Origin of the sequence: Acidovorax sp. NO-1, assembly GCF_000238595.1 — a bacterium.
GTDB lineage: Bacteria > Pseudomonadota > Gammaproteobacteria > Burkholderiales > Burkholderiaceae_C > Acidovorax.
Window position 1 is genome coordinate 56,396 of the sequence record NZ_AGTS01000049.1, and the last position, 56,965, is coordinate 113,360.

The 56,965-nt window shown below is 66.7% G+C and carries 46 protein-coding genes and 3 pseudogenes (1 of these 49 only partly in view); 33 read left to right on the forward strand and 16 right to left on the reverse strand.

Annotated elements, in window-relative coordinates:
• The 4 genes and pseudogenes from KYG_RS05490 to KYG_RS05500 all read left to right on the forward strand — a co-directional run.
• Window positions 1–3,445 (forward strand): annotated as a pseudogene (locus KYG_RS05490) (YhdP family protein); it begins 723 nt to the left of the window's first position.
• On the forward strand, window positions 3,445–4,263 hold the full coding sequence (locus tag KYG_RS23220; RefSeq protein WP_008903852.1) for a carbon-nitrogen hydrolase family protein: 819 nt from the start codon (window positions 3,445–3,447) through the stop codon (window positions 4,261–4,263). The pseudogene KYG_RS05490 and the gene KYG_RS23220 overlap by 1 nt, the downstream one beginning before the upstream one ends.
• A 68-nt stretch (window positions 4,264–4,331) precedes the next feature.
• On the forward strand, window positions 4,332–6,305 hold the full coding sequence (locus KYG_RS05495; RefSeq protein ID WP_237707211.1) for a nitrogen regulation protein NR(II): 1,974 nt from the start codon (window positions 4,332–4,334) through the stop codon (window positions 6,303–6,305).
• A gap of 94 nt (window positions 6,306–6,399) precedes the next feature.
• A complete protein-coding gene (locus KYG_RS05500) occupies window positions 6,400–7,029 on the forward strand; it encodes a response regulator transcription factor (protein ID WP_008903854.1) in 630 nt (209 codons plus the stop codon).
• Window positions 7,030–7,067: 38 nt separating this feature from the next.
• On the opposite strand, the gene KYG_RS05505 is transcribed toward KYG_RS05500, so the two are convergent.
• Both KYG_RS05505 and KYG_RS24825 read right to left on the reverse strand, forming a co-directional pair.
• Window positions 7,068–7,712 carry an OmpA family protein gene (locus tag KYG_RS05505; RefSeq protein WP_008903855.1) on the reverse strand — a complete coding sequence of 215 codons (645 nt, stop codon included), beginning with the start codon at window positions 7,710–7,712 and terminating at the stop codon, window positions 7,068–7,070.
• A gap of 137 nt (window positions 7,713–7,849) precedes the next feature.
• On the reverse strand, window positions 7,850–8,032 hold the full coding sequence (locus KYG_RS24825; protein ID WP_008903856.1) for a hypothetical protein: 183 nt from the start codon (window positions 8,030–8,032) through the stop codon (window positions 7,850–7,852).
• Between KYG_RS24825 and KYG_RS05515 the strand changes: the two genes are divergently transcribed.
• Window positions 7,965–9,188, forward strand: a complete 1,224-nt coding sequence (locus tag KYG_RS05515) for a murein transglycosylase A (RefSeq protein WP_085942509.1) — start codon at window positions 7,965–7,967, stop codon at window positions 9,186–9,188. The two genes, KYG_RS24825 and KYG_RS05515, sit on opposite strands and share 68 nt — an antisense overlap.
• A 63-nt stretch (window positions 9,189–9,251) precedes the next feature.
• A complete protein-coding gene (locus tag KYG_RS05520) occupies window positions 9,252–11,261 on the forward strand; it encodes a DUF2868 domain-containing protein (protein ID WP_008903858.1) in 2,010 nt (669 codons plus the stop codon).
• Between the two features lie 75 nt (window positions 11,262–11,336).
• On the opposite strand, the gene KYG_RS05525 is transcribed toward KYG_RS05520, so the two are convergent.
• The 3 genes from KYG_RS05525 to KYG_RS05535 all read right to left on the reverse strand — a co-directional run bounded on the left by KYG_RS05525 (window position 11,337) and on the right by KYG_RS05535 (window position 14,252).
• Window positions 11,337–11,768, reverse strand: a complete 432-nt coding sequence (locus KYG_RS05525) for a hypothetical protein (RefSeq protein WP_237707207.1) — start codon at window positions 11,766–11,768, stop codon at window positions 11,337–11,339.
• 104 nt (window positions 11,769–11,872) lie between these two features.
• Window positions 11,873–13,612, reverse strand: a complete 1,740-nt coding sequence (locus KYG_RS05530; protein ID WP_008903860.1) for an MFS transporter — start codon at window positions 13,610–13,612, stop codon at window positions 11,873–11,875.
• Window positions 13,613–13,766: 154 nt separating this feature from the next.
• Window positions 13,767–14,252, reverse strand: a complete 486-nt coding sequence (locus tag KYG_RS05535; RefSeq protein WP_008903861.1) for an Lrp/AsnC family transcriptional regulator — start codon at window positions 14,250–14,252, stop codon at window positions 13,767–13,769.
• A 191-nt stretch (window positions 14,253–14,443) separates the two neighbouring features.
• Between KYG_RS05535 and KYG_RS05540 the strand changes: the two genes are divergently transcribed.
• The 5 genes from KYG_RS05540 (at window position 14,444) to KYG_RS05560 (ending at window position 24,002) form a co-directional block, all read left to right on the forward strand.
• Window positions 14,444–18,013 (forward strand): indolepyruvate ferredoxin oxidoreductase family protein, encoded by a 3,570-nt coding sequence (locus tag KYG_RS05540; RefSeq protein WP_008903862.1) that lies wholly within the window; start codon window positions 14,444–14,446, stop codon window positions 18,011–18,013.
• Window positions 18,014–18,320: 307 nt separating this feature from the next.
• Window positions 18,321–18,656 (forward strand): preprotein translocase subunit YajC, encoded by a 336-nt coding sequence (yajC, locus tag KYG_RS05545; protein ID WP_008903863.1) that lies wholly within the window; start codon window positions 18,321–18,323, stop codon window positions 18,654–18,656.
• A 100-nt stretch (window positions 18,657–18,756) separates the two neighbouring features.
• On the forward strand, window positions 18,757–20,646 hold the full coding sequence (secD, locus tag KYG_RS05550; RefSeq protein WP_008903864.1) for a protein translocase subunit SecD: 1,890 nt from the start codon (window positions 18,757–18,759) through the stop codon (window positions 20,644–20,646).
• Window positions 20,647–20,661: 15 nt separating this feature from the next.
• Window positions 20,662–21,612, forward strand: a complete 951-nt coding sequence (gene secF, locus KYG_RS05555) for a protein translocase subunit SecF (protein ID WP_008903865.1) — start codon at window positions 20,662–20,664, stop codon at window positions 21,610–21,612.
• A 17-nt stretch (window positions 21,613–21,629) separates the two neighbouring features.
• Complete coding sequence (locus tag KYG_RS05560; RefSeq protein ID WP_008903866.1) at window positions 21,630–24,002, forward strand: DUF1631 domain-containing protein; 2,373 nt, start codon at window positions 21,630–21,632, stop codon at window positions 24,000–24,002.
• A gap of 80 nt (window positions 24,003–24,082) precedes the next feature.
• On the opposite strand, the gene dprA is transcribed toward KYG_RS05560, so the two are convergent.
• Window positions 24,083–25,270, reverse strand: coding sequence for a DNA-processing protein DprA (gene dprA, locus KYG_RS05565; RefSeq protein WP_008903867.1), 1,188 nt, complete (start codon window positions 25,268–25,270; stop codon window positions 24,083–24,085).
• Window positions 25,271–25,358: 88 nt separating this feature from the next.
• Entirely contained in the window at window positions 25,359–26,573 is a 1,215-nt protein-coding gene (locus tag KYG_RS05570) for a LysM peptidoglycan-binding domain-containing protein (RefSeq protein WP_008903868.1), read from the reverse strand.
• A 198-nt stretch (window positions 26,574–26,771) separates the two neighbouring features.
• Between KYG_RS05570 and def the strand changes: the two genes are divergently transcribed.
• From def to pyrF, 9 genes and pseudogenes are all read left to right on the forward strand, one after another.
• Window positions 26,772–27,290 (forward strand): peptide deformylase, encoded by a 519-nt coding sequence (gene def, locus KYG_RS05575; protein ID WP_008903869.1) that lies wholly within the window; start codon window positions 26,772–26,774, stop codon window positions 27,288–27,290.
• Window positions 27,287–27,808, forward strand: a complete 522-nt coding sequence (locus KYG_RS23225) for a hypothetical protein (RefSeq protein ID WP_008903870.1) — start codon at window positions 27,287–27,289, stop codon at window positions 27,806–27,808. The genes def and KYG_RS23225 overlap by 4 nt, the downstream gene beginning before the upstream one ends.
• Before the next feature lie 37 nt (window positions 27,809–27,845).
• Window positions 27,846–28,834 (forward strand): annotated as a pseudogene (gene fmt, locus KYG_RS05585) (methionyl-tRNA formyltransferase).
• The gene (locus KYG_RS05590; RefSeq protein ID WP_008903871.1) at window positions 28,831–29,655 is read left to right on the forward strand and encodes an AzlC family ABC transporter permease; all 825 of its coding nucleotides are present in this window, start codon (window positions 28,831–28,833) and stop codon (window positions 29,653–29,655) included. Before fmt ends, KYG_RS05590 begins: the two are co-directional and overlap by 4 nt.
• The gene (locus KYG_RS05595; protein ID WP_008903872.1) at window positions 29,652–29,987 is read left to right on the forward strand and encodes an AzlD domain-containing protein; all 336 of its coding nucleotides are present in this window, start codon (window positions 29,652–29,654) and stop codon (window positions 29,985–29,987) included. Before KYG_RS05590 ends, KYG_RS05595 begins: the two co-directional genes overlap by 4 nt.
• A gap of 83 nt (window positions 29,988–30,070) precedes the next feature.
• Complete coding sequence (locus KYG_RS05600) at window positions 30,071–31,270, forward strand: phosphoglycerate kinase (protein WP_008903873.1); 1,200 nt, start codon at window positions 30,071–30,073, stop codon at window positions 31,268–31,270.
• A gap of 210 nt (window positions 31,271–31,480) precedes the next feature.
• Window positions 31,481–32,170 carry a hypothetical protein gene (locus KYG_RS05605; protein WP_008903874.1) on the forward strand — a complete coding sequence of 230 codons (690 nt, stop codon included), beginning with the start codon at window positions 31,481–31,483 and terminating at the stop codon, window positions 32,168–32,170.
• A complete protein-coding gene (locus KYG_RS05610) occupies window positions 32,167–32,724 on the forward strand; it encodes a FlgO family outer membrane protein (RefSeq protein WP_008903875.1) in 558 nt (185 codons plus the stop codon). The genes KYG_RS05605 and KYG_RS05610 overlap by 4 nt, the downstream gene beginning before the upstream one ends.
• 167 nt (window positions 32,725–32,891) lie before the next feature.
• On the forward strand, window positions 32,892–33,719 hold the full coding sequence (gene pyrF, locus KYG_RS05615) for an orotidine-5'-phosphate decarboxylase (protein WP_008903876.1): 828 nt from the start codon (window positions 32,892–32,894) through the stop codon (window positions 33,717–33,719).
• Window positions 33,720–33,811: 92 nt separating this feature from the next.
• Here the strand turns inward: pyrF and KYG_RS05620 are convergent, their stop codons facing one another.
• Together KYG_RS05620 and KYG_RS05625 are read right to left on the reverse strand one after the other, a co-directional pair.
• A complete protein-coding gene (locus tag KYG_RS05620) occupies window positions 33,812–34,777 on the reverse strand; it encodes an EamA family transporter (RefSeq protein ID WP_008903877.1) in 966 nt (321 codons plus the stop codon).
• The gene (locus KYG_RS05625) at window positions 34,774–35,214 is read right to left on the reverse strand and encodes an acyl-CoA thioesterase (protein WP_008903878.1); all 441 of its coding nucleotides are present in this window, start codon (window positions 35,212–35,214) and stop codon (window positions 34,774–34,776) included. Before KYG_RS05625 ends, KYG_RS05620 begins: the two co-directional genes overlap by 4 nt.
• Before the next feature lie 250 nt (window positions 35,215–35,464).
• Here KYG_RS05625 and KYG_RS05630 point away from each other — a divergent pair, with 250 nt between their 5' ends.
• Window positions 35,465–37,441: a methyl-accepting chemotaxis protein gene (locus tag KYG_RS05630; RefSeq protein WP_008903879.1), complete on the forward strand. Its 1,977-nt coding sequence runs from the start codon at window positions 35,465–35,467 to the stop codon at window positions 37,439–37,441.
• 60 nt (window positions 37,442–37,501) lie between these two features.
• Window positions 37,502–38,464 carry an alpha/beta hydrolase gene (locus tag KYG_RS05635; RefSeq protein ID WP_008903880.1) on the forward strand — a complete coding sequence of 321 codons (963 nt, stop codon included), beginning with the start codon at window positions 37,502–37,504 and terminating at the stop codon, window positions 38,462–38,464.
• 65 nt (window positions 38,465–38,529) lie between these two features.
• On the opposite strand, the gene uvrA is transcribed toward KYG_RS05635, so the two are convergent.
• Window positions 38,530–41,577, reverse strand: coding sequence for an excinuclease ABC subunit UvrA (gene uvrA / locus KYG_RS05640; RefSeq protein WP_008903881.1), 3,048 nt, complete (start codon window positions 41,575–41,577; stop codon window positions 38,530–38,532).
• A 148-nt stretch (window positions 41,578–41,725) separates the two neighbouring features.
• Here uvrA and KYG_RS05645 point away from each other — a divergent pair, with 148 nt between their 5' ends.
• A complete protein-coding gene (locus KYG_RS05645) occupies window positions 41,726–42,904 on the forward strand; it encodes an MFS transporter (protein WP_008903882.1) in 1,179 nt (392 codons plus the stop codon).
• Between the two features lie 126 nt (window positions 42,905–43,030).
• Window positions 43,031–43,597, forward strand: a complete 567-nt coding sequence (gene ssb, locus KYG_RS05650; protein ID WP_008903883.1) for a single-stranded DNA-binding protein — start codon at window positions 43,031–43,033, stop codon at window positions 43,595–43,597.
• A gap of 144 nt (window positions 43,598–43,741) precedes the next feature.
• Here the strand turns inward: ssb and KYG_RS05655 are convergent, their stop codons facing one another.
• The 4 genes from KYG_RS05655 to purE all read right to left on the reverse strand — a co-directional run bounded on the left by KYG_RS05655 (window position 43,742) and on the right by purE (window position 47,548).
• Window positions 43,742–44,695 (reverse strand): SGNH/GDSL hydrolase family protein, encoded by a 954-nt coding sequence (locus KYG_RS05655; protein ID WP_034693306.1) that lies wholly within the window; start codon window positions 44,693–44,695, stop codon window positions 43,742–43,744.
• 76 nt (window positions 44,696–44,771) lie between these two features.
• Complete coding sequence (locus KYG_RS05660) at window positions 44,772–45,788, reverse strand: L-threonylcarbamoyladenylate synthase (RefSeq protein WP_034693308.1); 1,017 nt, start codon at window positions 45,786–45,788, stop codon at window positions 44,772–44,774.
• Window positions 45,789–45,804: 16 nt separating this feature from the next.
• On the reverse strand, window positions 45,805–46,977 hold the full coding sequence (locus KYG_RS05665; protein WP_008903886.1) for a 5-(carboxyamino)imidazole ribonucleotide synthase: 1,173 nt from the start codon (window positions 46,975–46,977) through the stop codon (window positions 45,805–45,807).
• 79 nt (window positions 46,978–47,056) lie between these two features.
• On the reverse strand, window positions 47,057–47,548 hold the full coding sequence (gene purE, locus KYG_RS05670; protein ID WP_008903887.1) for a 5-(carboxyamino)imidazole ribonucleotide mutase: 492 nt from the start codon (window positions 47,546–47,548) through the stop codon (window positions 47,057–47,059).
• Window positions 47,549–47,704: 156 nt separating this feature from the next.
• Here purE and trxA point away from each other — a divergent pair, with 156 nt between their 5' ends.
• Entirely contained in the window at window positions 47,705–48,613 is a 909-nt protein-coding gene (gene trxA, locus KYG_RS05675; protein ID WP_008903888.1) for a thioredoxin, read from the forward strand.
• Between the two features lie 10 nt (window positions 48,614–48,623).
• Window positions 48,624–49,475 (forward strand): META domain-containing protein, encoded by an 852-nt coding sequence (locus KYG_RS05680; RefSeq protein ID WP_008903889.1) that lies wholly within the window; start codon window positions 48,624–48,626, stop codon window positions 49,473–49,475.
• A gap of 19 nt (window positions 49,476–49,494) precedes the next feature.
• On the opposite strand, the pseudogene KYG_RS05685 reads toward KYG_RS05680, so the two are convergent.
• Window positions 49,495–50,420, reverse strand: a pseudogene (locus KYG_RS05685) (phosphoribosylaminoimidazolesuccinocarboxamide synthase).
• Window positions 50,421–50,645: 225 nt separating this feature from the next.
• On the opposite strand from KYG_RS05685, the gene KYG_RS05690 reads away from it, so the two are divergent.
• The 4 genes from KYG_RS05690 to hprK all read left to right on the forward strand — a co-directional run bounded on the left by KYG_RS05690 (window position 50,646) and on the right by hprK (window position 54,019).
• Entirely contained in the window at window positions 50,646–51,872 is a 1,227-nt protein-coding gene (locus KYG_RS05690) for an MFS transporter (RefSeq protein WP_008903891.1), read from the forward strand.
• Window positions 51,873–52,110: 238 nt separating this feature from the next.
• Window positions 52,111–52,446 carry a ribosome hibernation-promoting factor, HPF/YfiA family gene (hpf, locus tag KYG_RS05695; protein ID WP_008903892.1) on the forward strand — a complete coding sequence of 112 codons (336 nt, stop codon included), beginning with the start codon at window positions 52,111–52,113 and terminating at the stop codon, window positions 52,444–52,446.
• 114 nt (window positions 52,447–52,560) lie between these two features.
• Window positions 52,561–53,028, forward strand: a complete 468-nt coding sequence (locus tag KYG_RS05700) for a PTS sugar transporter subunit IIA (RefSeq protein WP_008903893.1) — start codon at window positions 52,561–52,563, stop codon at window positions 53,026–53,028.
• Between the two features lie 34 nt (window positions 53,029–53,062).
• Window positions 53,063–54,019, forward strand: coding sequence for an HPr(Ser) kinase/phosphatase (hprK, locus tag KYG_RS05705; protein ID WP_008903894.1), 957 nt, complete (start codon window positions 53,063–53,065; stop codon window positions 54,017–54,019).
• 131 nt (window positions 54,020–54,150) lie between these two features.
• On the opposite strand, the gene fur is transcribed toward hprK, so the two are convergent.
• A complete protein-coding gene (gene fur, locus KYG_RS05710; RefSeq protein WP_008903895.1) occupies window positions 54,151–54,567 on the reverse strand; it encodes a ferric iron uptake transcriptional regulator in 417 nt (138 codons plus the stop codon).
• An 89-nt stretch (window positions 54,568–54,656) separates the two neighbouring features.
• On the opposite strand from fur, the gene KYG_RS05715 reads away from it, so the two are divergent.
• The 3 genes from KYG_RS05715 to KYG_RS05725 all read left to right on the forward strand — a co-directional run bounded on the left by KYG_RS05715 (window position 54,657) and on the right by KYG_RS05725 (window position 56,960).
• Window positions 54,657–55,217: an outer membrane protein assembly factor BamE gene (locus KYG_RS05715; RefSeq protein WP_008903896.1), complete on the forward strand. Its 561-nt coding sequence runs from the start codon at window positions 54,657–54,659 to the stop codon at window positions 55,215–55,217.
• A 72-nt stretch (window positions 55,218–55,289) separates the two neighbouring features.
• Complete coding sequence (gene dapB, locus KYG_RS05720) at window positions 55,290–56,144, forward strand: 4-hydroxy-tetrahydrodipicolinate reductase (protein WP_008903897.1); 855 nt, start codon at window positions 55,290–55,292, stop codon at window positions 56,142–56,144.
• A 132-nt stretch (window positions 56,145–56,276) separates the two neighbouring features.
• A complete protein-coding gene (locus KYG_RS05725) occupies window positions 56,277–56,960 on the forward strand; it encodes a MotA/TolQ/ExbB proton channel family protein (RefSeq protein ID WP_008903899.1) in 684 nt (227 codons plus the stop codon).
• Window positions 56,961–56,965: the final 5 nt, after the last annotated feature.

The window sequence follows — 56,965 nt, forward strand, 5'->3', positions numbered from 1 at the left end:
TTCGCCCACTTTTCCCGGGTAGACGTTTCGCGGCTGCGCCACCACGCGGACGTTGGGGTGGAGATCGCCGCGGGCCGTGGCGCCTTGCGCGCCTGGGCGGATGTGCAGCGCGGGCAGATTGTGGGCGGCACTGCCGACCTGGCGCTCGCGAATGTCAATGCCAGGCTGGGGCCGGATTTGCAGGCGCTGGTATTGCCCTCGGTGGAAGGGCGTCTGGGCGGGCGCCGCTTGAATGGTGGCTTCGAGTTTCTGACCCAGGGCCTGCAGTTCGAGACCGATGACGGCCTGGTCTGGCCGGGTGGCAACCTTCGGCTGGTGCACACCGCCCCCCGGGGCAAGGTGCCGGAGCAGGGCGAGTTGCGCGCCGATCGACTGGATCTCGCGGCGCTGGCCCAGGTCGCTAGCCGGTTGCCGCTGGGCGCCCCGGCCCATGATGCCTTGCGCGCCTATGCGCCGCACGGTCTCGTGGACGAAATCCAGGCCAGCTGGAAGGGGCCGCTGGAAAAACTGCAGCAGTACCAGGTGCGGGGCCGCATCCGCGGGCTGGCGCTGGGCAGGGGCAGCGCGGGCGGGGTTCCTGCCCAGCTGGGGTTGCGCGGTGCCAGCGTGGACATCGACATGACACAAGCCGGGGGCAAGGCCGCGCTGACCATTGCCTCGGGTGCCCTCCTGCTGCCGGGCGTTTTTGAGGACCCGGTGCTGCCGCTGGACCGTCTCAGTGCCGACATGCGATGGCAGATAGACGGAGACCGTGTGGCCGTACAGGCCAACGACGTGCAGTTTGCCAACGCGGATGCGCAGGGAGAGGCCCGGGCCACCTGGCATACCAGCGATCCCGGCAAGGTGGCGCACGGCGCACGCTATCCGGGGGTGCTTGACCTTACGGGCGTACTGACCCGGGCGGACGGAACGCGTGTGCACCGCTACCTGCCGCTGTCCATCCCCGCAGAGTCGCGGCACTACGTGCGCGATGCGGTGGTGGCTGGCAGTGCCAGCAATGTGCAGTTCAGGGTCAAGGGCGATTTGCACGATCTTCCGTTCAACGATCCGAAGCAGGGTGAATTCCGCATCGCTGCCCGCGTCAAGGATGTCATCTACGCCTATGTGCCGCCGCAGCTGCAACCGGCCAACACCTTGCCCTGGCCGGCGCTGACAGAGCTCACGGGCGAGCTGGTCTTCGAGCGCTCTTCCATGCAGGTGCGCGGCGCGAGTGGCAGTTTTGCCGGACGTCCGGGGCTGCGGCTGTCACGGGTGGAGGCAAAGATCCCGGATCTGGCACACACCGTTGTCAGTGTCAGCGCCGATGCGCGGGGGCCGCTTGCCGAGTTGCTGGCCCTGATGACTTCATCGCCGCTGGGCGGCATGACAGGCAATGCGCTGGACCGGGCCACGGGCACGGGCAATGCCGACTTCCAGCTTCGACTTGCCCTGCCCATCAGCGACATCGAAAAATCCAAGGTGCAGGGCAGCGTCACGCTGGCAGGCAATGAGCTGCGGATCACGCCGGACACCCCCACCCTCAGCCGGGCGCGGGGCGTCGTCCAGTTCACCGAATCCGGCTTCTCCCTCCAAGCCGTCCAGGCCCAGGCGCTGGGCGGCCCGGTGCGGCTGGAAGGGGGCATGCGCGCACTGCCTGCCAATGCCCCCGCGACGGAATCGGCCGTGCAGCTGCGTGCCCAGGGCACTGCCACGGCCGAGGGGCTGCAGCAAGCCACGCAGCTGGGCATGCTGTCGCAGCTCGCGCGCCGCGCAGCGGGCAGCACGCCTTACGCGATGACGCTCGCCTTTCGGCGGGGTGTTCCCGAGTTGCAGGTCACCACCAGCCTCCAGGGCCTTGCGCTGTCATTACCGGCGCCCCTGGGAAAGACGGCAGACACCAGTTTGCCCCTGCGCTTTGAAAGCCAGGTCGTACGCGAGTCGCTGGTGGGGCTCACACAGTCAGGCAATGGCGCGCAGACGACGCCTCTGCACGACCAGATCACGGTGGATCTGGGGGTGGTGGGGTCGGCAACCTATGTGCGCGACGTGAGCGCGCCGCAGGCGCGGGTGTTGCGGGGGGCGATCGGCATCGGTCTGGCGGCGGGCGAGTCCGCCCCGCTGCCCGCTCAGGGCGTGGCCGCCAACATCAGCCAGGGGAAAATTGATGTGGATGCCTGGGAAGAAGTGCTGGCGCAAGCCACAGCCGCCGAGCCCGCTGCGCGCCCTTCGGCGCCCGCCCCTGCAGCAGGGCCACCCGGGGTGGCACAGGACTACCTGCCCACCACCATGGCTGTGCGTGCCCGCGAACTCACCCTGCAAGGCCGGACCCTGCACAACATTGTGGCGGGCGCCCTGCGCGAGGGCACCACATGGCGCGCCAACCTGGATGCCACCGAACTCAACGGCTATCTCGAATACCGCCAGCCGGGCAGCTTCGACCACCCCAACGGGTTGCTGTTTGCCCGGCTCTCGCGGGTGAACATGCCACAAAGTGACGTGAGCCAGGTCGAGGCGCTGCTGGACGAGCAGCCGGGGGCCTTGCCCGCCCTGGACATCATCGTGGACGACTTCGAGTTGCGCGGCCGGCGCCTGGGGCGCGTGGAGATGGAGGCCCGCAACCGCGGCGGCGACGGCGCGCAGCGCGAATGGCGTCTTTCCAAATTCAACATCCTTGCACCCGAAGCCAGCTTCACCGCGAATGGCAACTGGGCACTGCTCAACGCGGCGGCCCCGGCCCCGCCCGGCGCAAAGGCGCACGGTACTCAGCTTCCGGCTGGACATCCGCGACTCGGGTGACCTGCTTGCCCGCATGGGCATGGCGAACGTCGTCCGGCGTGGCAAAGGGCGCCTGGAAGGCCAGGTGGCCTGGATTGGCGCTCCCTTCAGTCCCGATTACCGGACCATGACCGGGCAGATCAACGTCAATGTGGAATCTGGCCAGTTCCTGAAGGCCGATCCCGGCCTGGCCAAGCTGCTGGGTGTGCTGAGCCTGCAATCACTTCCCCGGCGCCTGACGCTGGATTTTCGCGACGTGTTCAGCGAAGGCTTTGCATTTGACTTTGTGCGGGGTGATGTGCGCATCGAGCAGGGGGTGGCCACCACCAACAACCTTCAGATGAAGGGCGTCAACGCCGCCGTGCTGATGGAGGGCAGCGCCAATATCGACCACGAAACCCAGGACCTGCGTGTGGTGGTGGTGCCCGAAATCAATGCCATGACCGCCTCGCTGGTGGCGACCGCCATCAATCCCGTGATCGGCCTGGGAAGCTTTCTTGCTCAGGTGTTCCTGCGCGGCCCGCTGATCGAGGCGGCCACCCAGGAGTTCCGCATTGATGGCACCTGGGCCGACCCGCGTGTGGTGCGCGTTCCCCGCCGCGGCCGCGATGCCCCACCCGCGGTCGATGCTCCGGTCCGCACAGACCCCGCCCTCCCATCCAGCCCCCGCGGTACCGGAGAACCCTCATGATGAACGTTGCCGCGATCCAGATGGTGTCGTGCACCCGGCTCGAAGAGAACCTGCGCGATGCGCGAGAACTGCTGGAGCAGGCGGCCCGCGCCGGTGCCGAGCTGGCGGTGCTGCCCGAATACTTCTGTGTGATGGGCCACCAGGATACGGACAAGCTCGCACTGCGCGAGGCACCAGGCGATGGCCCGATCCAGCGTTTTCTGGCGAACGCAGCGCGCGAGCTGCAGATGTGGATCGTGGGCGGCACCTTGCCCCTGGTGGCCACCACGCCAGAGCGGGTGCGCAACACCACCCTGGTGTTCAACCCGGCGGGTGAGTGCGTGGCTCGCTACGACAAGATCCATCTTTTCTACTTCGACAACGGGCGCGAGCAGTTCCATGAAGGCCGCGTGATCGAGGCCGGCAATACGCCCGTGCAGTTCGAGCTGCCATCGCGCTCCGGCCACCGCTGGAAGGTCGGCCTCTCGGTGTGCTACGACCTGCGTTTTCCCGAGCTGTACCGCGCCCACGCCAGTGCCGGTGCAGACCTTTTGCTGGTGCCAAGTGCCTTCACCCACACCACCGGCCAGGCCCACTGGGAGGTTTTGCTGCGCGCACGCGCCGTGGAGAACCTTGCCTATGTGCTGGCGCCCGCCCAGGGCGGCACGCATGAGAACGGCCGACGCACCTGGGGCCACAGCATGCTGGTGGACCCGTGGGGGCAGGTGCTTGCCCAGCAGCAGGAAGCGCGTGCGGGCGTGGTCTCGGGTGTTCTGGATCCCCAGCGCCTGCGCGATGTCCGGCTGCAGCTGCCCGCGCTCTCGCACCGCCTGCTGTGAGGATCCCGCACCAACGCACCCTCTTGCGGCGCTGGCGGGGCGCCTGGCGGCGCTGGTCGCTGTGGACGATGCTGGGCATTCTGGTGTTTGCCATGCTGGCCACGCTGGTCTGGCTTGCGGGGCGCTATGAGGCCAGCCAGGTCCAGTCGCGCCTGGAGCGCGATACGGCCGACGCGGTGTCGGACATCCGGGTTGCGCTCACGCGCAACCTGCAAAGCCTGCAGGCCCTGAACGCGGGGGAGCCCGGCGACCTGGCCTGGGAGGTGGAGGCCACCGAGCTCCTGCGCAACCGGCGCGAGCTGGTGCGTATCGAGTGGCGCGATGCCAACCTGCGCGTGCGCACCCATGCCCAGTCGCCGTATCGCCCCGTCGCCTGGGACCTGCGTCTGCGCAACGGCAGCCAGTCCGATGCGGGCATCGCTTGCGCCAACGCGCGCCGCTTGAGCAGCCCCGCCTATTCCAGCAGTTATTTCCAGCCCTACGGCGACGGGCTGGGCTCGGAGATGATGGAGCTGTGCCTGCCGCTGACCTCGGGCGGGCGCACCACCGGCTTCCTGGTGGCCACGTACTCGCTGCAGGACATGCTGCTCAACCTGGTGGCCCCCAGCCTCACGCGCAACCAGGAAGCGTCGTTCACCGAAGCTGATGGCACCCGGCTTGCCGTGCTCGGCGCCGCGCGCCGGGGCTCGCGCATGTTCATGGCGCAACAGCTGCTGGATCTTTCCGGCACCACCCTGGTGCTGCGCATGGACGCCTGGCACAGCGCGCCCAGCCTGTTCCCCAATGTGCTCACGGCGCTGGTCACGGCCATGTCGATTGCACTGGTCACCGTGATGGTGGTTCTCGTGCGCGACAACCGCAGGCGACTGAGCGCAGAGCGCGACCTGGCCGACGCGCTCGCGTTTCGCAAGGCGATGGAGGACTCCCTGGTCACGGGGTTGCGCGCCCGCGATCTGGAGGGCCGCATCACCTATGTGAACCCGGCTTTTTGCGCCATGGTGGGTTTCAGCGCCCAGGAGCTGCTGGGCCAGAGCGTGACCGCGCCCTATTGGCCCCCCGAGCGGGTGGAGGAATACCGCCAGCGCCAGGCGATCCGGTTTGCGGGCACCGTGCCGCCGCGCGAGGGCTTCGAGTCCGAGTTCATGCGCAAGGACGGCACACGCTTTCCGGTGCTGATCATCGAAGCCCCGCTGATCAATGCCCTGGGCCAGCACACGGGCTGGATGAGTGCGTTTCTCGATATCAGCGAGCAGCGCCGGGTCGAAGAAATTTCCCGGGCGTCCCAGGAACGCCTGCAGGCCACCGCACGCCTGGCCACGGTGGGCGAGATGGCCTCCCTGCTCAGCCACGAGCTGAACCAGCCCCTGGCGGCCATCTCCAGCTATGCCACAGGTTCCATCAACCTGCTGGAGGCGTCTGCCGCCGCCGGACCAGAGGACGCCCCCGCCGCCCGTGCCGGGCAGCTGGAGGACGTGCGCATGGCCATGCAGCACATTGCACGGCAGGCGGAGCGCGCAGGCAAGGTGATCAAGAGCGTGCACGATTTCGTGCGCCGCCGCGACCAGGCGCGCGAGGCCGTCCAGGCGCAGCAGCTGCTCGACGCCATCCTTCCGCTGGTCAGCCTGCAGGCCCGCAAGCTCGGCGTGCGCGTGCAAACCTCGGTAGAAGCCCACCTGCCGCCGGTGCTGTGCGATCGCACCATGGTGGAACAGGTGCTGCTGAATCTTGCGCGCAATGCCATGCAGGCGATGGACGACCCGTCCCTGCCCCGGCGCGTGCTGGATCTTCGCGTGCGCCGCGCCGCATCCAACCAGCACAGCGGCTGGGTCGAATTTGCGGTCACCGATGTGGGGACGGGTATTGCCGCCGACGTGGCCGAGAAGCTCTTCACCCCGTTTTTCACCACCCGCACTGAGGGCATGGGGCTGGGTCTTTCGCTGTGCCGCACCGTGATCGAGCAGCACGGCGGGTACCTGGGCTTTGCGCCCCACGAGCCGCGTGGTACGGTATTCACCTTTACCTTGCCCGCAGCAACCCTGTAATTCTTGGGGCAAGCCCGCACGGCGGGGTGACCCTGCGGTGCGCCGGTTTCATCGGCACCAGGGCGTCGAAAAACAGGGATAACTGAGCTGAACTATGGAGCCCATCACCAACGCCACCGTGTACATCGTCGACGACGACGCCAGCGTGCGCGAAGCCCTGGCCTGGCTGTTGCGCTCGCGCAGGCTCCTGAGCGAATCGTTTGAAAGCGCGGAAGCCTTCGAAGCCGCGCTCACCAGCCGCACGTCCCAGCGCCAGCCCAGCTGCCTGCTGCTGGACGTGCGCATGCCCGGCATGAGCGGGCTGGCGTTGTTCGACCGGCTGGCCGTGCGTGGCGACCTGGCTGCCATGCCGGTCATCTTTCTGACCGGGCACGCCGATGTGCCGACTGCGGTGGACACAGTCAAGCGCGGCGCATTCGATTTTTGCGAAAAGCCATTTTCCGACAACGCGCTGGTCGACCGCGTGGAGCAGGCGCTGACGCAATCGGCCCAGCACCTTGCGCAACTGCGCGAGCGCAGTGATCTGGAGGTGCGGCTGGCAGAGCTCACCGACCGCGAGCGTGACGTGATGGATCTGGTGGTGGCCGGCCTGCCCAACAAGCTCATTGCCGACCAGCTGGTCATCAGTGTGCGCACGGTGGAGGTTCACCGATCACGGGTGTTTGACAAGATGCAGGTCAAATCGGCCGTGGAACTTGCGAACCTGTTGCGCGCCGGCCCGTAGGGGCGCCCACCGTGCGGGGCTCCTTCGGATAGCGCCGGTCAGCGTGGACGCTCGCCCACAAAAATCTCTACCCGGCGGTTGCGCGAGCGACCATCGTTGGTGTCGTTGCTGGCGATGGGGTAACGCTCACCCATGCCGTCGATGGCAATGCGTCGGCCATCCACGCCCCGGGCCACCAGGTAGCTGCGCGTGCTGGCAGCACGGTCCACCGAGAGCGGGTTGTTGATGGCGTCACTGCCGGTGTTGTCGGTGTGCCCCACGATGCGCACGTCGGTGTTGGGGTTGTTGCGCAACCCCATGGCGAACTGGTCGAGCACGGGGGCGAAGTTGGGCTGGATGTCCGAACGGCCCACGGCAAACGAGATGTCGCTCGGGATGTTGAGCATGAGCTGGTTGTCGGCCGTCTGCGTCACGCCGACACCGGTGCCGCGCGTGGCCTGCTCCATTTCGCGCTTCTGGCGTTCCATGTTCTGCGACCAGATGTAGGTGCCCAGGGCGCCCACACCCGCACCCACCACCGCGCCCGTGCCGGCACTCCCGCCGGTGGCTGAGCCGATGACGGCACCCGCCAGGGCGCCCACGCCGGCGCCTGTGGCAGTGCGGCGCTGGGTGTCGTCCATGCTGGCGCAGCCGGTAACAAGAAGAAGGGCGGCAGTGCTGCCGAGAAGAATGGTTTTGCGCATGTTGTGCTCCTTGGAGAGATTCAGGTCAGCCGGGCACTGCGGGCCTTGCCCGAGCCCCGGCTCACCGCCATCATGTTGCCGGGCGGAGCATGCCGCCATCGGTCCATCTGCACACCGGGTGTAGGACGGGGCGCTGTTTAATCGTTGATCGGGGCCGGTGGGGGGGCTTTTGTCACTGGCACCGGGGGTGCCGAAGGAGGGGGCGCCGGCGCCTGCGGCGGCGGCAGTTCACCCCCCTTGCGGCCCGAAAACATGGTCCACCACACGATGGCCACCAGCAGCACCAGCGCAAGCAGCGCTTCAAGCAAAATCAGACCCATGAAATTGACACTCCTGCGCGCTGTGGGAACGGCGCTGATTGTAGGAACGCTGGCTGCCTGCTCCACGCCCCCGGCCCCAATTCCCTCCCGCCCCGGGGCCATCCCCGCGCCGCCACCCCCCGCCTCGGTGGTGCTGCCCGGCGACACCGGCCCGCTGCCCCCCCCGATGTCGCAGCCCAAGAGCCGCTGGATGCCCGTGCGCTGGGCCGAGCTGCCGGGCTTTGCCGACGATGCGCTGCACGAGGCGTGGAACGCCTGGATCAAGAGTTGCGAGCGCCCCCAGCCGCCCTTCACTGCGCTGTGCAGCGAGGTGCGCCAGCTCAGCATTGCCACCACCGACGAACAGCGCGCCTGGCTCATTGCGCGGCTGCAGCCGTACCGGGTGGAGGCGGCCGATGGCAACGCCGAAGGGCTGCTCACGGCGTACTACGAGCCGATGATGGAAGCCAGCCGCCTGCCCGGCAACGGCTTCACGGTGCCCATCTACCGCGTGCCGGCCAGCCTGGGCGCGCGCAAGCCCTGGTATACCCGCCAGCAGATCGAGACCCTGCCAGAGGCGCAGGCCGCGATGGCTGGCCGCGCCATTGCGTGGCTGCGCGACCCGGTGGAATCGATGGTGCTGCACATCCAGGGCTCGGGCCGCCTGCGTGTTACCGAGGCCGATGGTTCGGTGTCGGTGGTGCGCGTGGCTTATGCCGCCACCAACGACCAGCCCTACGGCAGCATCGGCCGGTGGCTGCTGGACCAGGGCTACACCCGCGACGCCACCTGGCCCGGCATCCGCGCCTGGCTGGCGGCCAACCCCCAGCGCACCAACGAACTGATGTGGACCAACCCGCGCTACGTGTTCTTCAAGGAGGAACCCCTGGTGGGCATGGACGCCGGCTTTGGCCCCCGAGGGGCGCAGGGCGTGCCGCTCACCCCCGGGCGCTCGATCGCGGTGGACCGGCAGAGCATTCCTTACGGCACGCCCGTGTGGCTGGCCTCCAGCGGGCCGCAGGTGCAGCTCAACCGCCTGGTGCTGGCGCAGGACACGGGCAGTGCCATCGTGGGTGCGGTGCGGGCGGACTTCTTCACCGGCTGGGGCCCCGAGGCGGGCGACATTGCCGGGCGGCTCAAGCAGAACCTGCGGCTGTGGGCACTGTGGCCAAAATAATGGTCAAAACAGCCTCTGGCGCTTATCCAATAAGCGCCAATAGCTATTAAAAAAGGAGCGTTGATGCGCGTGACCGAGCCCCAGCTGCGCACCGTGCTGCTCGCGCAGGCCGTCGAGCACGCAGACGCGGGGCACACGCTGGTCAGCGCGGTGGAGCTGCAGGAGGCCACGCGCCATGCCGTGGCCGCCGCCCGGGCGCGCAGTGTGCCGCGCGTGGGGGTGGCCGAGGTGATGCTCGATCGCGCCACCACCATCGCCCAGCACGCCAGCGGCCGCGACAGCACCGTAGCCGCACTGAACCCACAGCCCGGCCATGGCGAACGTGGCGGGCTCGCCCCCTGGGTGGTGCGCGGCCTGCCGCTGGCGGCGCTGCTGCTGGGCCTGGCGATAGACCGCATCAGCAACGCGCACCGGGTGGACCTGCTCTCGCCGCCGCTGCTCGCCGTGCTGGCCTGGAACCTGGCCGCGTACCTGCTGATCGCCTGGCGTGCCTGGCGCGTATGGCGCACACCGGGTTCGTCGCAGCCCGGTGCGTGGCTGCAGCAGGCGCTGCGTCCCCTTGGCCATCCCTTCGGCCGCGCCGGCAGGGGGCTCTCGGCGCGCATCGCGGCCGACTTCCACCGGCGCTGGTGGGCTCATGCGGGCGACCTGCTGCAGCAGCGCACAGCGCGCGTGCTGCACCTGTGCGCCGCCGCCTGGGGCGCAGGCATTGCGCTGTCGCTGCTGCTGCGCGGGCTGGTGGTGCGCTACCAGTTCGGCTGGGAGAGCACCTTTCTCGACGCAGCCCAGGTGCACGCCATTGTCTCGGTGCTGTTTGCACCGCTGACCCTGCTGACGGGCCTGACGCCCTTCACGCTGCAGGAGATCGCCGCCACGCAAAACTTTGCGGGGGAAAGCGGCATGGGTGGCAGCCGCTGGGTGGGAATGTACGTGGGCCTGCTGCTGCTGGCCGTGGTGCTGCCGCGCCTGGCGCTGGCGGCCTGGGCGCGCTGGCGTGAACACCGGTGGCAGGGCCACATCGACCCGCAGGGCCCCGCCTTCGATGCGCTGCGCGCCAGCCTGCCGGGCGACCTGGTGATCGGCCTGCACGGCCCGCAGGGCGAAGTGCAGGTGCTGCTGGGCGCTGGCCTGCAAACCCCGCAGGGCGACCGGCTGGGGTTTGCCGAAGACCCGGCGCAGCCGGTGGATGCCGTGCTGGCCTGGGCCGCCAGCACGCCACCCCCCGCCTGGCAGGCTGCCCCCCGCCTGGCACTGCGGTGGGACGACTTTGGCGCCAGCTGGGTGCTGGAGCCCGCCCTGTTCGACCGGCTGGACGCGGCCCTGCCCGCCCACCACCACGCCCTGGCCCGCCTGCGGGCTGCCTGGGTCGAGCGCAACGAGCAGCGCTTTGGCCAGGCCCTGCAGGCACTGGCGCAGCACCTGCACGCTTGTGCCGCCCTGCACAGCCTGGCGCCGGAGGCTGCCGCCGCGCAGTACGCACAGCGCGTGCAAACGCTGGAAGCCACGCTGCGCACCCTGCATGGCGCGCCTGCAGCACCCCTGCAGCGCCTGGCGCCCCCGGCCGACCCGGCACAGCGCCTGCCGCTGGTGCGCCGCGCGGACAGCACGGCCCTGGCCGTGGGCACATCCGCCGGGGCCGCCGCAGGGGCTGCGGCCGGCGCCAAGGCCGGTGCCCTGATCGACGTGGGCACGGGCGGCCTCACCCTGGGCGCAGGGACCGCCCTGGGCGCGCTGCTGGGCGGCACCACGGCGTGGGTGGTGCGCGCGCTGCAAAAGAAAGACGAAGGGCGGCAGGACCTGCTGCACCATGCCACCGAGGTGGCGTGTACGCACTACCTCGTCATTGCCCACCAGCAGCGCGTGCCGCCCGATGAAGCCATGCAGCTTGCATCGCGCTGGGCCGCCGAGGTGACGGGCACCGTGGCTGCACACGGGGCTGCCCTGGCCAGCGCGCTGAAAAACGGCGCGCCGGGCGATGAGGCCGTGCAGACGCTGCTGCGCACCATGCTGATGGGCATCCTGCAGCGCAGCTTTGCGGACCGGGCCGCAGCGCACCGCCCGACGTCGGCGTAAAAATAAGATGAAACAGGCCGCCAGCGCCTGATGGTATTGCGCTGACAGCTATTGAATCAATAGCAAATACTGCCCTCAGGGGCACGGCGCCCTGACCGCTTCGGTCTCTACCCGTTGCGCCGACGCCGCGGCAGCGAAGGCCATGGACGGGGGCACCGTCACGGTGCGCAGCTGGTCGCCGTCGATGCGGTATTCGTATTCACGCGTCGAGCCCACCATCTCCGTTTTGAACGTGCTGGCCGCCATGGTTGCCGCGTACACCTGGGGGCGCGCAATGCGGTAGCGGTAGGTGGTGGTTGCCGTGCCACTGGTGGTCTTGCAGATCGATTCGAACTGGTCTTCCTGAAACCGCAGCGTGCAGCGGCCCGAGGTGTCCTCGGCTTTTTCGCCCTCCGGCGTGGTCAACACAATTTTGGCGGCGCGCCAGCAGCCGAGCAGGGCGGGGTCGGCGGTTGCAGCGTGGATGGCAGGGGCCCCAAGGGCCAGTGTCCAGAGGACAGAACGCAAATAGCTCGGCATGCGAAAGAAGCGGCCCCGCCAGGGGCGCGCGGTCAGGCTGGGAAGGCCGCCATGGTAGGCGAAGCCGGGGAAGGCCCCGCGCACGCAGGCGCCTACTCCACCGCCCACCGCGTCACCCGCGGCGGCGCATCGCCTACGTGGAAGGCCAGCTTGCGGTCGCGCAGCGCGACGTCGGAGGCGGTCACGCGGTCAAAGCGGCGCAGGTGTTCGGTCCACGACTCGTCCTCGATGCGCTCCACATAGCGCGCGGGCTGGCTGATGTCGTGCAGCAGCTGCCAGCCCAGGGCGCCCTGGCGCAGGCGGCTGCGGCGGCTTTCCTGCATCACGGCGCGAAATTCGTCGGCGCGGGCGGGGTCGATGAAGTACTCGATGGTGACCACCAGGTGGCCCGCGCCCGGTGGCACCTCGGCCACGGGCGCCTTGAAGGCGCGCGAAGGGCTCAGGTCTTCTTCCATGCTGCGGTCGGCCACCAGGCGCTGCACCAGCGCCATCGCCACCACGCCCGTGGCGGCAGCGATGCCCACGCTCAGGTGCACATCGCTGACCGTGGCCACCTGGCCCCACACGGCGGCGCCCAGGGCGGTGGAGCCCATGATGGCCATCTGGTAGATCGACATGCCGCGCGCCCGCACCCAGTTGGGCAGCGCGAGCTGGGCCGACACCGAGAGCGAGTTGGCGGTGGTGATCCACGCCATACCCGCCACGAACATCGCGGGCACCGCCACGACCACGTTGGGCGCCACGGCCATCGCCGCGGTGGCCAGTGCCTGCAGCATGGTGCCGCGCATCACCAGCGCATCGCGCGCCATGGCCTGGCGCAGGCGCGGCAGGAACATGGCGGCCGTGATGGCGCCCGCCCCCATGCTGGCCAGCAGCAGCGTGAAGGTGCCGGCATCGCCGCCGTCCAGGCCCTTGGCCAGCAGCGGCAGCAGCGCCAGCAGCGCGGTGGCATGCAGAAAGAAGATGGAGATGCGCCACAGCACCGCCCGCATGGGCGGCGACTGGCGCACAAACTGCAGGCCCACGCGCATGGCACTGGTCAGGCGCTCGCGGCCCAGCGGGCTGGGCGTGTGCACGCGCTTCCAGCGCATGATGGTGAAGGCGGAAATGACGGACAGCACCGCGTTGAGCACAAACACCCAGGCACTGCCCGCGCTGGCGATGATGGCGCCCGCCAGCAAGGGGCCGATGATGCGCGAGGCGTTCATGGCAACGCCGTTGAGCGCCAGCGCGGCGGGCAGCTGCGGGCGGCTCACCAGCTCCGGGACGATGGCCGCAAACACCGGCCAGCGCATGGCCAGGCCAATGCCGTTGGCAAAGGTGAGCGCCAGCAGCAGCGGGGCCGTCATGCCGCCCGACACGATGGCAATCGACAGCACCACCGCCACGGCCGCCACCCAGAACTGCGTGGCGATGAAGTAGCGCCGCCGGTCCAGGATGTCGGCCAGCGCCCCGCTGGGCAGGCCGAGCAGGAACACCGGCAGCGTGGACGCCGACTGCACCAGCGCCACCAGGATGGGCGAGGTGGTCAGCGTGGTCATGAGCCAGGCGGCCGCCACGTCGTTCATCCACATGCAGGTGTTGGCCGCCACCCAGGTGAGCCAGAGCATGCGGAACACGGGGACGGACAGGGGGGCCAGGGGTGAGAGCGAGGCGGAAGCGGGGGCGGTGGCGATGGCTGCGGGCGCGCCTTCTTCCAGCTGTGCGGTCACCGTGGCGTCGTTGCCCTGGGAGGGTGCGGCGCGGTCTGCGGCCGGGTCCTGCGCCGGGTGGTCAGGCGAAGGCGGGGGTGCAACGCTGCGCGTGCTTTCGTGGGACGGCAATGGGGGCATGTCCGCCGATTGTGCGACGGCTTGCCGTGCAGCGCAGCCGCGCCGGGGGCGACCCGGACCGGGTCATGGGCATGGTTTGCCCATCGAGAAACATGGTCAAAACAGGTTTTTGCGCTTATTCAGAAAGCGCCAACAGCTATCAAATAAATAGCAATCAGGATCGTGGTCTGGCCAGGTGCGTGAGGGGCAAGGCGCTGCTGGCCTTGACCTCGCCCAGCGAGAAACTGGTGTGCATGTCTTTCACGTTCGGCAGGTTCAGCAGCACATCGCGTGCGAACTGGGAGAAGCTGTCCAGATCGCGCGCCACCACCTGCAGCTCGAAGGTACCGGTGCCGCTGATGTAGTGGCACGACACCACCTCCGGGATCTGGCGGATGGCCTCTTCCATCTTGCGCGTGAGGTTGCCGGTGCTGCGGTCGGCATCCAGCCGCACAAAGGCCAGCACCCCCAGGCCAATCTTGTGCCGGTCGATCTCGGCGCGGTAGCCCTTGATGAAGCCTTGCTCTTCCAGCGCCCGCACGCGGCGCCAGCAGGGCGCGGCCGAGAGGCCCACACGCTGGGCCAACTCGGCATTCGTCAGACGCGCGTCAGCCTGCAGCTCGTTGAGGATGGCGATGTCGAATTTGTCGAGAGTGTTCACAAAAGGGCTGCCAGAAGAAAGATCCTTTCTCAGAATAGCCTAAACACGGCACAGAACGCAAAGACATATCAGCGACGCAGACATACACTTCTCTGCACACTAGTGCGGCAGCCCTAAACGGGCCGCGTTGCGCTGCCCAGGTGCGCCCACAAGGCGCACATCCCCCAAAAAAAGCCATTGGAGACATAGCCATGAACGCCCCATTGCCGGAACACATTCGCAAGGCCCTCGAGACCGTCACGCTCGACGACAAATACGCGCTGGACCACGGCCGGGCGTTCATGAGCGGGGTGCAGGCCCTGGTCCGCCTGCCCATGCTGCAGCGCCAGCGCGATGCCATGGTGGGCCTGAACACCGCCGGTTTCATCAGCGGCTACCGGGGCTCTCCGCTGGGCACGTATGACCAGGCGCTGTGGGCCGCCAAGAAGCACCTGGCCGCCAACAACGTCGTCTTCCAGCCCGGTGTGAACGAAGAGCTGGGTGCCACGGCCGTGTGGGGCACGCAGCAGCTGGACCTGTACCCGCAAAGCAAGAAGTTCGACGGCGTCTTCGGCATCTGGTATGGCAAGGGCCCGGGCGTTGACCGCTGCTCGGACGTTTTCAAGCACGCCAACATGGCGGGCACGGCCCAGCACGGCGGCGTGATTGCCATTGCGGGTGACGACCACATCAGCAAATCGTCCACCGCCGCGCACCAGAGCGATCACATCTTCAAGGCCTGCGGGCTGCCGGTGTTCTTCCCGAGCAGCGTGCAGGAGATTCTGGACATGGGCCTGCACGCGTTTGCCATGAGCCGCTTCTCGGGCGTGTGGTCGGGCATGAAGACCATCCAGGAGGTGGTGGAGTCCTCCAGCAGCATCAACATCGACCCCGACCGCGTGAAGATTGTGATGCCCGAAGACTTCGCGATGCCGCCGGGCGGCCTGCACATCCGCTGGCCCGATGCGCCGCTGGAGCAGGAAGCGCGCCTCATGGACTACAAGTGGTACGCGGCCCTGGCGTACATCCGCGCCAACAAGCTCAACTACAACGTCATCGAAGGCCAAAACGACCGCTTCGGCATCATTGCCAGCGGCAAGGCCTACAACGACACACGCCAGGCGCTGGTGGACCTGGGCCTGGACGACGACACCTGCCGCCAGCTGGGCATCCGCGTGCACAAGGTCAACGTGGTGTGGCCGCTCGAAGCCACCATCACGCGCGACTTTGCACAAGGCCTGCAAGAGATCCTGGTGGTGGAGGAAAAGCGTCAGGTCATCGAATACCAGCTGAAAGAAGAGCTGTACAACTGGCGCGCCGACGTGCGCCCCAATGTGCTGGGCAAGTTCGACGAGCCCGAAGGCGATGCCACCGGCGGCGAATGGTCGATGCCCAACCCCAGTCAGAACTGGCTGCTGCGTGCCAAGGCCGACCTGACGCCCGCCATCATCGCCAAGGCGATTGCCAAGCGCCTGAAGAAGCTGGGCGTATCGAGCGACATCATCGCGCGCATGGATTCGCGCATTGCCGTCATCGAAGCCAGCGAACGCGCCATGACGGAGCTGAAGGTGGACACCGGCGAGCGTGCCCCGTGGTTCTGCAGCGGCTGCCCGCACAACACCAGCACCCGCGTGCCCGAGGGCTCGCGCGCCGTGGCCGGCATCGGCTGCCACTACATGGCCAACTGGATGCCCGACCGCAACACGTCCACCTTCACGCAGATGGGCGGCGAAGGCGTGACCTGGGTGGGCCAGGCGCCGTTCACCACCGACCAGCACGTGTTTGCCAACCTGGGCGACGGTACCTACTTCCACAGCGGGCTGCTGGCCATCCGCCAGAGCATCGCGGCGGGCACCAACATCACCTACAAGGTGCTCTACAACGATGCCGTGGCCATGACCGGTGGCCAGCAGGTGGGCGAGCGGCCCGAGGGCCACTCGGTGCTGCAGATCATGAACAGCCTCAAGGCCGAGGGCGTGGTCAAGCTGATCATCGTGACCGACGAGCCGCACAAGTACGACGGCGTGGCGCTGGCCGAGGGCGTGACGGTGCACCACCGCGACGAGCTCGACACGCTGCAGCGCCAGTTCCGCGAGATCAGGGGCTGCACGGTCATCATTTACGACCAGACCTGCGCCACCGAAAAGCGCCGCCGCCGCAAGCGTGGCACGCTGGCCACGCCCGACAAGACCGTGGTCATCAACGAGCTGGTGTGCGAGGGCTGTGGCGACTGCTCGACCAAGTCCAACTGCCTCTCCGTCGAGCCCGTGGAGACCGAATTCGGCCGCAAGCGCCGCATCAACCAGAGCACCTGCAACAAGGACTACTCGTGCGTGAACGGCTTCTGCCCGAGCTTCGTGACGGTGGAGGGCGGCAAGCTCAAGAAGCCCAAAAAGGAAAAGAAGGGCGACCTGTCGGCGCTGCCCTCCATTCCTGAACCCGTGCTGCCCGTGGCCGAAAGCGCCTGGGGCATCGTGGTGGGTGGCGTGGGCGGCACGGGCGTGATCACCATCGGCTCGCTGCTGGGCATGGCGGCGCACCTGGATGGCAAGGGCGTCATCACGCAGGACGCCGGTGGCCTGGCGCAAAAGGGCGGCGCCACCTGGAGCCACATCCAGATCGCCAACCGCCCCGAAGCCATCTACACCACCAAGGTCGATACCGCCAAGGCGGACCTGGTGATCGGGTGTGATTCCATCGTGGCGGCGCACAAGTACACGCTGGCTGTGATGCAGCCGGGCCGCACCTTTGTGGCGCTGAACACCCACAGCACGCCCACCGCGGCGTTCGTGACCAACCCGGACTGGCAGTTCCCCGGCGCCAATTGCGACACCGCCATTGCCGCTGCCGTGGGTGCGGGTGGGGTGGGCAGCTTTGACGCCGAGCAGGTGGCCACGCAGCTGCTGGGCGACAGCATCTACACCAACCCGCTGATGCTGGGCTACGCCTGGCAAAAGGGCCGCGTGCCGCTCACGCTCCCATCGCTGATGCGCGCCATGGAATTGAACGGCGTGCAGGTGGACAACAACAAGGCCGCCTTCGAATGGGGCCGCCGCTGCGCGCATGATCTGGCGTCGGTGCAGGCGCTGTTTGCTGCGGCGCAGGTGATCCAGTTCGTCAAGAAGCCGTCGCTGTCGGAGATGGTCGCCAAGCGCGTGGAGTTTTTGACCGGCTACCAGAACGCCGCCTACGCCGCCGACTACCAGGCCTTTGTCGAGAAGGTGAAGGCGGCAGAAGCCAAGTTGGGCACCAGCACAAAGTTGTCCGAGGCCGTGGCCCGCTACCTGTTCAAGCTCATGGCCTACAAGGACGAGTACGAAGTGGCGCGACTGCACATCGACCAGGCCTTCACGGACAAGATCGCGAACATGTTCGAAGGCGACTACAAGCTGGTGCACCACCTGGCGCCGCCCCTGACGGCCAGGAAGAACGACAAGGGCGAGCTGGTCAAGCAGCCGTTTGGCCCGTGGATGCGCAGCGCCTTCGGCCTGCTGGCGAAGATGAAAGGCCTGCGCGGCACGGCGCTCGATGTGTTCGGCAAGACCGAGGAGCGCCGCATGGAGCGCGCGCTGATCGTGGAATACCGCGCCTGCATCGACGAGCTGCTGGCCCGCCTGAATGCCGACAACCTGGCGCTTGCGGCAGAGATTGCCCGCATCCCCGAAGAAATCCGGGGCTATGGCCACGTGAAGGAGCGCCACCTGAAAGCGGCACGCCCCAAGTGGGACGGCCTGATGGCCCAGTGGCGCAGCGGCGCCACCGCAACGCGCAAGGTGGCCTGAGACACGGCGGGCGCTTGCCCGCTGTTTCAGCGTCATTCGCTATCAAAAATGTAGCTATTGGCGCTTGATGGATAAGCGCCAGAGCCGTTTTTGATGCATATTTTTGAAGGTTCGGTTGCTGCAGGGCGCCTGGCGCGTGAGGGCCTGGTTCAGCGTTGCGCTAACACCCGGCGCGTGCTTGGGTCTTCCCTTGGAGGCAAAGGGCGGGGGGCCGCATACAATGCCCTGTTCCGCCCCGCACACGGCGCCCGTGCGCGCCCGGGGTGGGTGCCGTGAATTTTGAACATCCGTTTGTGGAGTCCCGTCCGTGTTTATTTCTTCCGCTTTTGCCCAAACCGCACCCGCTGCCGCCGCCGAAGGCGGCAACATGATGTCCACACTCACGGGCATGCTGCCCCTGGTGTTGATGTTTGTGGTGCTGTACTTCGTCATGATCCGCCCCCAGATGAAGCGCCAGAAGGAACACCGCGCCATGATCGAAGCCATCGCCAAGGGCGATGAAGTGGCCACTGCAGGCGGCATCGTTGGCAAGGTCACGCGCCTGTCCGAAGGTTTCCTGCACATCGAGATCGCCAGCGGCGTGGAAGTGCAGCTGCAGCGCAGCGCCGTGGTGCAGGTGCTGCCCAAGGGCTCGGTCAAATAAGCAAGAGTCAGCCCCTGGGGCTAGTTGAGTGAACCCAATGGGGCGGCCGGCTTGCGAGCACGCCGCCCTTTGAAGCTTTCCGAGAGGTAAGAGCGCGATCATGAACCGATATCCGGTCTGGAAATACGCGATCCTGGTGATCGTGCTGCTGGTGGGGATCCTGTACACCTTGCCCAACTTCTTTGGCGAGGCGCCTGCGGTGCAGGTTTCGTCTGCCAAGGCCACCGTCAAGGTGGATGCCGCAGTGCAGCAGCGGGTGGAGGATGCGCTCAAGGCCGCGGGCGTCAACGCCGACTTTGTCGCGCTGGAAGGCGGCTCGGTGCGTGCGCGTTTTGATACGCCCGACACCCAGCTCAAGGCCAAGGACGCCATCCAGAAGGCCCTGGTGCCGGATGAGAGCGATCCCTCGTACGTGGTGGCGCTGAACCTGATCTCGCGCTCGCCCCTGTGGCTCAAAGCCCTGCACGCCAACCCGATGTACCTGGGGCTGGACCTGCGCGGCGGCGTGCACTTCATGCTGCAGGTGGACATGCAGGCCGCCCTGACCAAAAAGGCGGAGTCTTATGCCGGCGACCTGCGCACGGCGCTGCGCGACAAGAACATCCGCCATGGCGGCATCAGCCGTGACGGCCAGGCGGTGGACATCCGGGTGCGTGACGAAGCCATGCTGACGGCGGTGCGCAACCTCATCACCGACCAGTTTGCCGACCTGCAGACCACCAGCAGCCCCGAGGGCACCGAGTTCAAACTGCGCGCCACGATCAAGCCCGAGGCGACCCGCCAGGTGCAGGACCAGGCGCTCAAGCAGAACATGGTGACGCTGCACAACCGCATCAACGAACTGGGCGTGGCCGAGCCCGTGATCCAGCAGCAGGGCCTGGACCGCATCGTGGTCCAGCTGCCCGGCGTGCAGGACACCGCCCAGGCCAAGCGCATTCTGGGCCGCACCGCCACACTGGAAGTGCGCTTGGTGGACGAAGGCACCGAAGCCCGCGCCGCTGAGACGGGCCGTGGCCCGGTGCCGTTTGGCTCCGAGCGCTATCTGGAGCGTACTGGCCAGGCGGTCATCGTGAAGAAGCAGGTCATCCTGACCGGCGAGAACCTGACCGATGCGCAGCCAGGCTTTGACGGCCAGACGCAGGAACCCACCGTGAACCTCACGCTGGATGCCAAGGGCTCGCGCATCTTCCGCGACATCACGCGCGAGAACGTCGGCAAGCGCATGGCGATCATCCTGTTCGAAAAGGGCAAGGGCGAGGTGGTGACGGCGCCGGTGATCCGTACGGAAATCGCCGGAGGCCGCGTGCAGATCTCCGGCAGCATGACCACTGCAGAAGCCAACGACACTGCCTTGCTGCTGCGCGCCGGCTCGCTGGCCGCGCCGATGGAAATCATCGAGGAATTCACGATTGGCCCCAGCCTGGGTGCGGACAACATCGAGCGTGGCATCGACAGCGTTGTCTGGGGCATGGTGGCCATCGCGGCATTCATGTGCATCTACTATGCGCTTTTCGGCGTGTTCTCCACGGTGGCTTTGGCGGTCAACGTACTGTTGCTCATCTCCGTGCTGTCCATGCTTCAGGCCACGCTCACGCTGCCGGGCATTGCCGCCATGGCGCTGGCGCTGGGAGTTGCCATCGACTCCAACGTGCTGATCAACGAGCGCATTCGTGAAGAACTGCGGGCAGGCGTGTCGCCACAGGCGGCCATCCACACAGGCTATGAGCGCGCCTGGTCCACCATTCTGGACTCCAACGTCACGACGCTGATTGCCGGCCTGGCGCTGCTGGCCTTCGGCTCGGGCCCGGTGCGCGGTTTTGCCGTGGTGCACTGCATCGGCATTCTGACCAGCATGTTCTCTGCGGTGTTTTTCTCGCGCGGGCTGGTGAACCTCTGGTACGGTCGCCAGAAGAAGCTCAAGACGGTGTCCATCGGTACCGTGTGGAGGCCTGAGGCCGATGCCACGGCCTTGACCTCAAAGAACCCCTAAATAAGGAACAAGAACATGGAGTTCTTTCGCATCAAAAAAGACATCCCGTTCATGAAGTACGCGTTGGTGCTCAACGCGATCTCCTTCATCACCTTTGCGCTGGCGGTCTTTTTCCTGATCACGCGGGGTCTTCACCTTTCCGTGGAGTTCACCGGCGGTACCGTGATGGAAGTGGCATACACCCAGACGGCCGATATCGGCAAGGTGCGTGAAACGGTGTCCGGGCTGGGTTACTCGGATGTCATCGTGCAAAACTTCGGCACGTCGCGGGACGTGATGATCCGCCTGCCCGTGCAAAAGGGTGTTACGTCGGCACAGCAGAGTGAGCAGGTACTGGAAGCTCTCAAAGCCGCCAATCCGGAGGTCACGCTGCGCCGCACCGAATTCGTTGGCCCCCAGGTGGGCGAGGAACTGGTGCATGGCGGGCTGATGGCTCTGGGCATGGTGGTGCTGGGAATCGTGATCTACCTGGCCATGCGGTTTGAGTGGAAATTCGGCGTGGCGGCCGTGATTGCCAACCTGCATGACGTGGTGATCATCCTGGGGTTTTTTGCCTTCTTCCAGTGGGAATTTTCTCTGGCTGTTTTGGCGGGCGTGCTGGCCGTGCTGGGGTATTCGGTGAACGAGTCGGTTGTGATCTTCGACCGGATCCGTGAGGCATTCCGCAAGTACCGCAAGATGACCACCGCTGAGGTGATTGACCACGCCATCACCAGTACGATGAGCCGCACCATCATCACCCACGCCTCCACCGAAGCCATGGTGTTGTCGATGTTCTTCTTCGGAGGCCCCAGTCTCCATTACTTTGCGTTGGCGCTCACCATCGGTATCCTTTTCGGCATCTATTCGTCCGTGTTCGTGGCAGCCGCCATTGCGATGTGGCTGGGCGTCAAACGCGAGGATCTTGTGAAGCCTGCCCGAAAAGATGGGGATCCGAACGATCCCCATGCCGGGGCCACCGTCTGAACCGCTAATATCGGGACATGCAGCCCACGCCCCCTTCTGTACCGCAGCGCCGCCTGGCCCGCCAGGCGCGCCAGCGGTTTGTAGAGGGCATATGCGCCGGGCTGCCGGACCTTGACAAGACCGTCCAGGATTTCCTGACGACGCTCATGACCCAGACGGGCACGGCCCGTGAAATGCAGTCGCGCCGCGACGCCTGGATGCTTTACCAGCAGCACCATGCCGCCTGGACCGAGCGCACCGGCAAAGCCTGGCGCGAGGCCCTGGCACCCCACATCAGCACCACGCGCGGTGCATTGGCAACCGGCGGTGCGGGCGCCCAGTTCGAGTTGCTGAGCGACGATGTGGTGGAAAACAAGATTCTTGCCTCCCGCATGGCCCTGACGGTGAGCGAACAGGTCAGCCCACAGTTCGACACGCTGCGCCAGCGCACGCAATCGCTGGAAGGGCAGGAGCTGGACAGCACCGACATCCTGCGTCCCGAAGCGGTATGCCTGTTCCTGGTGGAGCAGTGGGTGGAGGCGGGCTTGCCGCGCACCGATCTGCAGACCGTGGTGGACCCGCTGCAGCGGGAACTGGCCAACCTCCTCCAGAAGCAGTACCAGGCCGTCAACGTGTTTTATGTGGAGCAGGGCGTGACGCCCCAGGCGGACCTGAAATCGCGCGTACGGCGCACGGCCGGAGGCGCAGTCACCGGCAGTGGTGCCGGCAGCGAATCTGGCGCGGGCGGGCTGGCTTCCCAGGCCCTCGCCCAGACCCGCGAGGCCATGGCGGCCGCACGCGGGGGTATGCCGCCGCAGGGTGGTGGACGCCCCACGTACCCGAACCCGCCGCGGGTGCCGCCACCGGGCTACCCGCAGCATGGCATGCCCACTGCATTCGCCACGGGCATGACCCCGCTGGCGCGCGCCCGCCAGCGTGCCCATGGGGTCATGGGGCAATTGCGCAGGCTGCTGACTCAGCCTGCCACCGGGTTCGACATGGTCAATGCCCCGCCGGCTTCGGCGGCGCTGGCCCATGCCCTCACCGCGCACCGTGTGCACGCGGATACCTACTACAGCGGCGTTGCCACGTTGATGGAAGACTACAGCCCTGCGGCCGTGGTGCAGTTGGCCGGCGTCGTGCGCGAACGCTCGACCGAACTCAAGAAAAAGGCCTCCACCGCCGGGGAAAAAGCCATCATCGAAGTGGTGGCGCTGATGTTCCAGAGCATCCTGGCGGAAGACCGCATCCCGCCCGCAGTGCGCGTGTGGTTTGCGCGGCTGCAGGTGCCGGTTCTGCGCGTGGCACTGGCAGAACCGGAGTTCTTCAGCAACCTCAACCACCCCGCGCGTCAGCTGATCGACCGCATGGGCGCATGTGTCATGGGTTTTGACGCCACCAGCATCAATGGCAGCGCGCTGGAAGCCGAAATCCGCCGCGTGGTGCAGGTGATCGAGCAGTATCCCGAAACCGGTCGCCGCGTGTTCCAGCTGGTGTATGACGAGTTCGAGAAATTCCTCGCCAAGTTCCTCACCGAGAAACAGGCCACGTCGCGCCTTGTCTCTGTGGCCCAGCAGGTGGAGCAGAAGGAGACACTGGCGATCCAGTACACGATCGAGCTTCGCACCATGCTGCGCGACATGCCGGTGCGGGACGAGATCCGGGAGTTTCTTTTCAAGACCTGGGCCGAGGTGCTGGCCATGTCGGCCGTGCGTGACGGCCCGCAGCATGCCGACACGATCTCGCTCAAGCGCACGGCCGCCGATCTGGTCTGGGCTGCCAGTGCCAAGCCCAACCGCAGCGATCGGGCGCAGGTCATTCAGAACCTTCCCAGCTTGTTGCAACGCCTTCGCCAGGGCCTGGTCCTGATGGGGGTCACCGGTGCGCCCCAGGATGCGCAGATCAAGGTGCTCACAGACACGTTGGCAGACGCGTTTCTCTCGAAAACGGCATCGATTCCGCAAGCCCACATTGATGCGATGGCCAAGCGGCTTGCCAATCTGGAGGACTTCATCGGCGATGCGGTCCTTGGCGACATGCCGCTCAATGCCGACAATATTGAAATGATGCTGGGCATTGATGCCTCGTCGATCCATGTGATTGCCGACAACGGTGCCCCGGTGGACGAAGCCATGGTGGTGTGGGCCCAGGAACTGCAGCCTGGCACCTGGTACACCCTTGATCACAACGGTGCTTCGGCCCAGGTGCAGTATGCGTGGCAGAGCCAGCGCAAACAGCTGCACCTGTTTGCTGCGGTCGATGGCAGCAGCTACCTGATCCAGTTGCGCAGGCTGGCGGCCTACCTGCAAGCCGGCTTGCTTGTGGCACAGGATGAGGAAGGGCTGACCCTGCGCGCCACGCGCGATGCCCTGGCCAAGCTGGATGCGAATCCCGAGCGCCTGCTCGACTAGGGAGCCGCCCGGGTCTGGCCGCCGAACGACCGGTTTTCTGTGGCAGCGTCTCTGCCTGGCTGCAGGGAACCTTCGCCGTATCAGGCCCGCCCGAGTCGCTGGTACAGCCCTCCGGGCAAACGGGCCACGTGGCCGGCCAGTTCCAGCTCCAGCAGTTCAACCTGCAGCGACGCCGCATCGATACCCGTGCGAGCGACCAGTGCATCAACCCCCATCGGATCGAACCCGAGCGCCTGCAGCAGTGGCGTTTCCGGGGGGTGTTGTGCCGCGCTACTACTGCTGTGGTGCGGCTGCGCGCCGTCGGCCGGGGAAGGCGCCAGCGGCGCTGGCGCAGGCGGCAGGCGCAGCTCCTCCAGCACGTCCTGTGCAGACTCCACCAGTTTGGCTCCTTGCCGGATGAGTGCGTGGCAACCCCGTGATTGGGGCGCATGGATGGAGCCGGGGATGGCAAACACGTCGCGGCCTTGTTCGGCGGCCATGCGGGCGGTGATCAGGGATCCGGACGCCAACGCCGCCTCCACCACAAGGGTGCCTTGGGAAAGACCGGAGATGATGCGATTGCGTTTGGGAAAGTTGGCCGCCAGTGGCGGTGTACCCAGAGGATATTCACTGACCAGCAGGCCGTGGCTGGCGATGCGGTGTGCGAGATCGAGGTTCTTGCGGGGATAGACGCGATCCAGCCCGGTGCCCACCACGGCAATGGTGGCGGGGCTGTCCTGCGACGAAACGTCGGCACCGCCTTCCAGTGCCCCCTCGTGCGCAGCAGCGTCCACGCCCAGAGCGAGCCCCGAGACGATGGTGAGTCCTGCCGAGCGCAGCGATCTTGCGAAAAGGCGCGCGTTCTCCGCGCCCTGAGCGGTGGGGTTGCGGCTTCCGACCACGGCGAGGCACCGTTGGCCAGAAAACGGGGCCTGCGCAACAAGCCGGGCAGGGCCCATGACATACATCAGCAGCGGTGGGTCCTCGGTGTCCAGCAGCGGCTGCGGGTACCGGGTGTCGCCGAGCGTGACCACTGCCCGGGCTGGTCCGGACGGCTCAGCACCCTCCAGCCACTGCCAGGTGGTGTCCACCAGGGTCTCCCATGCGGCGGGCTGGGCGCGCAGTGCGCGGGCCTGGAGCGGCGTGACGCATTCCTGCAGGGCGTGTTCACCTTGCAGGAAGATGGTCTGTGGCATCCCGAAACGTGCCAGCAGGCGGCGAGCGGCGCCATTCCCCACCCCCTCGGTCAGGGTCAGGCGCAGCCACGCTGCCAACTCATCGCGGTCCATCGTGGATTCAGCAGGTCAAGCCACAGGTATTCGCGCCATGCACCGCACTGCGCGGTGCAAATTCAACGCTGCAGCTGGGACGACAGGTTCAATCCGGGTTCACCAGTCGGTCGCCCACGCGCACGCCGCTGCGAATCTCCAGCAGCAGGGCGTACGACACGCGGTCAAAGGTACGAAACACCATCGCAGTACCGTTGCTTTCGCTAGGAAGTTTGATCACGGCTTTTGCGCTGTCCGTCGTGTCCTTGATGCGGTCACCCTTGGTGAGCAGCGAAAGCACGTGGCCGGGCTCGATGCCGTCCTGCGCGCCCATATTGATGGCAACAACCTGATTCTGTGCGGCGTAGGCCGCAGAGAAACTGCCATAGATGGATACGACCCGCGCTTCCACGTCGATGTGGGGTGCCCGGGGTGTATAGCTGGTAAAGACGCGGGCAGGTGCAGGCAGGATACGGTCGCCGGCACGGATTTCTTCCTTGGTGGCGGAGAGATCTACCGTGGCGGGGATGTATTCGGAAACCATGCCACCCTTGCCGTTCGGAATGTCCTCAAAAGACTCCCCGCGTACCAGTTCCGCCTTGCCGAGGTATTGCGCTTCATAGCCGAGAATTTCACCCGAGACAGGATCCTTGAGCGCCACGGCGTCACGGAAAACACGGAAGTAACGGGGTTCACCGGGCTCGGCGCGGACAGGCGCAGAGGCATCCCCGCGGACGTAGGCGCGGTCGCCGCTGGCCATCAGCACGCGCTCTTCGGTGGTGGCAACGATGCGGGGCGCGCGTTGCAGCACATCCGCATCCACCACCAGGGGCTCCACCAGGAACGGTTCGATCAGATGCGGCTTGAGGGTGGGGATGGCCGTGTTCGCCAGACTGTCGCTGCGCGTGCGGGGGGAGACGCGCACGGTCTGAGGCTCGGACGACTGCATGCCCGGGGGCGTGGTGCGCAGCCTTGCGTAGCTGCCGTCCTTGTCCAGATAAAGCGTCTGCCCTGGATAGATCAGGTGCGGGTTGGAAATTGTCTGGAGGTTCATGCCCCACAGTTCTGGCCAGCGCCAAGGGCGCTTGAGATAAATGCCGGAGATGCCCCACAGCGTATCGCCGCGTTGTACCGTGTAGGTGTCCGGTGCATTGGGCGCCAGCTCAGACAGGGGAATGCCGCGTTCGGACACCTGCTGCGCTGTTGCGCGCTGCCCGCTGGAGATGGGATAGTTCTGGGAATGGGCTGGTGAGACCAGCAACGCGCCAGCGATGATGGTGAGCGCGCCCAGGGCGGTTCGCCGCACGCTGGTAAAAGCTGACATGTTGTTCCTTTTTTCGTGCATTGGAAAACGCCCCCTCGCTGGCAACTCGGCGTGCGGAGCTCACGCGAACCGAGTAAATACGTTACAAACCTTCTTAGATTCTCTGCTCAAGCCCTTGATTCGGCAACGATTATTGGCTGGCGGCACGGCGGCCGGCCCTAAAAGTGGCGAAAATAGCGACATCTATTACCTGCTTCCATGGCAATCCTTCCCATTCTCTGTTACCCGGACCCCCGGCTCCACAAGGTCGCCCGCCCCGTCGAGGCGGTGGATGACCGCATCCGGGCGCTCGTTTCTGACATGTTGGCCACGATGTACGACGCGCACGGCATTGGTCTGGCTGCAACCCAGGTCGACGTGCACGAACGGCTGGTGGTGATCGATGTGTCTGAAGAGCGCGACCAACCCCTTGTGCTGATCAATCCCGAACTCGTCTGGACCAGTGCCGAAAGGCACGTCAACGACGAGGGCTGCCTCTCCGTACCCGGCATTTACGACGGGGTGGAGCGTTTTGACGCCGTGCATGTGCGGGCGCTGGACGCCCAGGGCCAGTCCCGTGTTATCGAGGCCGACGGCCTGCTGGCGGTGTGCATCCAGCACGAGATGGACCACCTGATGGGCAAGGTGTTTGTGGAATATCTCTCCCCCCTCAAACGCAACCGCATCAAGACCAAGATGGTCAAGCAGCAGCAGCGCGAACGCGGAGCACGCGCATGACGCGCCCCGCGATGCAGCATGCAGCGGCGGTGCTGGTGGCGGGCGCCGTGCTGGCCGGCTGCGCTGGCGGCGGCAACCTCAACCTGGGCGCGGCCCGCATGCCGCAAGTAGGCGAAACCCGCGACGCTGTGCTGGCCCGCTGGGGCACGCCGCGCGGTCTGTACGACGTGCCGGACGGTGGCCGACGCCTGATCTATACCAACGAACCCGTTGCCAACCGCACCGACGTGTTTGACTTCGACGCCAATGACCGGCTGGTCCGCACCGAGCAGACACGCACGCGCGAGCGTTTCGAGGCTGCGGGCAAGGAAGGCTGGCACCGCGCCGAGGTGCAGCGTACCTTTGGGTTGCCCGCGGGCCGCGACCAGGTCGAGCGGGCCGAGCCTGCCCGCTGGGCCTATCGGTTCCTGGACAACCAATATCTGCGCGTGGCCGTCCTGCATTTTGGTACCGCTGGCGCCGTGGTGCGCACGGAAATCCTGGACGACACGGACCGCAGCGATGGCCGCTATCGCTGACGCCGAGGGCGCCGCTGCCAGCGGCGGCCGTGGCCGCTTGCGCGTCGCATTTGCCGGAACCCCCGAATTTGCCCGTGTGGCGCTGCGCGACCTGCTGGTCGCAGGCTTTGACGTACCCCTTGTACTGACGCAGCCCGACCGCCCAGCCGGCCGCGGCATGAAGTTGCAGGCGTCGCCGGTCAAGCAACTGGCCCAGGAGCATGCGATTCCCGTTGTCCAGCCACGGAGCCTGCGTCTGGATGGCAAACACCCCCAAGACGCTGCAGCGGCGCGTGAAGCGCTTGTGGCTGCGGGGGCCGATGTGATGGTCGTGGCAGCCTATGGGCTGATCTTGCCGCAGTGGGTGCTGGACCTGCCGGCCAGAGGGTGTCTGAACATCCACGCCAGCTTGCTGCCGCGCTGGCGCGGTGCGGCGCCGATCCACCGCGCCATCGAGGCCGGCGATCCGGAAACCGGCGTCACCATCATGCAGATGGACGCGGGCCTGGACACAGGCGCCATGCTCCTGATGGAGTGGCTGGTCATTTCGCCCGCAGATACCACGGCCTCATTGCACGACCGGCTGGCCGCGCTGGGGGGCGGCTGATTGTGGAAGCGCTGGAGCTGGCCGCCTGCGGCGGACTCACCCCCGTGCCGCAACCGGCCGAAGGCATCACCTATGCGCACAAGATCGAAAAAGTGGAAAGCACCATTGACTGGTCGATGCCTGCCACGGCCATCGCCCGGCGCATCCGGGCGTTCGATCCCTTCCCTGGGGCCAGCACCGACTGCGGCGGCGAAACCATCAAGGTGTGGGGGTGCGAAATTGATAGCGAACTATCCAATACAGACAAGCGCTACGGCCGTATTTTGTCTGTAAGCAGTCGGGGCGTGACCGTCGCTTGCGGCGTGGGGGCGTTGCACCTGACAACCTTGCAGCGCGCCGGTGGCAAACGGTTGGCCGCGGCGGAATTTTTGCGGGGCTTTGATCTGCAGCCTGGTATGGAGCTGGGCACTGCAGCATCCCGCGCAAAGACGTCGGCATGAGCCGCAGGGCCACTGTCAGCAGCACGCTGCGCCACCCCGATTTCCGTCTAGCCGCCACGGACATGGCCGGCACCTCGCTGGGTATTGCTGCCTGGGGTCTGGTCACCGGTGTGGCCATGGTCAAGAGCGGAATGCCGGTGGGCATGGCGCTTTTCATGTCGCTGGTGGTGTACGCGGGCAGTGCCCAGCTGGCGGTAATTCCGCTGATGGCGGTGGGGGCGCCGCTGTGGGTCATCTGGCTGACGGCCAGTTGTGTGAACCTGCGCTTTGTGATTTTCAGCAGCATGTGGCGCAGCTACTTTGCGCATTTGCCGCTGCGCCAGCGTCTGGCTGTGGGCTATTTCAGTGGCGATGTGATCTATGTCGCCTTCATGAAGCGCTTCCCTGAGCCCCGCCCCCAGCCCGAGCAGGTGCCGTACTTCTGGGGCGCTGCCAGCACCAACTGGCTGGCCTGGCAGGTGCCGTCGATTGCCGGAATCCTGCTGGCCAACGCTGTCCCCTTGTCGTGGGGCCTGGGCTTTGCGGGGGTGCTGGCGTTGCTGGGCGTGCTCCTGTCACTGCTGTTTGATCGCGCAACATGGCTGGCCACCGGGGTGGCTGCCACAGCGGCCATTGCAGCGTTTGCATTGCCGCTCAAGCTCAACATCCTGGTCGCCATTGCGGCAGCGGTGGCAGCGGGCCTGTTGATGGAGGCGGTGGACCGCCGCCGCCACAAGCCTGCGCTGGTCCTGCTGCCGGCAGACAGCGTGCTGCCGCCCGAAGAGCGCGAGCAGGTGGAGGCGGGCGATGTGGTGCCGCTGCGCGAGGAGCGCCATCCATGAACGGCGCCTGGCTCGAATCCGCCATCGCCATCCTGGGCCTTGCCGTCATCACCGTGGTTTCGCGCTCGTTCTTCATGCTCCCGGAGCGTGAATTGCCCCTGCCAGACTGGCTCAAGCGTGGGCTCAAGTACGCGCCGCTGGCCGCCCTGACGGCCGTGATCGCGCCCGAGATCCTGATGACGCAGGGCGAGCTCATCGGCACCTTCATGGACGCGCGGATCCCCGCGGTCCTGTGTGCCACTGCGTATTACTTCTGGCGGCGCGGCATCCTGGGCACAATCGTCGTCGGCATGGCGGTGTACCTGCCGCTGCACATTGGCTGGGGCTGGTAGGGCGCTTTACCGCAGCGGGGACGCCCGGGGCGCCGCCTAAAATGGCGGCCCTGATTCACGAGCCTCTCCAGGAAGCCTTCCCCATGAACATCCTCCGCTTTTCCGATCTGTGCGCCCAGGGCAAGGCCCAAGGCCAGCGCGTTTTCATCCGTGCCGACCTGAACGTTCCCCAGGACGATGCCGGCCGCATCACCGAAGACACCCGCATCCGCGCCTCGATCCCCTGCATCCGCATGGCGCTGGATGCGGGAGCGGCCGTCATGGTGACGAGCCACCTGGGGCGCCCGACCGAGGGCGAGTTCAAGCCCGAAGACTCGCTGGCCCCCGTGGCCGCACGCCTGGCCGAGTTGCTGGGCCGTGAGGTTCCCCTCGTCGCAAACTGGGTCGATGGCGTGACGGTTGCCCCTGGTCAGGTCGTGCTGCTGGAGAACTGCCGCCTGAACGTGGGCGAGAAAAAGAACAAGGAAGACCTGGCCCGCAAGATGGCCGCCCTGTGCGACATCTTCGTGAACGATGCCTTTGGCACCGCCCACCGCGCCGAAGGCACAACCTATGGCATCGCGCAGTTCGCCCCCATCGCATGTGCCGGCCCGCTGCTGTCGGCCGAGATCGACGCCCTGACCAAGGCCCTGGCCCATCCGCAGCGGCCGCTGGCGGCCATCGTGGCGGGCTCCAAGGTGTCCACCAAGCTCACCATCTTGAAGAGCCTGGCCGACAAGGTGGATCAGCTCATTGTGGGCGGCGGAATCGCCAACACCTTCATGCTCGCAGCCGGCCTGCCCATCGGCAAAAGCCTGGCCGAGCCCGACCTGCTGGACGAAGCACGCGCCGTGATCGCCGCCATGAAGGCGCGCGGCGCGGAGGTGCCGATCCCTACCGACGTGGTCACCGCCAAGGCGTTTTCCGCTGATGCGCCCGCCACCGTCAAGGCGGCCACCGACGTCGCCGAGGACGACCTCATCCTGGACATCGGCCCCGAAACCGCCGCCCGGCTCGCCACCCAGCTCAAGTCCGCAGGCACCATCGTCTGGAACGGCCCGGTGGGCGTGTTTGAGTTTGCAGCCTTCGAAAACGGCACCCGCGTGCTGGCCAATGCCATTGCTGAGTCCCCTGCCTTCAGCATTGCGGGCGGTGGCGACACGCTGGCCGCCATCGCCAAGTACGGCATCGAGAAGCAGGTGGGATATATCTCTACCGGCGGCGGCGCTTTTCTGGAAGTGCTTGAAGGCAAAACGCTTCCTGCCTTCGAGATACTGGAAAAACGATCCGTTACTGAAAAGTGAAGACGGTTACGAAACCGCGTGCAATCAAATGCGCCAGTGTCGTAAGCGGCCGCGCCAAACTGTGACCAAAAACAACGAATCGCGAGTGTCTGGGCGCAGTTACCTCATTTTTTTCTTGTTTTTGTTGAGTATCGCGCCCAGAATTATTTTTCAATCGCGTGGGATGTATCCGTTTATGTCCGCGCCTCTCAAAGTCCGTAGGAGGGAATCATGAAATTTTCAAAGGCAGTCAGCTTGGCGGTGATCGCTGGCGCTGTGGCTACTTTGGCGGGATGTGCTTATCGTTCGCCGATTCCCCTGGCGGAGAATTTTGAGCTGACCGTGCAACCCAAGGTGCGCTCTGCAGGCCACTGGGAACTCGTCTCCAACGACGTGGTGGCCCAGACGCTGAGCACGCTGGACAAGGCAGGCATGCCGTCGGGCACACAGCTGCACGTCGCGTTGCCCCCCAATCCCAGCGCTTTTGACCTGGCGTTCCGCGATTTCCTGATCACCAAGCTCGTGCAAAACGGTGCCCCCGTGCTGCAGGATCCTGGTCAGACGCTCAATGTGACCTACAACACGCAGCTGGTTCGTCACAACAGCGCGCGCCCCCATTTCATTCCCGGCCAGTTCACGATGATCGCAGCAGGCCTGATGGCGGCCTACGGTCTGCGCCATGAGCACCTGGATGCCCAGTTGCTGGCCACGTTGGGCCTCGCCTCGTTGGCCGACTACGGTGCCAGCATCAACTCGGGTGGCCCGACCAACACCGAGCTGATCCTGACCACGACCGTGACCCGCGGCGGCCAGTATGTGGCGCGCAAGACCGATGTGTACTACCTGGAGAATGCGGATACGCCGCTGTTCCTGCGTCCCTCGTACTACAAGAACGTCAACATGAAGGTAGTTTCGCAATGAAATCCGCAGCACTCCTGACCACGTTGGCCGCAGCAGCCTTGCTGGCCGGTTGCGCCACCAACGGCGCGCCTGTCCGCACAGAGCCCACCTACCAGGAAGCCGCGAGCAGCCAGTTTCTGACCAGCAGCCGCGACGCGGTGAACAAGCTGACGACAGGCTTTGATGTCGCCGCAGCGGGCGGTGGCCCGGTGCTTGTTGCCACGATCGTCAACGTGAACGATCTGAGCCGCTCGGCCCCCCTGGGTCGCACGCTGTCGGAGCAGTACGCGTCACACATGGCCACCAGCGGTTTCAACGTGAAGGAAATCAAGCTGCGCGGCGACGTGTTTGTGCGCGAAGGTACGGGGGAGCTGCTCCTGTCCCGCGAACTCAAGGACATTGCACGCAACCACAATGCCTCGATGGTGCTGGTGGGAACGTATTCGGCCGCTGCCAACTACACCTACGTGAGCCTCAAGCTTGTGCGCACCGAGGACACACGCATCATCCGTGGTTACGACTACGCACTTCCCAATGACCGGGATGTGCAGCGCCTGCTGGCTGTTCAGCGTTAATCCGGGGCATAAGGGGCGAGCCAGCTTTGCCCCTGCGCATCAAATAGAAGGAAAAGGCCGTTTCGACGGCCTTTTTCAATGGCTGCGGCGAATGCTTCACGGTCGCGGCCCGCTGGCCAGGCCGGCTGTCTGCGGCGGCCGGTGCCGACGCACCTAAAATCGCCGCCATGACTTTCACCGACATGCTGCGCGACGCCACGGCGCAAAACAACTCCCTGCTGTGCGTGGGCCTGGACCCGGAGCCCACGCGCTTCCCGGCGGGGATGCAGGGCGATGCGCACAAGATCTACGATTTTTGCGCTGCCATCGTGGACGCCACAGCCGACCTCGTGTGTGCCTTCAAGCCGCAGATCGCCTACTTTGCTGCCCACGGCGCCGAAGACCAGCTCGAGCGCCTGATGCAGCACATGCGCGCCAACGCACCGCACGTGCCGGTGATCCTGGATGCCAAGCGTGGCGACATCGGCTCCACGGCCGAGCAGTACGCCAAGGAGGCCTTCGAGCGCTACGGCGCCGACGCGGTCACGCTCTCGCCCTTCATGGGTTTTGACTCCATCGAGCCCTACCTGGCCTACCACGGCAAGGGCGCGTTTCTGCTGTGCCGGACTTCCAACCCGGGCGGCGACGACCTGCAGACCCAGCGCCTGGCCAGCGTTGACGGCCAGCCGCTGATGTTCGAACACGTGGCGCGCCTGGCGCAAGGCCCGTGGAACAAGAACGGCCAGCTGGGCCTGGTGGTGGGTGCCACCTACCCGCAGGAGATCGAACGCGTGCGCAGCATTGCGCCCACGTTGCCGCTCCTGATCCCCGGTGTGGGCGCCCAGGGCGGCGATGCTGCGGCCACCGTGCGCGCCGGGCTGCGCGAAGGCGGGCCCATCATCGTGAACTCGTCGCGGTCCATCCTGTATGCATCCAAGGGCGATGACTTTGCAGCCGCTGCCCGCACCGAGGCCCAGCGCACCCGCGCCGTGCTCGAAGCGGCCCGCCCGCGCTAGCAGCCGCAGCTTCTGGACGGGGGGGCGCTTCGCACAGCGCAGTTCGTCTTCAGTGAAATGCTACTAAAAATATAGCTTATCGCGCTTATCCATCAAGCGCTGGAGGCTATTTTGGCTTGTATTTTGGGCCCCAGCACCACGCAGGCCAGCGCCGCCACCACCAGCGCAATGCCTGCCCACTGCCAGGGCGCCACGCCTTCGCCCAGCACCAGCCAGCCCGTGGTCAGCCCCACCACCGGCACACCCAGGCTGAACGGCGCCACGCGGTTGGCGGGGTAGCGCTGCAGCAGGTTGGTCCACAGCCCATAACCGACGATGGTGGCGACCCAGCCCAGGTAGGCCACCGATCCCCAGGCGAGCAGGGGCACGTTCGCCAGCGTCTGCCATTGCAGCCAGCGCGCGGCGTCGGGGTCAAACATGGCGGACAGCGCCACGAACGGCAGCACCGGCACCGCGCTGCTCCAGATCACAAACGCCAGCGGGTCATACCCCGGGCTTTGCTGCTGTGCCAGGCGCGCCACGATGTTGGACGACGCCCACATGGCAGCACCACACAGCGTCAGCAGCAGGCCGCCCAGCGTGGTGGCGGCCGCCACACCCACGCCAGAGCCGGGGCCCACGTAGTTCATCGCAAAACACACCAGCCCCAGCGCGGCGAGCACCATGCCCCACCGCAAGGGCAGCCCCGGCCGCTCGCGCAGCATGGCAAAGCCAAACAGCGCGGTGAAGAACACCTGGGTCTGCAGCAGCACGCTGGCCAGCCCCGCCGTCATGCCCACCTGCAGGCCGATGAACAGAAAACCGAACTGCCCCACGCCCTGGAACAGCCCGAACATCAGCACCCAGCGCCAGTGCACACGCGGCGGGCGCACCAGCAGTACCAGTGGCAAGGCGGCGCACAGGTAGCGTGCGGCACCCAGCTGAAAGGGGCTGAAGCTGCGCAGCCCCCACTTCATGGCCACAAAGTTCACACCCCAGAGGATCACCACCGCCAGCGCGGCGAGCAGGTCGCGCGCACGCAGGGCGCCTGCGGCAGGCCCTTGCACCTGCGCTGTCATTGGGCGGCGCGCGCAGCGTCGATGTGCGCCTGCGCACGCTGGGCCAGCGCAATATCGCCAGGGGTCTCCGGTGTCCACCGGTCAATGTCGCGGGGAGCGCCGTCGGCGTCCACGGCGGTGTAGACCGCCACGCAATGCACCACATCCTGCAGCGGTTCGCCGTGGATGGCCGCGCTGCGCACCTCCACGGCCAGGTTCATGCTGGCGGCGGTGGTGTGGGTCAGGCGCGCATGCACTTCCACCAGGTCACCGGGCCGGATGGGGCGGACAAAGTCGGCGCCGCCCACGAACTCGGTGATGCACGCGCCTTTGCACCAGGCGCTGGCGCACGCATGGCCCGCATCGTCCACCCAGCGCAGCACGGCGCCGCCGGGCACCCGGCCCGCCTGCAAAAGGCTGCTGTCAGACGCCAGAAAGCGCAAGGTGATCGAGTGCATGCAGGGTGCTCCGGAAATGGGGTGGCCCATTATTCTCCAGCCCGCCCTGGCCTGCCATGGCACAGCAGACCGGCAGGGGTCGCTGCCCGCGGCCACCGCCCGATTGACCTGCGTCAAAACCCCACGGCCCACACCCGCCTACATTGCGTTACACCTCGCGCGGCGCCGGGCATTACCCGCTGGTGCCGCACGCCAGTCGGCGGCTGCCGACACCCCGCCCCCTGGGGCCTTTCCTGTCCCGCCTGCTGCCATGTCATTGCTACACCGCCTGAATCTGCTGGAAAAATTCCTCATCCTGGGCACCCTCGGCCTCATGATGAGCGCGCTGCCCACGTACCTGTATGTGGGCGATGCGCTGCGCGCCATTGCGCATGCACGCCACGAGTCGCAGGGCGTGGCTCCCGCGCAGGCGTTGACGCACCTGGTGCAGCGCATGCAGGTGCACCGGGGCTTGTCGGTGGGCATGTTGGGTGGCGACGACGCGCTGGCCGCACGCAGGCCCGCTGCCCGCGATGCCGTGAACGCGGCCGTGGGCGAAGTCAGCACCCGCTTTGCCGCAGCCAAGGTACCGGCTGCCCAGATGGCCGCCTGGGCCCAGGCGCAGCAAACCTGGCGCACGCTGGAGCAGGCGGTGGCCGCGCGCGGCATCGAGCAGGCCCAGAGCACGGCCCAGCACACCCAGCTCATCACCGCGCTGCTGCAGCTCAATGAATCGCTGCTGCATGCCTATGGCCTGCAGGTGGACCCGGACGAAGACACCCATGCGCTGATCCAGGCATCGCTGGTGCAGGCGCCGATGCTGGGCGAAAAGCTGGGCATGCTGCGCGCCCAGGGCGCCAGTGCGCTGGGCAAGCGCGAGCTCACGCCCCAGGGCAAGGGCCAGCTGCTGGTGCTGGAGCAGCGCGTGGCCGAGCTGCAGGCCGACACCTTCCGCGGGCTTGACCGCGCCCTGCAGGGCAATGCCCAGCTGCAACGTGCGCTGGGCAGCAGTGCGCAGGGGGTGCAGAGCCAGATCCAGCAATCGCTGCAGATGGCCGAGCGCGATGTGATCAACGCGAGTGAGTTGACGCTTGCGTCCCAGGACTATTTCGACACCTTCACCCGCACCATTGAAGCGCTGAACGCGCTCAACAACCTGTCCATGGCCAGCCTCGACCAGGCCTTGCAGGCGCGCGTGGCGGGGCTGCAGCGCAAGCTGCTGTGGGTGGCGCTGGCCCTGGTCATCACGCTGTCGGCCACCAGCGGCATGGCGCTGGTGTTCGTGCGCTCCATGACCGGGCCGTTGTCACAGGCCGTGGCGCTGTCGCGTGCCGTGGCGCAGGGCGACCTGAGCGGCGCCCCCATTGCCCATGGCACCAACGAGGTGGGCCAACTGCTGGAAGCGCTGCAGCAGATGCGCGCGCAACTCACGCAGGTGGTGCGCAACGTGCGCAGCGGCTCGGAGAGCGTGGCCACCGCCAGCGTGCAGATCGCCCAGGGCAACACCGACCTGTCGGCCCGCACCGAAAGCCAGGCCAGCGCGCTGGAAGAAACCGCCGCGTCCATGGAGCAGCTCAATGCCACCGTGCGCCAGAACGCCGACAGCGCCCAGCAGGCCAGCCAGCTGGCCGCCAGCGCCAGCACCGTGGCCGTGCAGGGCGGCGAAGTGGTGGCGCAGGTGGTGGACACCATGCACGGCATCAATGCCTCGTCGCAGAAGATCGCGGACATCATCGGCGTGATCGATTCCATCGCCTTCCAGACCAACATCCTGGCGCTCAATGCCGCCGTCGAAGCCGCGCGCGCTGGCGAGCAGGGCCGGGGCTTTGCCGTGGTGGCCACCGAGGTGCGCAGCCTGGCCGGGCGCAGCGCCGAAGCCGCGCGCGAGATCAAGGCGCTCATCTCCGCCAGTGTGGAGCGGGTGGAGCAGGGCAGCGCGCTGGTGGACCGCGCCGGCGCCACCATGAGCGAGGTGGTGGCCTCCATCCGCCGCGTGACCGATATCGTGGGCGAGATCAGTGCCGCCAGCCACGAGCAATCGCTGGGCGTGGCCCAGGTGGGCGAGGCCGTGACGCAGATGGACCAGGTCACGCAGCAGAACGCCGCCCTCGTCGAAGAGATGGCCGCCGCCGCCAGCAGCCTGCAAAGCCAGGCCGAAGACCTGGTGCATGTGGTCTCGGTGTTCCGGCTGGGGGACGAGGGTGCAGGGGGCGGCCTGGCCGCTGCACGCCCACGTGCGCTGCTGTAAATTTGATAGCTGCTGGCGCTTGCTGTATAAGCGCTGGGTGCCATTTTCTCGTGAAAACCCATGCACCTTGCGTTCTGGCTACGTGCCACTGCCGCAGCCACCGCGCTGGTAGCCCTGGCTGTGCCGGTGGCCCTGGCCCAGGATGAAGCGCCCCCGCTGCGGCCCGGCCCCGCGGGGCGGGCCGTGGATGGTGCTACCGCCGGGGCCCGGCGCCTGAGCGATGTGCCCTATGGCCCGGATCCGCGCCATCGCATGGACGTGTACGTGCCTGCAGGCGCCATGCCCGGCGCGGTGCCGCAGCCCCCGGGGCGTGGCGCGCCCGTCGTTTTCATGGTGCACGGCGGCGCATGGAGCCTGGGCGACAAGGCCCACGGCCGCGTGGTGCACGCGAAAGTGGGCCGATGGGTGCCGCGCGGGCTGGTGGTCATCTCGGTCAACTACCGGCTGGTGCCGGCCGTGAACGTGCTGCAGCAGGCGCACGACGTGGCCACGGCCCTGGCCGCCGCGCAGCGCCATGCCGCGCAGTGGGGTGCAGACGCCTCACGCTTCATCCTGATGGGCCATTCGGCCGGTGCCCATCTGGTGGCACTGCTCAACGCACACCCCGCGCTGGCCCACACCGCCGGGGCGCGCCCCTGGCTGGGTGCCGTGGCGCTGGACAGTGCCGCCCTCGATGTGCCCCGCGTGATGGCCGCGCGCCATCCGCCGCTGTACGACCGGGTGTTCGGCGACGACCCCGCCTTCTGGCGCGCGGCGTCGCCCAACCACGCGGTGCAGGGCAACCCGGCGCCTGCGCCGCCCTTCCTCCTCGTGTGCTCCACCCGGCGCACCGACGGCGCCTGCGCGCAGGCACAAGCCTTGGCAGATAGGGTGCACGCCCAGGGCGGCCGTGCCGAGGTGCTGCCCCAGCCCCTGTCCCACGGCGACATCAATGCCCGGCTGGGCGAGGAGGGCGACTACACCCACGCGGTGGAACGGTTCATGGCGTCGCTCGACCCCGAAGTGGCGCGGCTGCTGCGGTGAGGTAGCTGGAAAGCTATTATTTGTATAGCTAATGGCGCTTGCTGTGTAAGCGCTGGAGCCTGTTTTTATTCAAATTTCCGTTGCAGGTACGGTGCCAGATACCGCCCCGTGTGGCTGGCCGGGTTGGCCGCCAGTTCCTCGGGCGTACCCACGCCCACCACAGTGCCGCCGCCCGCGCCGCCCTCGGGGCCCATGTCGATGAGCCAGTCGGCGGTTTTGATCACATCGAGGTTGTGCTCGATGATGACGATGGTGTTGCCCGCATCGCGCAGCTGGTGCAGCACGCGGAGCAAGAGATCGATGTCGGCAAAGTGCAGGCCGGTGGTGGGCTCGTCCAGGATGTAGAGCGTGCGGCCCGTGTCGCGCTTGGATAGCTCCTGCGCCAGCTTCACACGCTGCGCCTCGCCGCCTGAGAGGGTGGTCGCGGCCTGGCCCAGGCGGATGTACGACAGGCCCACGTCCAGCAGCGTCTGCAGCTTGCGGGCGATGGTGGGCACGTCCTTGAAGTACGCCGCCGCGTCTTCCACCGTCAGCTCCAGAATCTGCGCGATGTTCTTGCCCTTCCACAGCACCTCCAGCGTCTCGCGGTTGTAGCGCTGGCCATGGCAGATGTCGCAGGGCACGTACACGTCGGGCAGGAAGTGCATCTCCACCTTCACCACGCCATCGCCCTGGCAGGCCTCGCAGCGGCCGCCGCCCGATGACTGCGACACGTTGAAGCTGAAGCGCCCGGGGCCGTAGCCGCGTTCCTTGGCGGTGTTGGTCTCGGCCATCAGCTCGCGGATGGGCGTGAACAGGCCCGTGTAGGTCGCGGGGTTGCTGCGCGGTGTGCGGCCAATGGGGCTCTGGTCGACGTTGATGACCTTGTCGAAATACTCGATGCCCACGATCTCTTCGTGCGCGGCCGGCTCCTCGTGCGCGCGGTGCACCTGCCGCGCCACGGCGGCGTAAAGGGTGTCGTTGACCAGCGTGCTTTTGCCCGAGCCCGAGACACCCGTCACGCAGGTGAGTAGGCCCACGGGGAAGTCCACCGTCACGCCCTTCAAGTTGTTGCCCGTGGCGCCCACAACGCGCAGCGCCTGCACGGCGCCCTGGCGGGCGTGGTGTTCGGCCATGCGTTCGGCGCGACGCTTGCTGGCCTCGGTCTGTGGAAAGCGCGACTTGGCCTTGGCCTCCACCACGGGCGCAGGCTGGTCCAGCACCGGCAGCCAGGGAGTGCGGCGCTTTGGCACGGCAATGGTGCGCGTGCCTGACAAGTACTGGCCCGTGAGCGACTGCGCGTTGGCGCGCACTTCGTCGTATGTGCCCTGCGCCATCACGCTCCCGCCGTGCACGCCCGCGCCGGGGCCCATGTCGATCACATGGTCGGCGGCGCGCATCATGTCTTCGTCGTGTTCCACCACGATCACGCTGTTGCCGATGTCGCGCAGGTGCTGCAGCGTGGCAATCAGCCGGTCGTTGTCGCGCTGGTGCAGGCCGATGCTGGGCTCGTCGAGCACATACATCACGCCCGTGAGGCCTGAGCCGATTTGGGAGGCCAGGCGAATGCGCTGCGCCTCGCCACCGCTGAGCGTCTCGGCGCTGCGGTCCAGGCTCAGGTAGCTCAGGCCCACGTCGTTCAGGAACTGCAGGCGCGTGGCGATCTCGCGCACCACCTTGTCGGCGATCTCGGCCTTGGCGCCGGTGAGCTTGAGGTCGTTGAACCAGCCATGGGCGGTGTTTAGCGTGGCGTGGCTTACCTCAAAGATGGCGCGGGCTTGCTCGCCCTCACCCAGCCGCACATGGCGGGCTTCACGGCGCAGGCGCGTGCCGTGGCATTCGGGGCAGGGCTGCGTGCTGCGAAAGCGCGCCAGGTCCTCGCGCACCACCACCGAATCGGTCTCGCGGTAGCGCCGCGCCATGTTGGGGATGATGCCCTCGAACGGGTGCTTCTTGGTATGCACCTTCCCCTTGGAGGCCCCGCTGTCCATGATGTAGCTGAAGGCGATTTCTTCCTCGCCCGAACCGTGCAGGATGGCCTGCTGCACCGGTGCGGGCAACGACTCGAACGGCGCCTCGATATCGAACGCATAGTGCCGCGCCAGGCTCTCCAGCATCGCAAAGTAGTAGCCATTGCGCCGGTCCCAGCCCTTGATGGCACCGCTGGCCAGGCTCAGCGTGGGGAAGGCCACCACGCGCGCCGGGTCGAACACCTCGCGCTGGCCAATGCCATCGCACGCCGGGCAGGCGCCCATGGGCGAATTGAACGAGAACAGGCGCGGTTCCAGCTCGGCCAGTGAATAGCTGCACACGGGGCAGGCAAATTTGCTGCTGAACAGGTGCTCCTGGCCCGTGTCCATCTCCAGTGCCAGCACGCGGCCGTTGCCGTCATGGCCACCCACGCGCAGGGCCGCTTCCATGCTCTCGGCCAGGCGCTGCTGCAGGTCCGGCCGCACCTTGATGCGGTCGATCACCACGTCAATGTCGTGCTTCTCGGTTTTCTTGAGGGCGGGCAGGCTCTCGTGCTCGTAGATCTGCCCGTCCACCCGAAAGCGGACATAGCCCAGCGCCTGCATCTGCGCAAAAAGCTCGGTGAACTCGCCCTTCTTCTCCCGCGCCACGGGGGCGAGGATCATGAGCTTGGTGTCCTCGGGCAGGGCCAGCACGGCGTCCACCATCTGGCTCACGGTCTGCGCGGCCAGCGGCAGGCTGTGGTCCGGGCAAAACGGCGTGCCCGCACGGGCGTAGAGCAGGCGCAGGTAGTCGTGGATTTCGGTCACCGTGCCCACGGTGGAGCGCGGGTTGTGGCTGGTGGCCTTCTGCTCGATGCTGATGGCGGGCGACAGGCCCTCGATCAGGTCCACATCGGGTTTGTCCAGCCGCCCCAGAAACTGCCGCGCATAGGCCGACAGGCTTTCCACATAGCGCCGCTGGCCCTCGGCATACAGCGTGTCAAACGCCAGGCTCGACTTGCCCGAGCCCGACAGCCCCGTGATCACCACCAGCTGGTTGCGCGGAATGTCCAGGTCGATGTTCTTGAGGTTGTGCGTGCGCGCGCCGCGGATGCTGATGCGCTGCTCGCGCAAGGCGCGGGCGAGATAGGTGCCATCGGGGGAGGGAACGTTGTCGGGCATCGGCGGGGGCAAAAAAGGCGGAACCCGCCATGATAGGCGCACGCGCGTTTGATGGAATCCCGGGGGATCGGGGATCGGCGAAAATGGCAGCTTCGTCCGTCCGGCGCCCGCGCCCCCCACCGTGCCACGTTCTTCTGTTTCCACCTCCATGACCCCGCTGGAGCGCCGCTCCAGCATCAGCCTGGCGCTGATCTTTGCGCTGCGCATGCTGGGCCTGTTCCTGGTGTTGCCTGTCTTCGCCCTGGAGGCACGCAAGTACCCCGGCGGGGATGACCCTGCGCTGGTGGGGCTGGCGATGGGGATTTACGGCCTCACGCAGGCACTTTTGCAGCTGCCACTGGGCATGGCGTCTGACCGGTTCGGACGCAAGCGGGTGATCGTGCTGGGCCTGCTGGTGTTTGCGGCGGGCAGCCTGCTGGCAGCGCTGGCCGATTCGCTCACGGGCCTGCTGGTGGGCCGGGCGCTGCAGGGGGCTGGTGCCGTGTCGGCCGCCGTGACGGCCCTGCTGGCCGACCAGACACGTGATGCCGTGCGCACCAAGGCCATGGCGCTGGTGGGCGGCAGCATCGGGCTGATGTTTGCGGTGGCGCTGGTGGCGGCGCCCGTGCTGACCGCGCAGATCGGCCTGTCGGGCCTGTTCGGGTTGACCTGCGCGCTGGCGCTGGCAGGTGTCGCTGTGGTGGTGTGGTGGGTGCCGCCCGAGCCCGCACTGCACGCCCATGCGCCCCGGGGGCGTCTGGCCGATGTGTGGGCGCACCCGGACCTGCTCCGCCTGAACCTGGGCGTGTTCGTGCTGCACACGGTGCAGCTGTCGATGTGGGTGGCGGTACCGGCCATGTTGGTGCAGGCGGGGCTGGGCAAGGACCACCACTGGCAGGTGTACCTGCCCGCCGTGGTGCTCTCGTTCGCCGCCATGGGAGGGCTTTTTGCGCTCGAACGTGCGGGCCGGCTGCGCATGGCGCTGCTGGGGGCGATTGCGCTGGTGCTGCTGGTGCAGGTGGGGCTGGGCTTGCTGGCCGCCGGGGGCTCCACCCCCACGCTGTGGGTACTGGGGCCGCTACTGTTTGTGTTTTTTTGCGGATTCAACGCGCTGGAGGCCAGCCAGCCCAGCCTGGTGTCGCGCATGGCGCCGGCGCAGCTTCGCGGCGCGGCGCTGGGCAGCTACAACACCCTGCAATCGCTGGGCCTGTTTGCGGGCGGTGCGCTGGGCGGCGCCCTGGTGAAATGGGCTGGTGCCCCGGGGCTGTTTGCCGTCACCACGGCGCTCACGGCGCTCTGGCTGGTGCTGACCTGGCCGCTGCGGCCCGTGGGGCGCGCAGGCCACTGAGGGCCGGCTGCGCCGCGCCTGGCCCGGGCTTCCATTGCGGGCCGGTTGCGGCACAATGTCGCGCTTGGCGCCCGGAATCCTTCTTCAAATCCGGCGCTTTCATCCTTTAAAGGCAAAGACAGCACCATGGCATCAGTCAACAAAGTCATCATCGTCGGCAATCTGGGTCGCGACCCTGAAATGCGCACCTTCCCCAGTGGCGACCAGGTGGCCAACGTGACGATTGCCACCACCGACAAGTGGAAAGACAAGCAGTCTGGCGAAATGAAGGAAGCCACCGAGTGGCACCGTGTGGTCTTCAACGGCCGCCTTGCCGAAATCGCCGGCCAGTATCTGCGCAAGGGCTCGCAGGTGTATGTGGAAGGCAGCCTGCGCACCCGCAAGTGGACCGACCAGAGCGGCGTGGAGAAGTACAGCACCGAGATTCGCGCCGACCAGATGCAGATGCTGGGCAGCCGCCAGGGCATGGGCGGCCAGGGTGGTGGCGGTGGCGGCCAACAGGGCGGCGGCTATGACGATGGCGGCTACGGCGGTGGCGAGCAGGGCGGTGGCTACGACCAGGCCCCCCGCCGCGCGGCCCCGGCACCGCGCCCCATGGCAGCCCCCGCGCAGCGCGCTGCGCCTGCGCCCGTCGCGCAGCCACCCCGCGCGGCTTCGGGGTTTGACGACATGGATGACGACATTCCATTCTGAAGCCCCCGGCAGCGCATGGAACCCAGGCCCACACCCGCAAGGTGTGGGCTTTTTCTTTACGGGGGGGCTGGGTTCAAACGCAGCAACTCGCCAAAAGCACCACGGGGACGGGTGCGGCGGCTGCCAGCGGCCAGCGGCCAGTGACTACCAGCGTGCGCGCAGGCGGTCGTAGGCGTAGACGCCGAACTGGCGGTGGGCCGACGGTGCGAGGTACACGGGATCGGCAAACACATACGAGGTCGGGGTGCCGCCAGGCACCAGCGTGGAGGCGTTGCACAGGGCCGAGTTGACCTGCCCGGCGCCGATGCCGATGCCGTTGGAGGCATCCACCGACGTGCACACGGGCGAGGTGGCGTTGCTGAAGCCGTAGTTGCCGGGCACGTTGGTGTAGAGGTTCACGTAGTACTCGAAGTCCACGTAAAGCACGTTGGCACCCAGGTCCACGATGCCGACCTTCAGGCCGTCATTGAAGCGCCTGCTGGCGTCCGACAGCAGGTTCGTGCGGCCGATGGTCTTGGCCCAGGGGGTTTCGCTGAGGTTGTAGGTGCCGGTCACCACCACATACTTGGCACCCGCGTTCACCAGGCGGCGCACCTGCGCGGCCAGCTCTTCACCGGCCTTGCGTGCTGCGTCGAGCATGGCGGCCTCGGTCTGTGTGCCGGTCTGCACGGCGGCCATGCCGGCAATCACGTCGCTCACGCCGCCACTGAGCAGCACCACATCGCTGGCGCCAAAGCGGCCGCTGGCCAGAAAGGCATCGATCTGCTCGGCAATGGTGGGGGTGCTCGTGTTGCCTGCCGCGTCGGGCTTGGCGTTGACGCGGGCGTTGCCCACGGCATAGCTCGTGCCCCCGGCGGAGACTGCCGCGAGGGATTTGCCGTATTTCGCCACCACTTCCGAGGTCCAGTTGTTCACGCTGCCGTCGTTGACGGTGTAGCGCGAGCCGTTCTGTCCCACGTCGCTGTTGGCATCGCCAAACGCGATGAAGCGCTCGGGCGTGATGGCCGATTCGGTGGTGCTGGAACTGCAGGCCGCGAGCAACGCGGCCGACGCACATGCGGCGACCAGTACGGTGCGGCGCATCCAATTTGCTGCCATGTATTTCTCCAGAAAAGTGGGGGTTAGTTTAGCGGGGCAACGTCAGCGCAGGCAAAGCCGTCGTGGCTGGGGGCGATCAGGCCGCAGAGGCGCGTTGCAGGCGGTCCCGCACGCCCTCCCAATCGGGGCTGGCAGGCGGGGTCTCGATCCAGATCAGTTTCACGCCTTCTTCGTCAAAGCCGCGCAGCACGGCAAAGAGCTGCTGGGCAGTGGCGGCGGCGTCGTCGGGCATGCGGCGCATCACCAGCTGGGACGATTTGGTGCGCAGCGCCGCACGCGCGTACACGGCGATGTTGCGGGCCTCGGCGCCCAGCAGGTCCAGGCCGGTCTGCAGCGCCTTGGCATCCATCAGGCGCACCTTGGCGGCGGGCGCGTAGTGGGCCTCCAGCGTGCCCGAGGCGCGGGGCGTGAGCGCGGGCATGTCGTCCTTGGAAAGCGGCGCCAGGCCACACGCCCGTTTGATCTGTTCGCGCGTGATGGCGCCCGGGCGCAGCAGCACGGGCACGCCGCGCGTGCAGTCCACGATGGTGCTTTCGATGCCCACTTCGCACGGACCGCCGTCGAGCACCAGCAGCTCGGCGCCCAGCTCGTCCTGCACATGCCGGGCGGTAGTGGGGCTCACGCGGCCAAAGCGGTTGGCGCTGGGGGCTGCCACGCCCCACACGGGCGGGCCACCCTGGGCCTCGCTGTCGCCGGGTGCGGCGCAGGCCAGCAGCAGGGCATGGGCCACGGGGTGGGCGGGGCAGCGCAGTCCCACGCTGTCCTGACCGCCCGTGGCGGCGCTGGCCACGCCGGGCAGGCGCGGCAGGATGAGCGTGAGCGGGCCAGGCCAGAAGGCATCGACCAGCTTCTGCGCAAAGCCTGGCACCTCGCTGGCGAAGTGCGCAATGCCCTCGGCGTTGGCCACATGCACGATCAGGGGGTGGTCGCTGGGGCGCCCCTTGGCCGCAAAGATCTGCGCCACGGCGGCATCGCTGCTGGCATCGGCCGCGAGGCCGTACACCGTCTCGGTGGGGAGGCCGAGCAGCGCGCCGCTGCGCACGGCCCGCGCTGCGGCGGCGATGGATGCGGGCTGGGAGCCGTCAAGAATCATGGTCTGAAACCCGCCCTCAAAACGGCGCAATGCCCAGCAGGGCCGCCGCCTGCAGGGCCGTGGCACGTGCTGCGTCGGGGGTGGCTGCGGTGATGTTGAGGTGCCCCATCTTGCGGCCGCGTTTGGCGTCGCGCTTGCCGTACAGGTGCAGGTGGGTGCCGGGAAGCTGCAGCACCTCGGCCCAGGGCGGGGTCTGCGCCGCGTCGCCGTGCGCAAACCACAGGTCGCCCAGGAGGTTGAGCATGACGGCGGGGCTGTGCTGGCGCGGCTGCGTGAGCGGCAGGCGGGCCATGGTGCGTACCTGCAGCTCGAACTGCGACACGTCGCAGGCGTTCTGACTGTAGTGGCCGCTGTTGTGCGGGCGCGGGGCGATCTCGTTCACCACCAGGCTGCCGTCCTGCAGCACAAAGAATTCCACGCAGAGCACGCCGACATACTGCAGGCCGTTTGCTATCGAAATTGCAGCTGATACCGCTTGCTGAATAAGCGCTGGAGGCAGATTTTGTTCATAAACTTCCGTCACCGCCAGAATGCCGTCTCGGTGCAGGTTGCGCTGCACGGGCAGGTGCACGGTGGCACCGTCGGCGCCGCGCGCCACGATCACGGAGCATTCGAGCGCGAGCGGCAGCATTTGCTCCAGCACGCAGGGCACGTTGCCGACAGAGTCCCAAGCGGCGGCGAGTTCGGCAGCGGTCTTCACCCGCACCTGGCCCTTGCCGTCGTAGCCCATGCGGGCGGTTTTCAGGATGCCGGGCAGCAGATCGGCAGAAACGGCAGCGAGTTGTTCTGCGGTTTCGATCACTGCATACGGCGCACAGGGCACGCCGCAGGCCACAAAGTGGGCCTTTTCCCGTGCCCGGTCCTGCGCCACCGATACGGCGCTGGCGGCGGGCGACACGGGGCGCTGCGCGGCCAGGGCGGCCAGCGTGGCAGCGGGCACGTTCTCGAATTCGGTGGTGACGGCATCGGACACCCGGGCCAGCTCGGCCAGACCGGCAGGGTCTTCGTAGCCGGTGCGGATGTGGTGGTGGCTCACGAGTCCTGCGGGGCTGTCCGGATCTGCGTCCAGCACGGCCGTGAAGTAGCCCATGGCCTGGGCCTGGTGCACGAACATGCGGCCCAGCTGGCCGCCGCCCAGCACGCCCAGCGTGCTACCGGGCAGCAGCGGCTGGTTGGTGAATTTTTTCATCGCCGGGCCGCCCCAAGATGAAAAAGCGGCCCCCTCGGGGGGCAGCGACCCGCGCAGCGGTGGAGCGTGGGGGTCTTGTTCATGCGGGTGGCAAGGTCATGTTGCGGGCCACTTCCGTCTGCTCGGCGCGGAAGGCCTCCAGGCGCTGGCGCAGTTCGGGGCGCTCGTTGGCCAGCAGGGCCACGGCGAACAGCGCGGCGTTGGCAGCGCCTGCCGTGCCAATGGCAAATGTTGCGACGGGGATGCCCTTGGGCATCTGCACGATGCTGTGCAGCGAATCCACACCCTGCAGGTGGCGGCTGGCCACGGGCACGCCCAGCACGGGCACGGTGGTCTTGGCGGCAATCATGCCGGGGAGGTGGGCGGCGCCACCGGCGCCCGCGATGATGGCTTTGAGGCCCCGGCCCGCGGCGGCCTCGGCGTAGGCAAACATGTCGTCGGGCATGCGGTGGGCCGAGACCACGCGGGCCTCGTGCGCGATGCCGAACTGTTCAAGAATCTGCACTGCATGCTGCATGGTGTCCCAGTCGCTGCTGGAACCCATGACCACGCCGATCTGGATGGGTTTCATGGTGTGGAGGGCGCTGGCGGGCAGGTTGCGCCTGCTCTGCCGCTGTAGGTGGAACCCGCGATTTTACTTTTTACGCCCCCCTTCCCGGCATGGGGCTGTTTCGATGGGCCAAAATAGCGCGCAAACCGCTCCGCAGGCCTTTGGCCCCACACCACCATGATTGACGTCACCGTAGAAAACTTTGAAGCCGAGGTGGTTGCTGCCTCGATGAACGTGCCTGTGCTGGTGGACTTCTGGGCGCCCTGGTGTGGCCCCTGCAAGTCGCTGGGGCCGGTGCTGGAGAAGCTGGAGACCGACTATGCGGGCCGCTTCAAGCTCGTCAAGATCGACTCCGACCAGGAGCAGCAGCTGGCGGGCATGTTCGGCATCCGCAGCATTCCTACCTGTGTGTTGCTGATGAACGGCCAGCCCGTGGACGGCTTCATGGGCGCCCTGCCCGAGGGCCAGGTGCGCGCCTTCCTCGACAAGCATGTGCCCACTGCGGAAGAGGTCGTGGCCGAAGCCGAGGAAGAGCAAGCGCTGGAAGCCCTGGCAGAGGGCGACACGGGCACCGCCCTGGAAAAGCTGCAGCACGCTGTGGTCACCGACCCGTCCAATGACGATGTGCGTTTCGACTACGTCAAGCTGTTGCTGCAGCTGCGCCGTGACGACGATGCCAAGGTCGCCTTTGCCCCCGTGATTGCCAAGGCCCCGGCGTCGCGCAAGCTGGGCGCGCTCAAGATCTGGATGGATGCTATTGATTTTGTAGCTGTTGGCGCATACGGGGAAAGCGCTGAGGCTGATTTTGATGCAAAAATTGCCGCCAACAAGCGCGATTTCGACACCCGCTATGCCCGCGCCCGCTGGCTCATGGCCGGCCAGCGCTGGACCGACGCCATGGACGAGCTGCTGGAAATCCTCATGCGCGACAAGGTCTGGAACGAAGAGGCGGCCCGCAAGACCTACGTGGCCATTCTGGAAATCATCGAGCCGCCCAAGGTCAAGGTGGCTGAGGGGCAGATTCCCCCCGAGGACCCGGTGGTGGCCACTTACCGGCGCCGCCTGTCGAGCGTGGTGCTGAGCTGAAAGGTTCTGGGTGCTGCCTGTGGGCGCGGTAAGGGTTCACAGGCTGGCTGGCGCACAGCGCCAGGTTGTACACCCCGGCGTGCTGCGCGGCGCCGTGCTGGCCACGCTGGCGCTGCTGGTCGCAGGCTGTGGCACGCGGCCCCCCGCGCCCGATGCGGTAGTGACGGGCGTGGCATTGTCACGCGAGCGGGTGCTGGTGCCACCGGATTCGGTGTTCGAGGCAACGCTGCTCGATGTCACCCAGCCCGATCAGCCGCCCGTGGTGCTGGGGCGGCAGCGGCAGGAGCTTGCCGGGCAGCCTCCGTATGCTTTGCGGATTCCGTACCCCACAGTGCGTTTCATGCCCAAGGGGCGCTATGAGGTGCGCGCGACCGTCTCGTGGGAAGGGCGTTTGCTGCTGGCAACCACGATGCGCCACCCCGTTCCCCAGGATTTGGCTTTCCGCCGCGTGGATGTGCTGTTGCACCGCCCGCCCGCGCTGCCCGCGACGGTAGAGGCCAGTGTGCCGCTGCTGCTGACCCACTGGCGGCTTGCACAGGTGCAGGAACAACCTGTTGCCCGTGGTTCCGAGGCGGGCCCGACCCCTTTCCTGGTGCTGCAAGGGGACGAGGCCCGCGCGGCCGGGGCGGGCGGTTGCAACCGCTTTGTGGCCGACTACAGCCTGGAAGGGGCTAACCTTCGGTTTCATCGCCTGGTGTCGGGCATCACCCTGTGCCTGGACACCGGGGCCGCAGAGGCGCGGTACCTGGCCGCCCTGTCGGCGGTGGCGAGCTTTCGCCAGCAAGGCACGCAGCTACTGCTGCGCGATGGGGAGGGCAAGCCCCTGCTGCGTTTTGAGGCCGCCGAAACGCCGCTGCGCTGAGGGCGCCTCCCCCAGCCGGTCAGGACGCGGCGGTCAGGCGCTCCAGCGCCTCGCGGTATTTGGCGGCAGTCTTTTCAATCACTTCGCGCGGCAGGCGGGGGCGGGTGCGGTCTTGTCCCAGGGCTTGCCGTTCACCTGCGCCTGCTCCAGCCAGTCGCGCACAAACTGCTTGTCGTAGCTCGGCGGGTTCTGGCCGGCGGCCAGCGCCGCTTCGTAGCCTTCCACGGGCCAGTAGCGCGAGCTGTCGGGCGTGAGGACTTCGTCCATCAGCACCAGCGTGCCGTCGGGCGCCAGGCCAAACTCGAATTTGGTGTCGGCAATGATCAGCCCCTTGGGCAATGCGATCTCGGCAGCAGCCTTGTAGATGGCAATGCTCAGGTCGCGGATGCGCGTGGCCAGGTCAAGGCCAATCATCTCCACCGTGCGCTCGAAGGTGATGTTCTCGTCGTGCTCACCCGCAGCGGCCTTGGCGGCGGGGGTGTAGATGGGCTCGGGCAGCTTGGCGGCGTTGGTCAGCCCTTCGGGCAGCGGCACACCGCACACCGAGCGCGACTCCTGGTATTCCTTCCAGCCACTGCCGGCCAGGTAGCCGCGCACCACGGCTTCCACCGGAATCGGCTGCAGCCGCTGCACCAGCATCGAGCGGCCACGGATCTGCGCAGCTTCGTCCGGGGACACCACACTTTCCGGCGCGTCGCCCGTCAGGTGGTTGGGGCAGATGTACCCCAGCTTGTCGAACCAGTACAGCGCCATCTGCGTGAGCAGCTCGCCCTTGCCCGGAATGGGTTCGCCCATGATCACGTCAAAGGCCGAAAGCCGGTCACTGGCCACCATCAGGATGCGGTCGTCGCCCACGGCGTAGTTGTCGCGCACCTTTCCGCGGGCCAGCAGGGGCAGCGACGTGAGGGCAGAGGTGTGCAGGGCGTTGGAGCTGGGCTGGGTCATGGTGTCGGTGTGGGCGATCAAGGTGCGCTGCAGGCAGGCCGCGAAACAGGGGGGTGAAGCGCCCGGGCGGTGAAGTCATGCCTTCCCGTCGCGCGCGCAACCCGCCGATTTTACGCGCGGGCCCGGTGCGCGCCCGGTGCACGGCGCTGCTGCCCTGCGCGCTGATCGCCCTTGCGGCACACTGTGCGGCTCCCCAACCGAACCGGGCCCCCTGGGGCCGCCCCTGTGCCCTCTACCTCTGCGCTCACTCCCCGCCGCGAACTCTGGCTGCTGCTCACTCTGGCGGGCATCCAGTTCACCCACATTCTTGATTTCATGATCATGATGCCGCTGGGCCCCCGGTTCACCCAGCTGTTTGCCATCAGCGATGCGCAGTTCGGGCTGCTGGTATCGGCCTATACGCTCTCGGCAGGGGTGTCGGGCCTGCTGGCTTCGACCTACATCGACCGCTTCGGGCGCAAGCGGCTGCTTCTGGTGCTGTACGCGCTGTTTGGCCTGGCCACGCTGGCCTGCGGCGTGGCGCCCACCTACGGCACGTTGATGGTGGCGCGCATCCTGGCGGGGGCGTTTGGGGGGGTGCTGTCGGCCCTGTCGCAAACCATCGTGGCCGATGTGATTCCTTTCGAGCGGCGCGGCCGTGCCATGGGCATCGTGATGACGTCCTTCTCGGTGTCCACGGTGGCCGGTGTCCCGCTGGGGCTGATCCTTGCCGAGGCGGGGGGCTGGAACATGCCGTTCATCGCCATTGCTGCGATGGTGGCGGTGCTGGCCCTGCTAGCGGCCCGCACCATGCCGGCCATGACGGCCCACGTGCAGGCGGCCAGCGGCCGGACGGCGCTGGGCGGCATCGGCCAGGTGCTTGCCGACCCCAACCACCGGTGGGCATTTCTGTTTTCTGCGCTGCTCATGTTCACCGGATTCACCGTGATCCCCTACATCACCATCTACATGCAGACCAATGCAGGTGTCCGCGCCGACCAGATTCCGCTGGCCTACCTGTGCGGCGGCGTCGCGACCCTTTTCACCGCGCGTCTGTTCGGGCGGCTGACGGACCGGCGCGGCAAGGTGCGAACCTTTCGCTGGCTCGCCCTGTCTGCGGCGCCCTGTTTGCTGGCCATTACGTTGGTGCAGGGGCTTCCGCTGTGGGGCGTGCTGGTGGTCTCGACACTGATGTTTGCCTTTGTGAGTGGCCGCATGATCCCCGGCATGGCGATCGTGGCCTCGGCGGCGCAGGCGCCCTTGCGCGGCACCTTCATGACGTTGAACGCCTCGGTGCAATCGGCCGCCATGGGCGTGGCTTCGGTGGTTGGCGGTTTGCTGATCAGCCGCGACGCGCAGGGACTGGTGCAGAACTACTGGAGGGCGGCGCTGGTGGGTATTGCAGCGAGCCTGCTGTCGATGGTGGTGGCCGGGCGGTTGACGCTGCATGGTGCAGCGCCTTCGGCACGCTGAACAACCGCCCATTGACGGGGTCGTGTGCACCCCGGCAACTCAGCCATTGTGCGCGCTTTTTGGGGGCTTGGCACCTTGGCGGGCATAACCCAGCGGGCAGGGGCGAAATGGGATTGCTTTTCACAAGGGCCGGGAGCATAGTGACTTCACGTCAACGGGATGCATCCAAGTTCGCCGGGCCGCTCCTCTGATCCAGGGCGGCGTTTCTTCCACAGAGCGTGTTACAGGAGACTTATTTATGAACTTGACGATCAGCGGTCACCACCTCGAAGTTACCCCAGCCTTGCGCAACTACGTCACCACCAAGCTGGACCGGATCACCCGCCATTTTGACCAGGTTGTCGACGTCAAGGTACTGCTGACGGTAGAGAAGCAAAAGGAGAAGGAAAAGAGGCAGCGAGCGGAATGCAACATCCACGTCAAGGGCAACGACCTGTTTGCCGAAAGCTCCCACGCCGACCTGTACGCGGCGGTCGATGAGCTGGTCGACAAGATGGACCGCCAGGTCGTGCGCCACAAGGACCGCTTGCAGGACCACCACCACGAAGCCGCCAAGCGCGAAATGCACGCTTGATGCGCCAGCCCTGAGCCTGGCCCAGCAGCCGCCCCTTTTGGGCGGTTTTTTTGTTGCCGTGCAGCACAGCGCTCAGGGTTTTCGCCAACATGTGCATAATTGTTTCCCTTGACCATGAACCGACTCGCCTCCATCCTGCCCTCCGCTCAAGTGCTTGTGAGCGTGGACGCCACCAGCAAGAAGCGTGCTTTTGAAGAAGCGGGTCTGCTGTTCGAGAGCCAGCACGGCCTCTCCCGCGCGTTGATCACCGACAGCCTTTTTGCCCGGGAGCGCCTGGGCTCTACCGGCCTGGGCCACGGCGTGGCCATTCCGCATGGCCGCATCAAGGGCCTGAAAGCGCCGATGGCGGCGGTGTTTCAGCTGCTCCATCCCATTGGTTTTGACGCGCCCGACGAACTGCCTGTGGGTTTGCTCATTTTTCTTCTGGTGCCGGAAGCGGCCACGCAAAAGCACCTGGAAATCCTGTCTGAAATTGCCGAGCTGCTGAGCGATTCGGCCCTGCGCGAAAGGCTCAAGGCCTCGACCGATGCGGCCGAGCTGCACGGCATGATCGCGGGCTGGCAGTCCACCCAGACGGCCTGATCGGCCCCCCGCAGCACCCGCCCGCTGAATCTCCGTGAAACCCAACGTTGTCAGCGCCGATGTCCTTTTCGAAGAGTTCCGCGGCCTGCTGAAGTGGGAATGGGTGGCGGGGCTGGGTGCCTCCGAGCGGCGCTTTGACGAAGTGGCCGTGCGCTCGGCCCGCTCTGGCGCAGACCTGGTCGGCTACCTCAATTACATCCACCCCTACCGGGTTCAGATTCTGGGCGAGCGCGAGATCGCCTACCTCAGCAGCGCATCGCCCGACGATTGCAAGCGGCGCATCGCGCGCATCGTGACGCTGGAGCCGCCCGTGCTGGTGCTGGCCGACAACCAGTCAGCGCCGGACGAGCTGGTGTCCATGTGCGAGCGCGCGCAGATCCCGATGTTCTCCACGCACGAGTCGTCGGCGTTTGTCATCGACGTGCTGCGCGCCTACCTGTCCAAGCACTTTGCCGACCGCACCACCATGCACGGCGTGTTCATGGACATCCTGGGCCTGGGCGTGATGATCACCGGCGAGTCAGGCCTGGGCAAAAGTGAGCTGGGCCTGGAGCTGATCTCGCGCGGCAACGGACTGGTGGCCGATGACGCGGTGGACCTGTTTCGCATCAACCAGACCACCATCGAAGGCAAATGCCCCGAGCTGCTGCAGAACCTGCTGGAGGTGCGCGGCATCGGTTTGCTCGATATCCGAGCCATCTTTGGCGAGACGGCCGTGCGCCGCAAGATGCGCCTGAAGCTCATCGTGCACCTGGTGCGCAAGGAAACGCTGGAGCGCGAATACGAACGCCTGCCCTATGAGCCGCTCACCCAGGACGTGCTGGGCGTACCGGTGCTCAAGGTCGTCATCCAGGTGGTGGCGGGCCGAAACATTGCCGTGCTGGTAGAAGCGGCCGTGCGCAACACCATCTTGCAACTGCGCGGCATTGATACCTACCAGGAATTCGTTGAACGCCACCGCCGCGCCATGGAGCGCGATACGGGGGGATAGTCTGCTACTATTTTGGTAGCTATTGGCGCTTATCTAATAAGCGCTGAGGCCTTTTTTGATGCCTCAATCGGGCATCAACAGGGGTGCGATCTTCTCGCCAACGCCCGTCGCGTGCCGGCTTCTTCTTTTTCTTACTTGTTGGCACAACTGGCGCACTGGCCATACAGCGCCATGGTGTGGTCCTGAACCACCCAGCCCTTGGCCTTGGCCACTGCCTGCTGGCGTTTTTCGATTTCCGCGTCGTAGAACTCCTCGACCTTGCCGCAGGACGTGCAGATGAAGTGGTCGTGGTGCTGGCCTTCGTTGAGCTCGTACACCGCCTTGCCGCTTTCAAAATTGCTACGGATCAGGATGCTGGCCTGCTCGAACTGGGTGAGTACGCGGTAGACGGTGGCCAGACCGATGTCCGAACGCTCCTCCAGCAGAACCCGGAATACATCTTCGGCCGTCATGTGGCGCTGACCGCCTTTCTGGAAGATTTCCAGAATCTTCAGGCGAGGGAGCGTGGCCTTGAGTCCCGTGCTTTTGAGTTCGTCGATGTTGGTCATGGCGTTGTCTTTCGGGAGGTGGGACCGGGCCCCGGGGCAGGAAGGCCTGCCGCTACAATGGCGCGATCATATCCTCAGCCCTTTTATCCATGCCCGTCATAGCCCCTTGCAGTGCCCGTCTGGGCCTGGTCTTCCTGGCCGGGGTCAGCGCGGCAGCCCTGGTTGGCTGCAGCAGCCTGAACGGAGCCAGCACCCGCATTGCCAGCCTCGTCAACCCTTACCGGGTGGATGTGGTGCAGGGCAATTTTGTGTCGCGCGAGCAGGTCGAGGCGCTGCAGCCCGGCATGAGCCGCCAGCAGGTGCGCGAGATCCTGGGCACGCCCCTCGTCACCAGCCTGTTCCATGCCGACCGGTGGGAGTATGTGTTCACCATCAAGCGGCCGGGCGAAGAACCACAGACGCGCAAACTCACCGTGTTCTTCAAGGGTGACGCGCTGGAGCGCTCGGAAGGTGACACGATGCCGACCGAGACCGAGTTCGTTGCCAGCCTGGGTTCGCGCGGGTCCAAGGGCAAGGTTCCCGTGCTGGAAGCCACGCCCGAGCAGCTGGCCCGATTTCCGGCGCCCCAGCGTGCGTCGGAACCCCAGCCTGCAGCGCCGCAGGAGCCGGCCTCCGTCAGCTACCCCCCGCTTGAAGCGCCCGTGCGCTAGGGCTTGCAGCAGCGCGGCCGCCGCTGGGGCGTGTGCCGCACCTTGTTGCCAACGTCAACTTACAGGATTCACATGACCGGGACTTCCTCGCCTGCCGCGCACACCACGACCTCCGCCCCCGGCACCCGCCACCGGGTGGCAGTGGCCGGGGCGTCGGGCCGCATGGGGCGCATGCTGATCGAGGCCATCCGCGCCAGTGACGACTGCGTGCTCGCCGGGGCCTTGGACGTGGCCGCCAGCCCGGCCATTGGCTCGGACGCCACCGCATTCCTCGGCCACGCCAGCGGCGTGGCCATCACCGCGGACATCGCCGCCGGCCTCCAGAATGCCGACGTTCTGATCGATTTCACGCGGCCCGAAGGCACGCTGGCCCATCTGGCCGTGTGCAGCCAGCGGGGCGTCAAGGCAGTGATCGGCACCACGGGCTTTTCGGACGAGCAGAAAGCCGCCATCGCGAAGTTTGCAGAGGGTTCGGCCATCGTCATGGCGCCCAACATGAGCGTGGGCGTCAACGTCACGCTCAAGCTCCTTGAGATGGCCGCCAAGGCCATGGCCACGGGCTACGACATCGAGATCATCGAAGCCCACCACCGCCACAAGGTGGATGCACCCTCGGGCACCGCGCTCAAGATGGGCGAAGTGATTGCCGACGCCATGGGCCGCGACCTCAAGGAATGCGCCGTGTACGCCCGCGAAGGCGTGACGGGCGAGCGCGATCCGTCCAGCATCGGTTTTGCCACCATCCGCGGTGGTGACATCGTGGGCGACCATACCGTGCTGTTTGCGGGCATCGGGGAGCGCATCGAGATCACCCACAAGTCCTCCAGCCGCGCCACCTATGCGCAGGGCAGCCTGCGGGCGGTGCGCTTCCTCGCCGGGCACAGGACGGGCATGTTCGACATGTTCGACGTGCTCGGACTGCAATGAGAAACCCTCTGAGATGCTCCGCATCTTCCCCCTCCAGGGGGACGCCACCCGTGGCCTGGCCAAGCCAGTTCCATGGTGGCACTGGTTTCGGGCGCGCCAGTTGCGGGCGATTCGCCAAGTAACGAGGTATTGATGGACGCACTCCACTGGTGGCGCCAGGGCGACGCCGTCACGCAGGGCACGGCCCTGATCCTGCTGGCCATGTCGGTGGCAAGCTGGGTGGTCATTTTGTGGAAGCTGCGCCTCATGCACCGTGCCGGTGTGGACGTGGCGCGCTGCACGGCCGCGTTCTGGCAGGCACCGTCCCTCCACCTTGCAGAGCAGCGTCTGAAGTCTTTTGACAGGGAGGCGCTGGTCCTGCCTTTGGTTGTTGCTGCAAATTCAATAGCAATGCAGCCCGAAGCGGGCGCGCAGCCCTCACTTGCAGCTTCTGGCACCCTGTCGCAACGGCTGACCCGGGTGCTGCGCGATGCCCTGCACCAGGTGCTGGGCCGGCTGCAGTTCGGGCAGGTGCTGCTGGCCACCGTGGGTTCCACCGCACCCTTTGTGGGGCTGCTGGGTACCGTGTGGGGCATCTACCATGCACTCACCGCCATGGCAGGCGCCGGGCAGATCACCATTGATCGCGTCTCCGGCCCCGTGGGCGAGGCCCTGGTCATGACCGCCGCCGGGCTGGCCGTGGCCATACCTGCCGTGCTGGCCTACAACGTGTTTGGGCGGTTGATCGGCCGTATCGAGGCCGACCTGGAAGGGTTTGCGCTTGACCTGCGCGAACTGGTCATTGACACGGCGGTCCCCGCCCATTCCCGGCCCTGAGCGAC

What these genes read in the sequence shown, in the direction of transcription:
- KYG_RS05715 (WP_008903896.1), top strand. Translation starts at nt 54,657, where the DNA reads ATGCCCGTCATAGCCCCTTGCAGTGCCCGTCTGGGCCTGGTCTTCCTG.
- KYG_RS05605 (WP_008903874.1), top strand. Translation starts at nt 31,481, where the DNA reads ATGAAATTTTCAAAGGCAGTCAGCTTGGCGGTGATCGCTGGCGCTGTG.
- KYG_RS23220 (WP_008903852.1), top strand. Translation starts at nt 3,445, where the DNA reads ATGAACGTTGCCGCGATCCAGATGGTGTCGTGCACCCGGCTCGAAGAG.
- KYG_RS05530 (WP_008903860.1), bottom strand. Translation starts at nt 13,612, where the DNA reads ATGCCCCCATTGCCGTCCCACGAAAGCACGCGCAGCGTTGCACCCCCG.
- KYG_RS05600 (WP_008903873.1), top strand. Translation starts at nt 30,071, where the DNA reads ATGAACATCCTCCGCTTTTCCGATCTGTGCGCCCAGGGCAAGGCCCAA.
- KYG_RS05655 (WP_034693306.1), bottom strand. Translation starts at nt 44,695, where the DNA reads ATGGCAGCAAATTGGATGCGCCGCACCGTACTGGTCGCCGCATGTGCG.
- ssb (WP_008903883.1), top strand. Translation starts at nt 43,031, where the DNA reads ATGGCATCAGTCAACAAAGTCATCATCGTCGGCAATCTGGGTCGCGAC.
- secD (WP_008903864.1), top strand. Translation starts at nt 18,757, where the DNA reads ATGAACCGATATCCGGTCTGGAAATACGCGATCCTGGTGATCGTGCTG.
- dprA (WP_008903867.1), bottom strand. Translation starts at nt 25,270, where the DNA reads ATGGACCGCGATGAGTTGGCAGCGTGGCTGCGCCTGACCCTGACCGAG.
- KYG_RS05590 (WP_008903871.1), top strand. Translation starts at nt 28,831, where the DNA reads ATGAGCCGCAGGGCCACTGTCAGCAGCACGCTGCGCCACCCCGATTTC.
- dapB (WP_008903897.1), top strand. Translation starts at nt 55,290, where the DNA reads ATGACCGGGACTTCCTCGCCTGCCGCGCACACCACGACCTCCGCCCCC.
- KYG_RS05625 (WP_008903878.1), bottom strand. Translation starts at nt 35,214, where the DNA reads ATGCACTCGATCACCTTGCGCTTTCTGGCGTCTGACAGCAGCCTTTTG.
- KYG_RS05645 (WP_008903882.1), top strand. Translation starts at nt 41,726, where the DNA reads ATGACCCCGCTGGAGCGCCGCTCCAGCATCAGCCTGGCGCTGATCTTT.
- KYG_RS05665 (WP_008903886.1), bottom strand. Translation starts at nt 46,977, where the DNA reads ATGAAAAAATTCACCAACCAGCCGCTGCTGCCCGGTAGCACGCTGGGC.
- KYG_RS05630 (WP_008903879.1), top strand. Translation starts at nt 35,465, where the DNA reads ATGTCATTGCTACACCGCCTGAATCTGCTGGAAAAATTCCTCATCCTG.
- KYG_RS05635 (WP_008903880.1), top strand. Translation starts at nt 37,502, where the DNA reads ATGCACCTTGCGTTCTGGCTACGTGCCACTGCCGCAGCCACCGCGCTG.
- KYG_RS05595 (WP_008903872.1), top strand. Translation starts at nt 29,652, where the DNA reads ATGAACGGCGCCTGGCTCGAATCCGCCATCGCCATCCTGGGCCTTGCC.
- KYG_RS05560 (WP_008903866.1), top strand. Translation starts at nt 21,630, where the DNA reads ATGCAGCCCACGCCCCCTTCTGTACCGCAGCGCCGCCTGGCCCGCCAG.
- hpf (WP_008903892.1), top strand. Translation starts at nt 52,111, where the DNA reads ATGAACTTGACGATCAGCGGTCACCACCTCGAAGTTACCCCAGCCTTG.
- KYG_RS23225 (WP_008903870.1), top strand. Translation starts at nt 27,287, where the DNA reads ATGACGCGCCCCGCGATGCAGCATGCAGCGGCGGTGCTGGTGGCGGGC.
- KYG_RS05725 (WP_008903899.1), top strand. Translation starts at nt 56,277, where the DNA reads ATGGACGCACTCCACTGGTGGCGCCAGGGCGACGCCGTCACGCAGGGC.
- def (WP_008903869.1), top strand. Translation starts at nt 26,772, where the DNA reads ATGGCAATCCTTCCCATTCTCTGTTACCCGGACCCCCGGCTCCACAAG.
- KYG_RS05515 (WP_085942509.1), top strand. Translation starts at nt 7,965, where the DNA reads ATGGTCCACCACACGATGGCCACCAGCAGCACCAGCGCAAGCAGCGCT.
- KYG_RS05505 (WP_008903855.1), bottom strand. Translation starts at nt 7,712, where the DNA reads ATGCGCAAAACCATTCTTCTCGGCAGCACTGCCGCCCTTCTTCTTGTT.
- KYG_RS05570 (WP_008903868.1), bottom strand. Translation starts at nt 26,573, where the DNA reads ATGTCAGCTTTTACCAGCGTGCGGCGAACCGCCCTGGGCGCGCTCACC.
- KYG_RS05540 (WP_008903862.1), top strand. Translation starts at nt 14,444, where the DNA reads ATGAACGCCCCATTGCCGGAACACATTCGCAAGGCCCTCGAGACCGTC.
- uvrA (WP_008903881.1), bottom strand. Translation starts at nt 41,577, where the DNA reads ATGCCCGACAACGTTCCCTCCCCCGATGGCACCTATCTCGCCCGCGCC.
- KYG_RS05520 (WP_008903858.1), top strand. Translation starts at nt 9,252, where the DNA reads ATGCGCGTGACCGAGCCCCAGCTGCGCACCGTGCTGCTCGCGCAGGCC.
- KYG_RS05700 (WP_008903893.1), top strand. Translation starts at nt 52,561, where the DNA reads ATGAACCGACTCGCCTCCATCCTGCCCTCCGCTCAAGTGCTTGTGAGC.
- trxA (WP_008903888.1), top strand. Translation starts at nt 47,705, where the DNA reads ATGATTGACGTCACCGTAGAAAACTTTGAAGCCGAGGTGGTTGCTGCC.
- KYG_RS05500 (WP_008903854.1), top strand. Translation starts at nt 6,400, where the DNA reads ATGGAGCCCATCACCAACGCCACCGTGTACATCGTCGACGACGACGCC.
- KYG_RS05660 (WP_034693308.1), bottom strand. Translation starts at nt 45,788, where the DNA reads ATGATTCTTGACGGCTCCCAGCCCGCATCCATCGCCGCCGCAGCGCGG.
- purE (WP_008903887.1), bottom strand. Translation starts at nt 47,548, where the DNA reads ATGAAACCCATCCAGATCGGCGTGGTCATGGGTTCCAGCAGCGACTGG.
- KYG_RS05610 (WP_008903875.1), top strand. Translation starts at nt 32,167, where the DNA reads ATGAAATCCGCAGCACTCCTGACCACGTTGGCCGCAGCAGCCTTGCTG.
- pyrF (WP_008903876.1), top strand. Translation starts at nt 32,892, where the DNA reads ATGACTTTCACCGACATGCTGCGCGACGCCACGGCGCAAAACAACTCC.
- fur (WP_008903895.1), bottom strand. Translation starts at nt 54,567, where the DNA reads ATGACCAACATCGACGAACTCAAAAGCACGGGACTCAAGGCCACGCTC.
- KYG_RS05495 (WP_237707211.1), top strand. Translation starts at nt 4,332, where the DNA reads ATGCTGGGCATTCTGGTGTTTGCCATGCTGGCCACGCTGGTCTGGCTT.
- secF (WP_008903865.1), top strand. Translation starts at nt 20,662, where the DNA reads ATGGAGTTCTTTCGCATCAAAAAAGACATCCCGTTCATGAAGTACGCG.
- KYG_RS05620 (WP_008903877.1), bottom strand. Translation starts at nt 34,777, where the DNA reads ATGACAGCGCAGGTGCAAGGGCCTGCCGCAGGCGCCCTGCGTGCGCGC.
- KYG_RS24825 (WP_008903856.1), bottom strand. Translation starts at nt 8,032, where the DNA reads ATGGGTCTGATTTTGCTTGAAGCGCTGCTTGCGCTGGTGCTGCTGGTG.